Raw genomic sequence first — 56,085 nt, forward strand, 5'->3', positions numbered from 1 at the left:
GGGGGGGGGGGGGCCCGGGGGTCCCGGGGGGGGGGGGGGGGGTTGGGGGGGGGGGGGGGGGGGGGGGCGCGCCGGGCCGGGGGGGGGGGCGCGCACCACCTGGTGGGCCTCGCCATCGACCTGGCCCGCTGCGGGGTCACGGCGGCCGTGCCCCTGGCGGAGTTCGAGCAGCTGGAGTCGCGGTCCTACCCGGAGTCCGACCTGACCTGGGCGGCCAGGCCCCGGCTCGGCGTCGTGGGCCTTCTCGTGCCGGGGCGGGAGGCCGGCACCTGGCGGGCGAGCGGCCCCCTCGTCGCGGACGCCCTGCGGTCGCCGGAGCTGCGGCCGCCGGAGCCCGACCTGTGGAGGTTCGCGGCCGAGGTGGCGCAGGCGTACAGCCCGGACGACTTCGACGCCGTGGTCCGCGCGGGCCGGGAGGCTCTGCTCGGGTGGGCGCAGGCATCCGACGAGTACGCGGTGTGGTCCCTCGCCGACCTCGCCGCACTGGCCGGGGACGACACGGAGGCCAGGTACTGGTACCGCAGACTGGCGGAACTCGTCCCCAGGCTCGCCCAGCACTTCGGCGAGTACCTCCTGCGGCGGGGCGAGTACGACGAAGCCGCCCGCTACATGACGGAGGCGGCCCGGGCCGGTCATCCCGACGCGGTGCGCGACCTGGGACCCCTCCTCCTCGCCCGGGCCGAGCACTGGCTGGCCGAAGCCGCCGACGCCGGATCGAAGTCCGCCGCCACCCAGCTCGCAGCCCTCCGCGAAGCCCTCCCCCGCATCCGGGCTACCGTCGAGGAGTGACCGACCAGCCCACCCCCGCCACCCCCGCCCCGGCCCTGTTCACCTGGGAATTCGCCACCGACCCCTACCCCGCCTACGCCTGGCTGCGCGAGCACGCCCCCGTGCACCGCACCAGGCTCCCCAGCGGCGTGGAGGCCTGGCTGGTCACCCGGTACGCGGACGCCCGGCAGGCGCTCGCCGACCAGCGGCTGTCCAAGAACCCCGCGCATCACGACGAGCCCGCCCACGCGAAGGGCAAGACCGGTATCCCCGGTGAGCGCAAGGCCGAGCTGATGACGCATCTGCTGAACATCGACCCGCCGGACCACACCCGCCTGCGGCGTCTGGTCAGCAAGGCGTTCACCCCCCGCCGTGTCGCCGAGTTCGCGCCCCGCGTCCAGGAGCTGACCGACGGTCTGATCGACCGGTTCGCTCAGCGGGGGACCGCCGACCTCATCCACGACTTCGCCTTTCCCCTCCCCATCTACGCCATCTGCGACCTGCTGGGCGTCCCCCGGGAGGACCAGGACGACTTCCGCGACTGGGCCGGGATGATGATCCGGCACGGCGGCGGCCCGCGCGGCGGTGTCGCGCGGTCGGTGAAGAAGATGCGCGGCTACCTGTCCGAGCTCATCCACCGCAAGCGCGAGGCCCTCCCCGCCGACCCCACCCCCGGCGAGGACCTCATCTCCGGCCTCATCCGCGCCTCCGACCACGGTGAGCACCTCACCGAGAACGAGGCCGCCGCCATGGCCTTCATCCTCCTGTTCGCCGGCTTCGAGACCACCGTCAACCTCATCGGCAACGGCACGTACGCCCTCCTGACCCACCCCGGCCAGCGCCACCGGCTCCAGGACTCCCTGGCCACCGGCGACCGCGCCCCGCTCGAGACCGGCGTCGAGGAACTCCTGCGCTACGACGGCCCCGTGGAGCTCGCCACCTGGCGCTTCGCCACCCGCCCCCTGACCCTCGGCGGCCAGGACATCGCCCCCGGTGACCCCGTCCTCGTCGTCCTCGCGGCCGCCGACCGCGATCCGGAGCGCTTCACCGACCCGGACACCCTCGACCTCTCCCGCCGGGACAACCAGCACCTCGGCTACGGCCACGGCATCCACTACTGCCTGGGCGCACCGCTCGCCCGGCTGGAGGGGCAGACGGCGCTCGCCACCCTCCTCACCCGCCTGCCCGACCTGCAACTCGCCGTCGATCCGACCGAGTTGAGGTGGCGGGGCGGCCTCATCATGCGCGGACTGCGCACGCTCCCCGTGGAGTTCACCCCGGCCCCGCCCCTCGCTTCGCCCGCACCCGCCGCGCCCGTGCGCTGACCCACCGTCAGGTGATCGTTCCGCGAAGCAAAGGCGACCATTCCTCAACTCTGTGATCTTCACGTGATCTGTGCGGCATTAACTTGTGACAAGTGATCGTCTGCCTATACGTTCACTCGTCAACGCGACGGGGCAGGATCACCCGCCGCGCGGGCACTGCTGTCTCGAGAAAGGCCCTCGCATGCTCTCCGGGAACGGTCGTCACCGTCGCCCCCGCCAGGCCCCGGCCCTCCTCGTCGCGGCCGGCGTGACCGGCTCCGCCATCGCCATCCCCCTGCTCGGCGCCACCGGGGCGAGTGCCGCCGACGGCACGGTGTGGGACAGGGTCGCGGAGTGCGAGACCGGCGGCTCCTGGAGCGCCGACGAGGGCAACGGCGAGTACGGCGGCCTGGCCCTGACTCAGGAGGACTGGGAGGCCTACGGCGGGCTCGACTACGCCACGCGGCCCGACCTCGCCAGCCGCAACCAGCAGATCTCCGTCGCCCAGAAGCTCCTCGCCGACCAGGGTGTCGGCGCCTGGGGCACCTGCGGGCTGACCGCGGGGCTCAGCGAGGACGCGGCCTCGGGTGACGTTGACACCGGCGTGGCGGACGACTCGTCCGACTCCTCCGTGACATCCGGCTTGTCCGACCTGTCCAAGGGGGCGTCCGGGTCCTCGAAGTCCTCCGGTTCCGCGAAGGATTCCGGGAGCGCCTCCACCGACCCGTCCGCCGAATCCTCCACGGATTCCACCGGTACGCCCTCCTCGTCACCTTCGTCCACTTCTTCCTCTACGCCGGACACATCCTCCGCGTCCGACACGTCCACCGGCTCCGGTGCGGGCGGCGCGCAGGCGGGCAACGGCGCGTCCCGGACGGCACCGGGGACGGACGAGTCGGACAAGTCGGGGCAGAGTGCGGGTTCCTGGAGCCTCGTCGACACCGGGGCGGTCGATGCCGGCTCGGCGGACGCCGGGGCCGCCGCGACCAACTCCACCGGCTCCGGCCGCCACCGGGGCGGCACCGCCGACGAGAGCGCGACCGGCGGCACGTCCACCGCCTCCTCCGGCCGTCACGCGGCGGGCACCCTCGGCGGCGCGGCCGGCACCTACACGGTCCGGGCGGGCGACTCCCTCGCGTCCATCGCCGACTCCCTTGACCTCGACGGCGGATGGCGCGCGCTCTACGACGAGAACAAGGACGTCATCGGGGCCGACCCGAGCGACATCGCCCCCGGTCAGACCCTGTCCACAGGGGCCGAATAGGGCGGAAAAGGCGGGAAAAAAGACGGGAGTTCACGTCACACTTCGCGCCGAATGTCCGGTTTGGCGAAAGTGTGGGATGAGTCTCAGAAGCCCTGATCGTCTTTGAAATTCCGCCGATCGCCTGTCTACGGTCGTGATCGCTCGGCAACCCGAGCCCCGGCCGCCGCAACGCCGAATCCTGCCAGTGGCGGCCCGGGAACAGTCGTCGCGTCAAGCGCCGCAGGCAGGAGCGGGGGACCCAAGGTAAGTGCCGCACCGGGCAGTTGACGGCGGCGGCTAGGGGTGAAGCCACGCCTCCCACGGAGGAGTGGCCGGGCAACTCAACCGGCCCGAACCCGACAGCTCACCTCGCAGGCGTCGGTGAGGGGATCGATCCATGCTGTTTTCCGTCAAGGGCAAGCATCGTCGTCCGTCCAAGGCCACTCGCGCCATCGCCATCGCCGGTGTCACCACCGCCGCCGTGGCCGCCCCGCTGATGGCGGCCGGCAGCGCCTCCGCCGCCACGGCCTCCGAGTGGGACGCCGTCGCCCAGTGCGAGTCCGGCGGCAACTGGTCCATCAACACCGGCAACGGTTACTACGGCGGTCTGCAGTTCTCCGCCTCCACCTGGGCCGCGTACGGCGGCACGCAGTACGCCTCCACCGCCGACCAGGCCAGCAAGGCGCAGCAGATCGAGATCGCCGAGAAGGTCCTCGCGGGCCAGGGCAAGGGCGCCTGGCCGGTCTGCGGCACGGGCCTGTCCAACGCCACGTACAACGGCGGCTCCTCCTCGGCCGACACCTCCACGGAGAGCACCACCCGCTCCACCGAGGAGCAGAGCGCCTCCCGCTCCGCCGAGCGTCCGGCGGCCAAGAGCCAGAAGACGGTCACCACCCCGACCGGCAAGAAGGTCAAGAAGGGTGACGGCGAGTACAAGGTCGTCACGGGCGACACCCTCAGCTCCATCGCCGGGAAGCAGAACGTCGAGGGCGGCTGGGAGAAGCTGTTCCAGCTGAACAAGGACATCGTCGAGGAAGCCGACCTCATCTACCCGGGCCAGCAGCTGCACCTCAAGTGACAGCTGGCTCTCAGCGCGGGCACAGTGCCCTCACAGGCGAGGTCCTCATGCTGAAGACCTCGTGAGGGTCCCCCCGTCCCCACGGGCTCCCCGCCCCGGTGCGTGTTCCCCCGTACGCACCGGGGCGGGGTTTTTCCTTGCCCGCCGGTGCCCCCGGTTTCGCCCGCCGTTCGGAGGAGATTCCCCCACCCTCTTTGTTCCGGCTGGGAACAATGTGTACCGTCAGTCTGTCCACGGGACGGTCGGTCGGCTGCCGACGGCCCCGGGGCGGTTAGGCTCTAGTCGCAAGGCACACCGAGGGCTTCATCACGGCCCGCGTGCCCCGCACTACCAGCGTCACATCCCAAGAAGGAGATGCTCGTGCCGTCCATCGACGTCGTCGTAGCCCGGGAAATCCTGGACTCCCGAGGCAACCCCACGGTCGAGGTCGAGGTCGGCCTCGACGACGGCAGCACGGGTCGTGCCGCCGTCCCGTCCGGCGCCTCCACCGGCGCCTTCGAGGCCATCGAGCTCCGCGACGGTGACCCCAACCGCTACCAGGGCAAGGGCGTCGAGAAGGCCGTCCTCGCCGTCATCGAGCAGATCGGCCCGGAGCTGGTCGGCTACGACGCCACCGAGCAGCGCCTGATCGACCAGGCCATGTTCGACCTGGACGCCACCGACAACAAGGGCTCCCTCGGCGCCAACGCCATCCTCGGCGTCTCCCTCGCCGTCGCCCACGCCGCCTCCGAGGCCAGCGACCTCCCGCTCTTCCGCTACCTGGGCGGCCCGAACGCGCACCTGCTGCCGGTGCCGATGATGAACATCCTGAACGGCGGCTCGCACGCCGACTCCAACGTGGACATCCAGGAGTTCATGATCGCCCCGATCGGCGCGGAGTCCTTCTCCGAGGCCCTGCGCTGGGGCACCGAGGTCTACCACACCCTCAAGAAGGTCCTGAAGAGCAAGGGCCTGTCCACCGGCCTCGGCGACGAGGGCGGCTTCGCCCCGAACCTCGGCTCCAACCGCGAGGCCCTCGACCTCATCCTCGAGGCCATCAAGGAAGCCGGCTACACCCCCGGCGAGCAGATCGCCCTCGCGCTCGACGTCGCCGCCTCCGAGTTCTACAAGGACGGCTCCTACACCTTCGAGGGCAAGGACCGCTCCGCCGCCGAGATGACCGAGTACTACGCCGAGCTCGTCGAGGCGTACCCGCTCGTCTCCATCGAGGACCCGCTGTTCGAGGACGACTGGGAGGGCTGGAAGACCATCACCGCCAAGCTCGGTGACAAGGTCCAGCTCGTCGGCGACGACCTGTTCGTCACCAACCCCGAGCGTCTGGCCCGCGGTATCGAGGAGGGCGCCGCCAACGCGCTGCTCGTGAAGGTGAACCAGATCGGTTCGCTCACCGAGACCCTCGACGCCGTCGAGCTGGCCCAGCGCAACGGCTTCAAGTGCATGATGTCCCACCGCTCCGGCGAGACCGAGGACGTCACCATCGCCGACCTGGCCGTCGCCACCAACTGCGGCCAGATCAAGACCGGCGCCCCGGCCCGCTCCGAGCGCGTCGCCAAGTACAACCAGCTGCTGCGCATCGAGGAGATCCTCGACGACGCCGCGGTCTACGCCGGCCGCTCGGCCTTCCCGCGGTTCCGCTCCGCGAACCAGTAAGCACGGCCGCGGCGAGGTCTCCGAGAGCTGACCCCGTGCCGGGGTGAGGCTTGGCCAGTCGTACGTACGTCCCCGTACTCGGTCCCGTACCGTGTCCGGGGACGTACGCACGTGTGAGACGGGAGGCGGGGACAGATGGCCGTGAAGGACCGGGACCGTTTCTCCACCGCGACCAGGATCCGGCTGCTGGGGGAGCAGACGGCGGCCCGTGTCTACCGCTCCCAGACCCGGCGTCAGGCCCGCCGCTCCCGCCTCACCGGCCGCGCGGCCCTGCTGGCGCTGGTCCTGTGCTCGCTGATCGTGGCCCTGGCCTACCCGATGCGCCAGTACGTCTCCCAGCGCGCCGAGATCGCCGACCTGGAGCGCGAGAAGGAGCAGGCCAAGGAGCGGGTGGAACAGCTGCGCGACCTCAAGGCACGCTGGCAGGACGACGCGTACGCCGAGCAGCAGATCCGGCTGCGGCTGCACTACGTGATGCCGGGGGAGACGGGCTACATCGTCATCGACCCGGCCGCGGCGAAGCAGGCCCGCGCCGACCTGGGGGCCGCCGACCGCCCCTGGTACTCGAACGTCTGGGACGGGGTCGACAAGTCCGACGCCTCCGACCAGTGACGGACAGACGGACAGACAGAAAGACAGCCTGAAGACAGTCATGGAAACGCCCCCGCCGCCCACCCCGCGTACCGAGCCCACCGACGCGGACGTCGAGGCCTTCAAGCAGCAGCTCGGGCGCCCGCCGCGCGGTCTGCGCGCGATCGCGCACCGCTGCCCCTGCGGGCAGCCGGACGTCGTGGAGACGGCCCCCCGCCTTCCCGACGGCACGCCCTTCCCCACGCTGTACTACCTGACGTGCCCGAAGGCGAACTCCGCCATCGGCACGCTGGAGGCGAACGGCGTGATGAAGGAGATGACGGACCGCCTGGCGACCGACCCGGAGCTGGCCGCCGCCTACCGGGCCGCCCACGAGGACTACGTCCGGCGCCGGGACGAGATCGAGGAGCTGAAGGGCTTCCCGAGCGCGGGCGGCATGCCGGACCGGGTGAAGTGCCTGCACGTGCTCGTGGCGCACTCCCTGGCCGCCGGCCCGGGTGTGAACCCCCTGGGCGACGAGGCGCTGGAGATGCTGCCGGAGTGGTGGCGCAAGGGCGCGTGCGTGGTGCCGGACGCGTCGGCGACGTCCGTCGCGGAGGAGGCCCGGTGACCCGCGTCGCCGCCGTCGACTGCGGTACCAACTCCATCCGCCTCCTCGTCGCCGACGCGGACCCCGAGACCGGCGAACTGGTCGAGCTGGACCGCCGTATGACGATCGTCCGCCTCGGTCAGGGCGTCGACCGCACCGGCCGGCTCGCGCCCGAGGCGTTGGAGCGGACCTTCGCCGCGTGCCGGGAGTACGCGGCCGTCATCAAGGAACACGGGGCGCAGCGGCTGCGGTTCGTCGCCACCTCCGCCTCCCGTGACGCCGAGAACCGGGACGAGTTCGTGCGCGGGGTGCTGGACATCCTGGGCGTGGAGCCCGAGGTCATCTCCGGTGACCAGGAGGCCGAGTTCTCCTTCACGGGCGCGACGCGGGAGCTGGCCGGCCGGGACGACCTCACCAGGCCCTACCTGGTCGTGGACATCGGCGGCGGCTCCACGGAGTTCGTCGTCGGCGAGGACCACGTGCGCGCGGCACGCTCGGTCGATGTCGGCTGCGTACGGATGACCGAGCGGCACCTGGTGCACGAGGGCGTCGTGAGCGATCCGCCGAGCGCGGAGCAGATCGCGGCGATGCGCGCCGACATCGAGGCCGCCCTGGACGTCGCGGAGCGCACGGTGCCGCTGCGCGAGGCGCACACACTGGTGGGCCTGGCGGGCTCGGTCACCACGGTCTCGGCGATCGCGCAGGAGCTGCCGGAGTACGACTCCGCGGCCATCCACCACTCCCGCGTCTCCCGGGACCGGGTCCGCGAGATCACCGACTGGCTGCTGCACTCCACCCACGCCGAGCGCGCGGCGGTCCCCTCGATGCACCCGGGCCGGGTGGACGTGATCGCGGCGGGGGCGCTGGTCCTGCTGTCGATCATGGAGCGGATCGGCGCGGAGGAGGTCGTGGTGAGTGAGCACGACATCCTCGACGGCATCGCGTGGTCCTTGGTGGCCGACGGGGGATGAGAGGCGAGGCGGCTACAGGGTGCGGCGGACGTCGCGCCGGTCGCCCGCCTTCACGCCCAGGACGACCAGTTCACCGTCGTTGATCTGGTGGGCGACCCGGTAGCCGCCGACCCGGAGCCGGTGGAGCCCCGACGGGCCGGTGAGTTTCGTGGCGTCGGCCTCCTCACGGCACGGATCGTCGCCGAGCGCGGGAGTCGCGTTCGCGGGTCGTCCGGCACCGCGTGGCCCGTGGCGTGGAGGGACACCGGCCCGCGTCGGCCGGTGGCGTAGCTCTCTTTCATTACTGATCGGTAGCACTCTGCTGAGCAGTGCGGATAACGTATGAGCACGCTGGAGGGGCCTGTACGGGCTCCTCGGCGGCGCTCCGACGACACCCCGTCGGAAAACTTCGTGAAGTTCTTCACAAGGAATTCGGCCCCGTCGGAGGACGGGGGCGCCCCGGTTGACCCTTCCGGGGGCGCGACGCCCCGGTGAACGTGTTCAAAAGCGGAGGGCGCGGACGTTTCGCGACGCCCGGCACGGACGTGTTTCGGGGGCCTCACCCACGCTCTTCCGGCTCAGAGAGGCAGCTCACGCGGCATTGACAACGGGTCTCCGTGCCCACGGGTTCCCGGTCCCCGCCATGATGTGGATCACGCGGGCGGCGGAGGATAGCACACACCCTGCCGGAGCTTGTGAAGGGGCGCACGAGCGACCCCCCTGGAGCGGGTGGATACTCGATGGCATGAGCACCACGGAGCGTCCCAGGATCCTCGTAGTAGGCGGTGGGTACGTAGGCCTGTACGCAGCTCGGCGCATTCTCAAGAAGATGCGCTACGGCGAGGCGACCGTCACGGTCGTCGACCCCCGGTCGTACATGACCTACCAGCCCTTCCTCCCCGAAACCGCCGCCGGCAACATCTCCCCGCGCCACGTCGTCGTCCCGCTGCGACGCGTGCTGCCCAAGGCGGAGGTCCTCACCGGCCGGGTCACCACCATCGACCAGGACCGCAAGGTCGCCACGATCGCCCCGCTGGTCGGCGAGGCGTACGAGCTGCCCTTCGACTACCTGGTCGTCGCCCTCGGCGCGGTCTCCCGCACCTTCCCGATCCCCGGCCTCGCCGAGCAGGGCATCGGCATGAAGGGCATCGAGGAGGCCATCGGTCTGCGCAACCACGTCCTCGAGCAGCTCGACAAGGCCGACTCCACCACCGACGAGGAGATCCGCCGCAAGGCGCTCACCTTCGTCTTCATCGGCGGCGGCTTCGCCGGTGCGGAGACCATCGGTGAGGTCGAGGACATGGCGCGCGACGCGGCCAAGTACTACAAGAACGTGTCCCGCGAGGACATGCGCTTCATCCTCGTCGACGCCGCCGACAAGATCCTTCCCGAGGTCGGCCCCAAGCTGGGCGCCTACGGCAAGGAGCACCTGGAGAGCCGTGGCGTGGAGATCTACCTCTCCACCTCCATGGACTCCTGCGTCGACGGCCACGTGGTCCTCAAGAACGGCCTCGAGGTCGACTCCAGCACCATCGTCTGGACGGCCGGCGTCAAGCCGAACCCGGTCCTGGCGCGCTACGGCCTTCCGCTGGGCCCGCGCGGCCACGTCGACTGCGCCCCGACCCTCCAGGTCCAGGGCACGGACTACATCTGGGCCGCCGGCGACAACGCCCAGGTCCCGGACGTCGCCGCCCGCAAGGCCGGCGTGGAGAACGCCTGGTGCCCGCCGAACGCGCAGCACGCGCTGCGCCAGGCCAAGGTCCTCGGCGACAACGTGATCTCCGGCATGCGGGGCTTCCCGCAGAAGGAGTACGCGCACGCCAACAAGGGCGCGGTGGCCGGTCTCGGCCTCCACAAGGGCGTCGCGATGATCGTCATGGGCAAGATGAAGATCAAGCTGCGTGGCCGCCTGGCGTGGTACATGCACCGCGGCTACCACGGCCTGGCGATGCCGACGTGGAACCGTAAGATCCGCGTCTTCGCCGACTGGACGCTCGGCATGTTCCTCAAGCGCGAGGTCGTCGCCCTCGGCGCCCTCGAGTCCCCGCGCGAGGAGTTCTACGAGGCCGCGAAGCCCGCCCCGGTCGCCGCGAAGCCGGCCGAGCAGACGCAGAAGACGGAGGAGAAGGCGAAGGCCTCCTGACCTCCGCCCTCCCGACACCCCGAAGGGGTCGCCCGCCATCCGTGGTGCGGGCGGCCCCTTCGGGCGTTCCCGGGCAGGCCTTACCCGACGGCCCCGGCGCCCGACTCCCGGAGTGAGCGGGGACGGTGACCTCCCGTCCCGGGCGGGTGGTGGACGAAGGGGGGGCCGGGGAGGAGTCCGGTGGGGGAACGCGCCTCGCGTCGGGGCGTTTTGCGCAGATGTAACGTGCGTGGGGGACTGCGGCAGGGCCCCGCGGGTGTTTACGTGGTGTCAGGACATTCAGGGATCACCCTCACGGAGGTGTGCACCATGGCTGACGCCGCGTCGCGGCTCCATGCCCTCGTCGAACAGTTGCTGGGAGCTCCGTTCCCGATGCGTGTCCGAGCCTGGGACGGTTCACAGGCGGGCCCGCCCGACGCGCCGGCCCTGGTCGTGCGCAACCGCAGGGCCCTGCGCCGCCTCCTGTTCAAACCGGGCGAACTGGGCCTGGCCCGCGCCTGGGTGGCCGGCGACCTGGAGATCGAGGGCGACCTCTACACCGCCCTCGACCACCTCTCCGGCCTCATCTGGGACCGCGGCGAGGACGCCCGTACGCTCACCGAGGCCCTGCGCGACCCCCGGTTCCGCGCAGCGGTCCGCGGCCTGGTGAGGCTCGCCGGACCCCCGCTGCCCCCCGCCCCGCCGCAGGAGGAGGTCCGCCGCACCGGCCACCTGCACACCCGCCGCACCGACAGACGCGCCATCAGCCACCACTACGACGTCGGCAACGACTTCTACGAGCTCGTCCTCGGCCCGTCCATGGTGTACTCCTGCGCCTACTGGGAGTCCCCCGACAGCACCCTCGAGGCCGCCCAGCACGACAAGCTCGAACTGGTCTGCCGCAAGCTCGCCCTGACTCCGGGCCAGCGCCTGCTGGACGTCGGCTGCGGCTGGGGCTCGATGGCGATCCACGCGGCCCGCGACCACGACGTGAGCGTCGTCGGCATCACGCTCTCCCAGGAGCAGGCCACGTACGCCCGCAAGCGCGTCGCGGACGCCGGCCTCACCGACAAGGTGGAGATCCGCGTCCAGGACTACCGGGACGTCAACGACGGCCCCTACGACGCGATCTCGTCCATCGGCATGGCGGAGCACGTCGGCGCCGAACGCTATCGCGAGTACGCGAGCGCCCTGCACGCCCTCCTCAGGCCGGGCGGCCGCCTGCTCAACCACCAGATCGCCCGCCGCCCCCAGCGCGACGAGTCCACCTACCACGTCGACGAGTTCATCGACGCCTACGTCTTCCCGGACGGCGAACTCGCCCCCCTCGGCACCACCGTCACCCAGCTCGAACGCGCCGGCTTCGAGGTCCGCGACGTGGAGTCGATCCGCGAGCACTACGCCCTCACCCTGCGCCGGTGGGTGACCCGCCTGGAGGCCGACTGGGCCCAGGCGGTACGGCTCACCTCGCCCGGCCGCGCCCGGGTCTGGCGCCTGTACATGGCGGCCTCCGCCCTCGCCTTCGAACACAACCGCATCGGCGTCAACCAGGTCCTGGCCGTCCGCACCCCGGCCTCCGGCGCCTCCGGCATGCCGCTGCGCGCCCGCACCTGGAACTGACCCCCGGCACCCGACGCCCGAGGAGCCCCGTCCCCCGGCACCGGAAAACACGGCAGGGGCCCCGCCGCACACCGCGACGGGGCCCACCCTCGTCCCACCTACTCCGACTTGATCGCCGCCAGCATGTTCAGCCGGGCCGCCCGCCGCGCCGGCCACAGCGCCGCCAGGACGCCCACCGCGGCGGCGAGCGCCAGGAACGCGGCCATCCGTCCCCACGGCAGGACCAGTTCGTAGGTCGCCATCTTCGTGCCGAGCAGCTCGCCGGCCGCCCAGCCGAAGAACACGCCGAGCCCGATGCCGAGCACCCCGCCGAAGAGGGAGATGACGAGCGACTCGAGCCGCACCATCCGCTTCACCGCCCTGCGGTCCAGTCCGATGGCGCGCAGCATGCCGAGCTCCTGCGACCGCTCGAACACCGACATGGCCAGGGTGTTGATGACCCCGAGCACCGCGACGATCACGGCCATCGCGAGCAGCCCGTAGAGCATGTTCAGCATGAGCGTGAACATCTGCGCGACCTCGTCGGAGATGTCCTTCTTGCTCTGGACCTTGATGGCCGGGTTGGAGCCGAGGGCCTTCTCCAGCCGGTCCTTCGTCGCGTCGGACGCGCCGCCCGACGTCTTGACCAGGATGCGCATCTCGGCCGGGTCCTCCTGGTGCCCGTCGAGGGCGGAGGTGTCCAGCATGATGCCCTGGATCAGGTCGTTGCCCTCGTAGACCCCGGCGACCGTCAGCCGCTGCTTGGCGCCGTCCTCGTACGACACCGTGAAGGCCGAACCGGCCTTCCAGCCGTGGGACTCGGCGGTGTCGCGGTCCACGACGACCCGGGAGCCGCCGACCTCGAAGGCGCCGTCGTCCAGCGTGAGGTCGGTCAGTTCGCCGATGGCGGAGCCGTCGACGCCGGTGAGGTACTCGGTCGTGCCGTCGATACGGGCCGGCGCGTTGCGCATCGGGCTGGTGGCGGTCACCCCGTCGGTGTTCCCGAGCTTCTCGTCGACGTCGGGCGAGAGGCCGTTGCCGTTCGCCATCGACACGACGTAGTCGGCCCTGATCGCGGAGGACGCCATCTTGTCGATGGCCTTCTGCAGGCTGCCCGCCATCACCGTCATACCGGTGATCAGGGTCAGCCCGATCATCAGCGCGGAGGCGGTGGCCGCCGTACGGCGCGGGTTGCGCACCGAGTTCTGCCGGGCCAGCTTGCCGGACACCCCGAAGACACGCAGGACGGGCGCCGCGGCCGCGATGAGCGGGCGGGACAGCAGCGGGGTCAGGACGAACACGCCGATGATCAGCAGGACCGCGCCGAGACCCATCGGGGCCTGGCCGTCGGAGCCGTCCATCGTGGTCGCGGCGAGGATCACGGCGACACCCGCAGCCGAGAACAGCGCGCCCAGCGTGTTGCGCAGCACCAGCGACTTGGTGGTCGCCTGGGCGTGCACGCTGCTCATGGCGGCGACCGGCGGGATCTTCGCGGCCCGGCGGCCGGGCAGCCACGCGGCCAGCATGGTGATGACGACACCGACGACGAGGGCGGCCCCGACCGTGCCGGGCGAGACCACCAGCGGCCCCTCGGGGACGGTCTCCCCGAGCGCGCCCAGCAGCGACCGCAGCCCGGCGCCGATGCCGATGCCGGCCACCAGACCGGTCACACCGGCGACCGTGCCCACCACGAACGCCTCGATCAGCACCGACCGGGTGACCTGCCGGCGGGAGGCGCCCACGGCCCGCAGCAGCGCGAGTTCCTTGGTGCGCTGGGCGACCAGCATGGTGAAGGTGTTGGCGATGATGAACGTGCCGACGAACAGCGCGATCCCGGCGAAGACCAGCAGGCCCTGCTTCAGCCCGCTCATCTGCGAGGAGATCAGCTCCGCCTGGTCGTCGGCGAGCTGCTCACCGGTGGTGGTCTCGACGAGCTTCGCGGGGAGCGCCTTGTCCAGCGCCTCCTTCAGCGCGGTCTGCGAGGTCCCGGCGGCGGCCTTGACGGCGATCTCGTCGTAGGTGCCGGTCTTGCCGAACAGCTGCTGCGCGGTGGCCGTGTCGAACAGAGTGAGGCTGCCACCGGCGGCGACGTTGCCGTCGTCGGTGGTGAAGATGCCGGTGACGCGCGGGGTGAGCACGGGACCGTCGACCGAGAGCCGTACGGTGTCGCCGACCTCGTATCCGGCCCGGCGGGCGGTCTCGGCGTCGATGGCGACCTGGCCGGCGCCGCGCGGGGCGGAACCTTCCTGCAGCGGGTAGCGGGGGTCCTTGTCCCCCCAGTAGTTGCCGCCCTGCGACTGGAAGCCGCCGCCGACGAGCTTGCCGTCCTTGTCGGCGAGCGCGGTGAAGCCGCTGACCACGCCGATGGCGGAGGAGGCACCGGGCACCTTCGTACTCGCGTCGAGCAGGGCCTGGGTCAGCTCGGGCGTCGTGCCGATGCGGTCGCCCACGTCCTCCCGCGACTCGGGCGTGACGGCGACGTCGACCTGGTCGAAGCCCTGGGCGGAGCTCTTCTGGTAGGCGTCGGAGATGGTGTTGGTGAAGACCAGGGTCCCCGACACGAAGGCCACGCCGAGCATCACGGCGAGCACGGTCATCAGGAGCCGGGCCTTGTGCGCGAGGACGTTGCGCAGGGCGGTTCGGAACATGGGTTCTTTTCTTCTCAGTCCGGATTCTCGGACCCGTCGGTCCTGAGGGGGGATCAGCTGGTGCGGCCCTTGGCGTCGAACTGCTTCATCCGGTCCAGCACGGAGTCGGCCGTCGGCCCGTACACCTCGTCGACGATCCGGCCGTCGGCGAGGAAGACCACCCGGTCCGCGTAGGCGGCGGCCACCGGGTCGTGGGTCACCATCACCACCGTCTGCCCCAGCTCCCGTACGGAGTTGCGCAGGAAGCCCAGCACCTCGGCGCCCGAGCGGGAGTCGAGGTTTCCGGTCGGCTCGTCACCGAAGATGATGTCCGGCTTCGAGGCCAGGGCGCGGGCGACGGCGACGCGCTGCTGCTGGCCGCCGGAGAGCTGCGAGGGCCGGTGGCCGAGGCGGTCGGCGAGCCCGACCATCCGGATGACGCTGTCCAGCCACTGCTTGTCCACCTTGCGGCCGGCGATGTCCATCGGGAGGGTGATGTTCTCCAGGGCGGTCAGCGTGGGCAGCAGGTTGAACGCCTGGAAGATGAACCCGATCTTGTCCCGGCGCAACTTGGTGAGCTGCTTGTCCTTCAGCGAGCCCAGCTCGGTGTCACCGATGCGCACGGAGCCGGAGGAGAAGGTGTCCAGACCGGCCACGCAGTGCATCAGCGTGGACTTGCCGGAGCCGGACGGCCCCATGATGGCGGTGAACTCGGCCTGCCGGAAATCGACGGAGACCCGGTCCAGGGCGACCACCTGGGTCTCGCCCTGTCCGTAGATCTTCGACAGGTCCGTGGCGCGCGCGGCCACGGCGGTGGCCCGGTCGGCGAGAGGGGTGGTGGGCACGGGGTGACTCCTGTCGGGACGACGTCGTTGCTTCGGGAACGTGAACCATCGTCCCGGCCGCCCGCCGCCGTGTAGTCAGCCGCTGTTCCGGTTCCGAAGGCAGACTCCGGTCGGACCGCGGACCGCCGTGTCATACCAGGGGATGACCTCCGACCCCGAGGGGTGGTGCGCCACGATCGTCAAGAACCGGTGGAGCACCCTCGTTCGGGCGGTGAAATTCCGTCATTCCGCATGCGCGGCCGCCCGTCGCACGCGAGCCTGTTGGCAAGTGCGGATGGCGGGTTCCAGGGGCTGATGCTCCCTCAGACCTCAATAAAATAAGACAACATCGGGCCACTTCGCCGCTGTTCGGGGGACGCGCCCCGATAGGCTCGGGTCCTCGATGCGGAGCCCATGGCCTGCCCGGATGGTGGAATGCAGACACGGCGAGCTTAAACCTCGCTGCCCCTCGCGGGCGTACCGGTTCAAGTCCGGTTCCGGGCACCTCCCACATCTCCCTCTTCGCTGCACCCTCCATTGAGACCTTGACGGTCCGCGTGCAGAACCGTTGACACCCGGTGAAAGCGGGCGCAGACTCACGTCCACCATCGGTGAAAAAAACTTCACTATACGAACACGCGAAGGGACGTCCGATGCGCACCACCGTCGGCATCATCGGCGCCGGCCCCGCCGGCCTCCTCCTCGCCCGCCTCCTGCGCAACGCCGGCATCGACTCCGTCGTCCTGGAGAGCCGCGACCGGGCCTATGTCGAGCAGCGGCAGCGCGCCGGAATCCTGGAGCAGGGCACGGTGGACGTGCTGCGCGCGGCCGGCGCCGGGGAGCGCATGGACCGCGAGGGCCTGCGCCACGACGGCATCGAGCTGCGCTACGCCAGGCAGCGCCACCGCGTCGACTTCCCCGCCCTCACCGGCGGCCGGTCGGTGACGGTCTACGCCCAGACCGAGGTCTGCAAGGACCTCATCGCCCTCCAGCTCAAGGACGGCGGCCCGCTGCTCTTCGAGGCGGAGGCCCTCGCGGTCGAGGACGCCGACACCGACCACCCGCGCGTGCGCTTCCGCCACGAGGGCGCCGAGGACGCCCTGGAGTGCGACTACGTCGTCGGCTGCGACGGCTTCTGGGGCGTGGCCCGCAAGGCGATACCCGCCGAGCTGGTCCGGGTCTTCGAGCGGACGTACCCGTTCGGCTGGCTCGGCATCCTCGCCGACGTGCCGCCCTCCCACGACGAGCTGGTCTACGCCCGCCACGACCGCGGCTTCGCCCTGCTGTCCATGCGCTCGCCGTCCGTCTCCCGCCTCTACCTCCAGGTGCCCGAGGGCACCGACGCCGAGGCGTGGAGCGACGACGACATCTGGGCCGAGCTGGAGCGCCGCTTCGAGACGGCCGACGACTGGCGGCTGGAGCGCGGTCCGATCACCCAGAAGTCGGTCACCCCCATGCGTTCCCACGTCCACGAGCCCATGCGGCACGGCCGCCTCTTCCTCGCCGGTGACGCGGCCCACATCGTGCCGCCGACCGGCGCCAAGGGCCTGAACCTGGCCGTCGGCGACGTCGTCACCTTCGCGCGGGCGCTGACGCACGAGAAGGAGACCGGTTCGGCGGAATTGCTCGACGCCTACTCGCAGACCTGCCTGCGCCGCGTGTGGCAGGCCGAGCGGTTCAGCTACGACATGACGACCCTCCTGCACCGCGCCCCGGACGCCACCCCCTTCGAGGACCGTCTCCAGCTCGCCCGGCTGGAGCGGATCGCGTCCTCCCGCGCCGCGGAGACCGACCTGGCCGAGGGCTACACGGGCTTCCCGTTCGGGTGACGTGGGGCCGGTGTGAGCGGGTGATCTCCGAGCGGTTCCGGGCGTGTACCGGGTTGGTCATGAATGAGGCCCTCCGGTGCCGGGAATCAGGGATGCACGTAGCGTGTTGCGCAGCACGACGAGGGAAAGATCCTCCCCAAGCACTAGGGTCAATCCTTTGCCTACCTATTACTCTTGAGCCAAGGCCGCGCTGTGTGGCCATGGAGGAGTGAAATGAGGAGCAGAAACCCGGTCTTCTCGCGACGGGGGTTCAGCCGCGACAACGGCTACGCGGGCTTCGACGCCGCGCCGCAGGCCGGGGGTCCCGCTGTCGGTACGCAGCAGGGCAACCCGTACGCGCAGGGCAACCCGTACGCCCAGCCGGCCGGCAACCCCTACGCGCAGAACCCCTACGCCCAGCAGGACGTGCAGTACGGCGCCCCGCAGGCCCCGGTCGCCACCACCGGTGCGATGACCATGGACGACGTGGTCGCGCGCACCGCGACGACGCTCGGCACCGTGGTCGTGACCGCCGTCCTGTCGTGGCTGCTGCTGCCGGTCGACGAGGCCAACCTCGGCAAGTCCTACGGCATCGCCGTCGGCGCCGGTCTGGTCGCGATGGTGCTGGCGCTCGTCCAGTCCTTCAAGCGCCGCCCCGCGCCCGCGCTGATCCTGTCGTACGCCGCCCTCGAGGGCGTCTTCCTCGGCGTGATCTCCAGCGCGGTGTCCACGTACATCGCGGACGGGGTCGTCGCCCAGGCCGTCCTCGGCACCATGGCGGTCTTCGCCGGTGTGCTCGTGGCGTACAAGGCGGGCTGGATCCGCGTCAACCGCCGTTTCTACGGCTTCGTCATGGCGGCCGCGCTCGGCTTCGTCCTGCTGATGGCCGTGAACCTGCTGTTCACCGTCTTCGGCGGCGGCGACGGCCTCGGCTTCCGCAGCGGCGCCCTCGGCATCGTGTTCGGTGTCATCGGCATCATCCTCGGTGCCTGCTTCCTCGCCCTGGACTTCAAGCAGGTCGAGGACGGCATCGCCTACGGCGCGCCGCGCGAGGAGGCCTGGCTCGCCGCCTTCGGCCTCACGCTGACGCTGGTGTGGATCTACATGGAGTTCCTGCGACTCCTCGCCATCCTCAACAGCGACGACTAGCGCGACCGGTCGGCGACCGCCGGCCGGACATGAGGAAGGGCCCCGGGGAAACCCGGGGCCCTTCCTCATGTCCTCATGTCCGTGTCCGGTGGTGGGTGACGTGCGGGCGCGCTACAGCAACTTGCGCGCGGCCCTCCTCAGGTCGTACTCGTGGATGATCGCCTTGGCGTGGCCGTACGCGAGGTTGTGCTCGTGGCGCAGCCAGCTGACCTTCTCCTCGAAGCGGAGAGCGGGGCCTTCGTCGACGGTCCGCAACCAGTCGGACACTTCACGACCGGTGCAGTGGGGGATGCGGGCTAGCAGGTTGCGATGGGTCTCCTCGGAGAAGACTTGGGACATCGGCGCCTCCGAACGCAATGGGCTGTAAGCCGGTCCTTCAGGTCACGGTGCCTGAGCGTTCGCCCGTTGGCAACAGTCCGGGTGCGACGCGTACGCTCACCGCGTGGTTGATACGACGCCTCTGTCCCGTGCGGTGGATCACTTCGCCGATCGTCTGAGGGCGGCACCTCAGAGCCGGCTGCAGAGAGGGGCCGCTGCCGAGGCCCTGGAACTGGCCAGGGAGCTGGCCCGATGGGCGCAGCGCATCGAGGAGCCCGGGGCGGAGCCCCGGGAGATGCCCGACGCCGGCATGTTCGCCGCCGCCGACCAGATCACCGTCGCCGGGCACGACCTGGCGGTGGTGCTGACGGGCGAGGACGAGGTCGCCGAGGCGGTCACCCGGGTGGAGGAGGCGCGCAAACGCGCGGGTGTCTGAACCCCGGCGTGGCTGGGCCCTGGAGGAGGTGAGCCGCAGTGGTTCGCCGTCCTCGGGCTGAGCCGCACAGGCTCGCTGTCCTGGCGGGCTGAGCCCTAGAGGCTCGCTATGACCCGGTCCGCCAGGATGTAGACGTTCTCCTCGCCGCAGGCGAACGTCAGGGTGTACGCGCCCGAGATGCCCGAGCCGCCCAGCAGGTACGGGGTCTCGCCGGCCGTGAGGGCGGTGGCCAGGCGTTCGGCCGTCTCGCGGTGGCCGGGGGTCATGCACAGGGTGGTGCCGTCGGCGAAGACGTAGACGTCGAGGGTGCCGAGCGGGCCCGGGCGGACGTCCGTCAGTTCGGTGCGGGAGGCGGCGAGGTCCTCGAGGGCGGCCACCGTGCGTTCGTGGTCGTTGCCGACCGGCGACTGGACCGGGACGAAGTCCGGGTGGGAGGGGTGGCGGCGGCGGGCCGCGGCCAGCTCGGGGGACTCCCCGGCGAACTCGTCGGTGTCCGCGCTCGACTCGCTCACCGGCTCCAGCGGCTCCAGACCCGCGAAGTCCGCCTGGTGGGGCAGGAACAGCTCGCTGTCCGGCAGACCCAGCAGGGAGGGTGCGTCGGAGACGTCGCGGGACTCCTGCGCGGCCCAGAACGCGCGCGCCTCCGCCAGTTCCCGCTCCCGCTCCTCGGCGAGCGCCTCGGCCACCGCGGCGCGTATCTCGTCGGCGTCCGACGCGCCGCGGGCGGCCGGCACGAGGCCGTGCGTCCCGAGGCCGTGGTTATCGACCAGCTCGGCGCGCAGCGCCGCGACCTGACGGCGCAGCTGCACAAGGGTGCGCAGGACGGCGACACCCACGGCGCCCGTGGCGGCCGTGGTGACCAGCAAGGCGATCGGCATGGCGCTCACTGACGTACTCCCGGTTCAAAGTCGACCCCCGACTTCCTACATCAGCTTGAAGGGCGGACTATCCAGCTGTCAGTGCGTAACGTCACGAAACGGACAGGACTTTGAGCCTGGGGTTTGTGGTGGAACGGCTCTGAGCTGGTGAATCCCCACCGTGAGGGAGATAGGTCACATCCTGGGGGAGATTGGATCACAGAACGGCCCGGAGTCCAGGGGGTTCCCGAACTCCGGGCCATCGGCTCACGGTGGGTGCCGCGGCGGCTACCGAGAGGTCCGCGCGACGGCTGCCGGGCGGCTCAGCTGAGGCGCTCGATGACCATCGCCATGCCCTGCCCGCCACCGACGCACATCGTCTCCAGGCCGAACTGCTTGTCGTGGAACTGGAGGGAGTTGATCAGCGTGCCGGTGATCCGGGCGCCGGTCATGCCGAAGGGGTGGCCGACGGCGATGGCGCCGCCGTTGACGTTCAGCCGGTCGAGGTCGATGCCCAGCTCACGGTAGGAGGGGATCACCTGGGCGGCGAACGCCTCGTTGATCTCGACCAGGTCGATGTCGTCGATGGTGAGGCCGGCCCGCTGGAGGGCCTGCTTGCTCGCCTCGACCGGGCCGAGGCCCATGATCTCGGGGGAGAGGCCGGAGACGCCGGTCGACACGATCCGGGCGAGCGGGGTGAGGCCGAGCTCGCGGGCCTTGGTGTCGCTCATGATGACGACCGCGGCGGCGCCGTCGTTCAGCGGGCAGCAGTTGGCGGCGGTGACCAGGCCGTCGGGGCGGAACACCGGCTTCAGGCCCTGGACGCCCTCCAGGGTGACGCCGGCGCGCGGGCCGTCGTCCTTGCTGACGACCGTGCCGTCGGGCAGGGTCACCGGGGTGATCTCGCGCTCCCAGAAGCCGTTCTTGAGGGCTTCCTCGGCGAGGTTCTGGGAGCGGACGCCGAACTCGTCCATCTCCTGCCGGGTGACGCCCTTCCAGCGGGCGAGGTTCTCGGCGGTCTGGCCCATCGCGATGTAGGCGTCCGGGACGAGACCGTCCTCGCGCGGGTCGTGCCAGGTGGTGCCCTCCTGCTGCGCGACGGCCGCGGTGCGGGCCTCGGCCTCCGCGAACAGCGGGTTGTGCGTGCCGGGCATGTCGGAGGTGCCGTTGGCGTAGCGGGAGACCATCTCGACGCCGGCCGAGATGAAGACGTCGCCCTCGCCGGCCTTGATGGCGTGCAGGGCCATGCGGCTGGTCTGCAGGGACGAGGAACAGTAGCGGGTGACCGTGCAGCCGGGCAGGTGGTCCATGCCCATCTGTACGGCGACGATCCGGCCGAGGTTGTGGCCCTGCTCGCCGCCCGGGAGGCCGCAGCCGAGCATCAGGTCGTCGATGTCCTTCGGGTCCAGCTCGGGGACCTTGGCGAGGGCCGCCTGGATGATCGTGGCGGTCAGGTCGTCCGGGCGCAGGTCCTTGAGGGAGCCCTTGCCGGCGCGGCCGATGGGGGAGCGGGCGGTCGAGACGATGACGGCTTCGGGCATCACGGCTCCAGACATGAGGGGCATGGCTGGTTGGGAAGTTACCTGTACGTATGGTCAGGGTCACGGTCCTCGCGGTGTGACCCTGACCGCACTTTCTAAGCGCTTGCTTGGCTGCTGTGCCGGATGCGGCCCGGGCCGGGCCCGCCCTCAGACGCCGGACGCGCTGGTGGGCGTCGTCTCCGGCTCCGGCACCCGGCGCCGCCGCCTCCTCTTGAGCAGGGCCCACGGGCCGCGCGGCCCCGTGGGCATGGCCGCCGTGACCTCCGTGCCCGCCTCGGAGGCGGCCTCCGCCGCCGCCTGGGCCACGGGCAGGAAACCCTCGCGGCGGAAGGCGTCCGGACGCTCCTCCTCGGCCGGCCACAGACCCAGGGCCGCGCAGACCGTCGGCAGGACCGCCATCGCCGCCGTCGCGTACCCCTCCGCCGAGGGGTGGTAGTGGTCGGGGCCGAACAGCTCGCGCGGGTTCGCCTCGAACTCGGGGCCCAGCAGATCGCCCAGCGACACCGTGCGGCCGCCCTGTGCGACGACGCCGATCGTCTGGGCGGCCGCCAGCTGGCGGGAGGCGCGGCGGGCCAGCCACCGCAGCGGCTGGCCGACCGGTTCGATGGTGCCCAGGTCGGGACAGGTGCCGACGATCACCTCCGCGCCGGCCGTGCGCAGCCGCCGTACCGCTGCCGAGAGGTGGCGCACCGAGCGGGTGGGGGGCATGCGGTGGGTGACGTCGTTCGCGCCGATCATGATCACGCAGACGTCGGGCACCCGGTCGGCGTTGCCGAGGACCAGCGCGACCTGCCGGTCGAGGTCGTCGGACCGCGCGCCGGGCAGCGCCACGTTCCGCAGCTTCACCGGGCGCTCCGCCACCGCCGCCAGACCGGAGGCCAGCAGCGCGCCCGGCGTCTGTCCCGCCCGGCGGACGCCCTGGCCCGCCGCGGTGGAGTCACCGAGCAGTGTCAGCCGCAGGGCCTCGATTCCGGGGGCGGCGTAGGCTCGGCCGTAGAGGCCGTCGGCTTGGGGCACGCGCGGCTGGGCGCCGTTGCCGTTGACATGGCGTCGCGCCAGCTGCGCCTCCGCCAGCAGCAGTCCGACGACCGCCGCCCCGGCCAGTCCGATCCCGCCGCCGCCGTAGGCCGCGCCGGCCGCGATGCGCCGGGCCACTCTTGCCCTGGACATGCTCGTCATGCCTCGACGCCACCTCCTCGTGTCCGTACACCCACTCCTTGCCCCGTACGGACCGTCCGCCAATCTCGACTGTGAGTGAACGCCATGACCGGGCCTTAGGCTGGCGGGACCACTACGACCACAGTTTTTGCAAGCAACCGGAGACAACGGTGCAATTCCACGACTCGATGATCAGCCTCGTCGGCAACACCCCGCTGGTGAAGCTCAACAGCGTGACCAAGGGCATCCGGGCGACCGTCCTGGCCAAGGTGGAGTACTTCAACCCGGGCGGCTCGGTGAAGGACCGCATCGCCCTGCGCATGATCGAGACGGCCGAGCAGAGCGGTGAGCTCAAGCCGGGCGGCACCATCGTCGAGCCCACCAGCGGCAACACCGGTGTGGGGCTCGCCATCGTGGCGCAGCAGAAGGGGTACAAGTGCATCTTCGTGTGCCCCGACAAGGTGAGCACCGACAAGATCAACGTACTGCGGGCGTACGGCGCCGAGGTCGTCGTCTGCCCGACCGCCGTGGACCCGGAGCACCCGGACTCCTACTACAACGTCTCCGACCGGCTGGTGCGCGAGACCCCGGGGGCGTGGAAGCCCGACCAGTACTCCAACCCCAACAACCCGCTCTCCCACTACCACTCCACCGGCCCCGAGCTGTGGGAGCAGACGGAGGGGAAGATCACCCACTTCGTGGCGGGCGTCGGCACCGGCGGCACCATCTCCGGCACCGGCCGCTACCTCAAGGACGCCAGCGACGGCGCGGTGAAGGTCATCGGCGCCGACCCCGAGGGCTCCGTCTACTCGGGCGGCTCGGGACGGCCGTACCTCGTCGAGGGCGTCGGTGAGGACTTCTGGCCGACCGCCTACGACCGGACCATCGCCGACGAGATCGTGCCGGTCTCCGACAAGGACTCCTTCCAGATGACCCGCCGCCTGGCCAAGGAGGAGGGGCTGCTGGTGGGCGGCTCGTGCGGGATGGCCGTCGTCGCCGCGCTGCGGGTCGCCGAGCGGCTCGGCCCGGACGACGTCGTGGTCGTGCTGCTGCCCGACAGCGGGCGCGGCTACCTCTCGAAGATCTTCAACGACGAGTGGATGGCCGACTACGGCTTCCTGGAGGACGAGGGCCCCAGCGCCCGCGTCGCCGACGTCCTCAACGACAAGGCGGCCGGCTCCATGCCGTCCCTGGTCCACATGCACCCCGACGAGACCGTCGGCCAGGCCATCGAGGTGCTGCGCGAGTACGGCGTCTCGCAGATGCCGGTCGTCAAGCCGGGCGCCGGTCACCCGGACGTCATGGCCGCCGAGGTCGTCGGCTCGGTCGTCGAACGCGAACTGCTCGACGCCCTGTTCAGCAAGAAGGCCTCGCTGGAGGACCCGCTGGAGAAGCACATGTCCGCCCCGCTTCCGCAGGTCGGCTCCGGCGAGCCGGTCGGCGACCTGATGTCCGTGCTGGGCGCGGCGGACGCGGCGATCGTCCTCGTCGAGGGCAAGCCCACCGGTGTCGTCAGCCGCCAGGACCTGCTGGCCTTCCTGGCCAAGGGCGGGAAGTAGCTTCCGGGGTCCGGGAGCCGAACCTCCGGGAAACCTGCGGTGAACCGGGCCCGCCGGCGGTGAACTTCCGTTTGCCCACCGAAGTGGTGGACTTCGCGGAAGTGGTACGAGCGCGTCACGTCCGCGCAGCACACGCTTAACACTGGTCCGGCACATTGGTGGGTGTCGGCAGGGCGGGAGCGGCTCCCCGCCCGGGCCGGCACCGAAACGGCGTCACGGACCTCCGGAGCGGCTCCCGGACCTCCACAGGCGCCATGGACGCGCAAGCCCGGCCTGACCCGGCCCGCGTCCCTCGCGGGGACCGCCGTCGTCCCGCCCCCCGGTAACGGGGGTGCGGCGGTCCCCGCGCACAGTCTCTGAGAGCATCCGGGCATGGCACTGCCCCAGCCCCGCGACCTGACCTCGCTCGTCCTGCGCACCGACTTCACGGACGACGCCGCGTGGGACGCGCTGCGCGCCGCCCTCGACGAGGACCACGCCACCTTCGTCAGCGACCCGCGGTTCGCCGACGTGAGCATCCCGGCGTTGATGGCCGAGGACAACGCGGCCGCCGAGGACGAGCAACTCACCTACCTGTTCCTCGCCGACGCCACCGCCCTGGCCGATCCGCGACACCCGCTGCTGGCCCTCGACCTCTGGGACGAGCCCGGCCGGACCTTCCGGGTGCCGCCCGCCTGGTTCCCGGACGTCTCCGCGAACCTGTCCATCGCCAACATGGACTTCGAGGACTTCGCCGACTGCGCCGACGCCACCGGCACGTTCCGCGGCTTCGGGGACGGCTGACGGCCGGTCAGTCCTCCCAGTCGCCGTCCCGCGAGGACTTGCGGCGCCGGCCGACGAACAGGCCCGGGTTGGTGCGGGCGGCCTGGACCACGTTGACGCCGACGATGCCCGCCCAGGACGCGAGCAGGCCCGGCAGGTGAGCGGTTCCGGCGCCGATCGCGGACAGGGGGACCGCCAGCACCAGCGAGACGATGCCGAAGCCGAAGCGCTCGCCCCAGGAGTCCGTCGCCCCGGACGAGCGGCCGTCGCGGGCCGCCACCATCTGCTGCTCCGCGAACTGCCGGCGCACCCGGCGCTCCACCGCGCCGTCGATGCGCTGGTCGACCTTCTCCAGGAACGAGTCCACCAGGGCGGGCTCGTACTCCTCACCCAGTTCCCTGCGCGCTTGCAGGGTGGCGTTGAGTTCCTTCTTCAGTTCGGAGTCGCGCGCGTCCATGGTGGTCTCCCATCCCGTCATGCCGTCCACCGTAGGGACCGGCCGTGGCGGTGGCACTGGGGTTAGCCCCCGTCTTGGCCCGGGGGTCGCCGACCGCGACGGGGGGAGGGGACGGGAGGCAGCGGGGGCAGCGGAGGGGCGGGACGCGGGGGGTGCGATGCGGGTCGTGGGAGGCCCGGACGGCTTGCCTCGGTGTATAGCGTCATGCAGAGTTCTTGCTGGCTGAATAGGTACGGGTGGAGGGGGAGCGAGGCATGGGGGAGCGAGGCATGGGCGTGGACAGGGACACGGAGGCCGGTGTGGCGGACAGTCCCGCCACACGGCTCCAGGCACTCTTCGAGGGACACCGGCTGACGCCCACCCAGCGGCGCATCGCGCACAGCATGGTGCGGCGCGCCGCCGACGTGCCGTTCCTCTCCAGCGTCGAGCTCGCCGAACTGGCCGGCGTCAGTCAGCCCTCCGTCACCCGGTTCGCCGTCGCCCTCGGCTTCGACGGCTACCCGGCCCTGCGCAGGCACCTGCGTGAGGTCGCGCCCGCCGAGCAGACGGCGGAATCGGCCTCGTACAACGAGTACCAGCAGGCCGTCGAGGCCGAGATCGAGAACCTGAGGCACCTGGCGGAACTGCTCTCCGACCCGCGGCCCGTGCAGCGGGCGGGCCGGCTGCTGGCGGCCTCGCGGCCGCTGCCCGTGCTCGGTCTGCGGGCCGCCGCCTCCCAGGCGTACGGCTTCGCGTACTTCGCCGCCAAGGTGCACCCGGACGTCCGGCTGCTGCACGAGGGCGGTTCGACGCTGCCCGACCGGGTCGACGCGGCCGTGCGCGCCGGCGCCTCCGCCCTGTTGTGCTTCGCTCTGCCCCGCCACCCCCGCGAGGTCGTCGACGCCCTCTCCTACGCCAAGGAGGCCGGGCTGACCGTGGTGACGGTCGCCGACTCGGCGTTCGCGCCGGTCGCCAAGGTGTCCGATCTGCTGCTGCCGGCCGCCGTCGGCACCGGGCTCGCCTTCGACACGGCGTGTGCGCCGATGCTGCTCGGACGGGTGCTGCTGGAGGCGATGTGCGACGACCTGCCCGACGCCCAGGCGCGGTTGGAGGAGTTCGACACGAAGGCGGCGGCACGGGGGCTGTTCGTCGAGTGAGCCGGTTCTCAGATTGATCTCACGTTCGCTCGCTAATCTGCTCGACCAGAGATTTCGGTGTGTTGTCGAGGCGACGAGGAGGCGGAGCGTGGCACGCGGAGATCGCAGAGTACAAGGTCTGGCTCGGGTGGCCGTCGTCGTACGGGCCGGGGCGGCGCCGCTGTGGTGGGCCGGGGTGTTCGCGGCGGGCATCGGCGTACTGGTCCCGGGCGTGACGGGCCGGCGGATCGGGGTGATGGCGGGCGCCGCGCTGTTCGTCGTGGCGGTGGCGGTGGTGGCGCTGTCGCGCCGCAAGCGGTACACCGCCCTCGCGCGGGCGGCGTCCCGGGCGGGCCGGCACGACGTGCTCCAGGACCGCGGGGTGACCGTGCGCGTCTGGCGCCGTGGTCACCGCTGGTGGCTGCTGCTGGCCTTCGCCGCGGCGCTGGGCAGCGCCTTCGCCGTGCCCGCGGCGGGCGGCATGCTGCTCGCCGGGTGCGGTACGGGGCTGCGGCTGAAGGCGGCCTGGCTGGGGCGGCTGGAGCGGGCCGAGGACGCGCTGCTGTGGGTGCGGGTCGACTGGCTCGCCGGGAACGGCGGCCGCCCGGCCGGCAAGGCGGTCAAGGCGTACCGCAGTACGGGGATCGCGGCGGGCGACGCGGCCCCGGGCGGGGCGCGCCGCCGCACCGCGGCACTCGTGTAGGGCGGTCCTGGGGTCGGGGGACCGGGCCGGTGGTTGTCCCGACTTGGGAGACCGGGCCGCCGGGCCTCCCGACCTGGAGGACCGGCGTGGGAAGACCGGGCCTGGGGGCGGGCCCCGCGGCTCAGACCTCCAGGTCCTCCTCGATCCTCCTCAGCTGGTGGCGGGCCATCGCCAGGTTGGCCCGCTTGGCGTCCAGGACCAGGTAGAGGAAGAGCCCGTTGCCACCGCGGCCGCTGATCAGACGGATCAGGTGGTACTGGTCGGACAGCGTGATCAGGATGTCCTCGATCTGCGCCTTCAGCCCGAGGTGCTCCATGGTGCGCATCTTGGCGCGCACCACGTCGGTGTTGCCGGCGGCGGCGACGTTCAGGTCGAAACTCTTGCTGCCGCCCATCGTGCCCAGCGCCATGCCGCTGGTGTAGTCGACGAGCGCGACGCCGGTGGCGCCCTCGATGGAGGCGAGCGCTTCCTTGAGTGCGGTTTCGGTGTTGGCCATGACGGGTTCCTCGTTTCCTCTAACTCTCGGTGGTGGTGCTGGTGGTGGTCGTGCGGGCGGTGGAAGTCGTGGCGCGGGGGCCGCGCGCGCTGCCGGAAGGTGCTGCGGCGGTGGTGGTGCCGGGCGTGGCCGTCGAGCCGGGCGTACCGGGCGTGCCCGCGGTGGTGGGGGTCTTCGCCGGGTCCCTCGACGGGGCTCTCGCGGCGGGTCCGGTCGGGCCTGCCGCCGGTGTCGCCGCGGCGTCCACGAGCTCCCCGATGCGGGCGCCCGCCCGGCGGCTCTCCAGGTTCAGCCGGCCGACGTTGACGCGGTCCTGCGCGAGCACGGTCAGCACGGCGCCCTTTCCGGCCGCGTACGTCGCGACGTAGCCGTACACACCGCGTACGAGCAGTTCCCGGACGTCGCCCTGGCCGGTCGTGTCCGCCATCCGTACCGCGACGGCGAGGGCGGTGGCGGTGAGCGCGGACACGCCCTCCGGTTCCACGCCCGGAGTGTCGTGGGCGAGGACGAGCCCGTCCACGCCCGCCGCGAGCGCCCCGGTCAGCTGGGGCACCCGCGCCCGCAGCCGCCGCAGCTCGGCGTGTATCTCCGGCTCGGCCGCCATCAGCGCTCTCCTCTCGGCACGCGGTCGCTGCCGTTCAAAGGGCCTCCAGCGCATCCCTGAGCCTCTTCAGCAAGGTGATGTCGGGGTCGTTGACCGGGGGCAGGGCCAGGTGCTGCGGGGGCTGCGGGACGGGCGGCGGGAACCGTGGGGTCAGCAGACCGGCGGCCGCCAGCCGGCGGACGTCCACCAGCGTGGCGAAGGCCTGCCGGCCCAGCGCCCGGGCGATGTCCGACGCGGTGCGCACCCCGTCCACCAGCGTCAGCACCGCGCGCTGCCGGGCGGAGAGCCCCGGCGCGGCCACCGGCTCGGCCCGCAGGAGCGGCGCGGAGTCCGGCAGCGGATCCGGCCACAGACGGTGCAGCAGCTCGCGGCGGCGCAGCGTCTCCCGCTCCAGGGCGTCGACCGGGACCGGCCGCAGCGCCCCGAACCAGTGCCCGGTGCCGTACCGGAACCGGCCCGGTGTGCTGCTGGGGGCGAGGGCGAAGTACGCGGCGTCGTACAGCGCCCCCAGGTGGCACACCTCCAGCGCGCCCCGCCCGATGCGGCCCGAGTCGAGCAGCAGCCGGGCGGCGCCGTGCTCCTCGTCGGCCCGCTCCACCGCCTCCCACCAGGCGGCGGCGTCGAGCGTGCCGTGGGCCGACAGGAGCACGTCGAGGCCGGGGGCGAGGGGACTCTCGGCGTGCACCACCCGGCCCTCGGCGAGGTAGAGCGCGCCGCACTCGCGCTCCAGGACACCGGTGGCCCGTTCGGCGGCGAGCCGCGTCAGCATCGGCGACAGCCCGCCGCCCGCGCGGTCCCGGGCCGCCGCCGTGTCCCGCACCGGCAGCCGGGGCGGCGGGGTCGTCTCCACGACGGTCATCCGAGCACCAGCCGTCCGGCCATCTCGCCCAGCCGTATCCGGGCCAGTGCGAGATTGCCGTCCGGCCGGGCCAGCCACACGTGCAGGAACACGCTGCTGTCGAAGGACGTCGGCACGAACCGCAGGACGTGGTAGCTGTCCCGGTTGCTGATGATCAGGTCCTCGACCGGGGGGTCGGCGGCCTCCGCCCCGCCACCGTCGGCGGGGGTGAACGCCCGCTGCTCCGCCGTGAGCCGCGCGACCTCCGCGGCTTCGGCGGCCGCGGTCTCGTGATCGCCGCCCGGGAACTCCCCGACCGCGCCCAGGGCCAGTCCGCTGGTCCAGTCGACCAGCGCGGCTCCCCGGGCCCCGGGCAGCCTCATGGCCTCCAGTAGGCACTCGTCGATTCCGGGCACCGTGGCTCCCCTCCCGCCTGCGGTTCGGCTGAGTGAGGGAGACGCTACGCAACGTATGCGCGAGGGGTGAGGGTTCTGGCATTTTCCGGCGGAACATGCGCCGGGCTGACTAATGTGGGTCAACTGTCCCTCTTTCCCCGCCTGTTCAACACCGTGCCCATGGATGCAGGTCAAGCGCGTGCAGGCGTGCGCGGGGTGGTGTGAGCGGCCGCGTGCGCTCTTCCCTCGGCCTGGTTGACTAGATGTATTCAAGAAGTCAGGATGTGAATAACCACAGCAACATCCGCCGGGACCATCCCAGCCGCGAGGAGGCAGACCATGTCAGGACCCCGCCCCGTACGAGCGCCGCGTGGTACGGAACTGAGCGCCCTGGGATGGCAGCAGGAAGCCGCCCTGCGGATGCTGCAGAACAACCTCGACCCCGAGGTCGCCGAGCACCCCGACAAGCTCGTCGTCTACGGCGGCACGGGCAAGGCGGCGCGTGACTGGCGCTCCTTCGACGCGATGGTGCGCACCCTGCGGACGCTGAAGCAGGACGAGACGATGCTCGTCCAGTCCGGCCGCCCCGTCGGTGTCATGCAGACCCACGAGTGGGCCCCGCGCGTCCTGATCGCCAACTCCAACCTCGTCGGCGACTGGGCCAACTGGGAGGAGTTCCGCCGACTGGAACAGCTCGGGCTGACCATGTACGGCCAGATGACCGCCGGCTCCTGGATCTACATCGGCACCCAGGGCATCCTCCAGGGCACCTACGAGACCTTCGCCGCCGTCGCCGCGAAGAAGTTCGGCGGCACCCTCGCCGGCACGATCACCCTCACCGCCGGCCTCGGCGGCATGGGCGGCGCCCAGCCCCTCGCCGTCACCATGAACGACGGCGTGGCGATCTGCGTCGACTGCGACCCGCGCGCCATCGACCGCCGCATCGAGCACCGCTACCTCGACGTGAGGGCCGACTCGCTCGACCACGCCCTGCACCTGGCCGTCGAGGCCCGGGACGCCCGCCGGCCGCTGTCCATCGGCGTCCTCGGCAACGCCGCCGACCTCGTCCCGCAGCTGCTCGCCATGGGCGCGCCCATCGACATCGTCACCGACCAGACCTCGGCCCACGACCCGCTGTCCTACCTGCCCAGCGGTGTGGACTTCGACGACATGGCGTCCTACGCGGCCAAGGACCCGGCGGGCTTCACCACCCGCGCCCGTGAGTCCATGGCCCGGCACGTCGAGGCGATGGTCGGCTTCCAGGACGCCGGCGCCGAGGTCTTCGACTACGGCAACTCCATCCGCGGCGAGGCCCAGCTGGCCGGATACGACCGGGCGTTCGCCTTCCCCGGCTTCGTCCCCGCCTACATCCGCCCCCTGTTCTGCGAGGGCAAGGGCCCCTTCCGCTGGGCGGCCCTGTCCGGCGAGGCCGCCGACATCGCCAAGACCGACAAGGCGATCCTCGACCTCTTCCCGGAGAACGAGTCCCTGGCCCGCTGGATCAAGCTGGCGGGGGAGCGGGTCCACTTCCAGGGCCTGCCCGCCCGTATCTGCTGGCTCGGCTACGGCGAGCGCGACAAGGCCGGCGAGCGGTTCAACGACATGGTCGCGAGCGGTGAGCTGGCCGCCCCGCTGGCCATCGGACGCGACCACCTCGACTGCGGCTCCGTCGCCTCCCCCTACCGCGAGACCGAGGCCATGCTCGACGGCTCCGACGCGATCGCCGACTGGCCGCTGCTGAACGCCATGGTCAACGTCGCCTCGGGCGCGTCCTGGGTCTCCCTCCACCACGGCGGCGGCGTCGGCATGGGGCGCTCGATCCACGCCGGGCAGGTCACGGTGGCCGACGGCACCCGGCTGGGCGGCGAGAAGATCCGCAGGGTGCTGACCAACGACCCCGGCATGGGCGTCATCCGGCACGTCGACGCCGGATACGACCTCGCCGAGTCGGTGGCCGACGAGCGGGGCGTACGGGTGCCCATGCGCGAGGGTGACGACGCGTGAGCCAGGTCCGCAGCGAGGCCGGCCGGCCGGCCTCGCCTCCCGCCTCCTTCCAGGAGATGTGGCGCGACCTGCGCCCCATCGGCCGCCACCCCGCCTCCGGCGGCTACCGCCGCTACGCCTGGACCGCTGCCGACGCCGACTGCCGGGCCTGGTTCCACGAGCAGGCCCGGGCCCGCGGGCTGGCCTACGAGGTCGACCGCAACGGCAACCAGTGGGCCTGGCTCGGTGACCCCACCGCCGGGGACGCCGTCGTCACCGGATCGCACCTGGACTCCGTGCCCGACGGCGGCGCCTTCGACGGGCCCCTGGGAGTCGTCTCCGCCTTCGCCGCGCTCGACGAACTGCGCGCCCGGCGCACGGCCTTCGCCAAGCCCCTCGCCGTCGTCAACTTCGGCGACGAGGAAGGCGCCCGCTTCGGCCTCGCCTGCGTGGGCTCCCGGCTCACCGCCGGACAGCTCACCGCCGAACAGGCCCACCGGCTCACCGACGGCGACGGCGTCACGCTCCCGCGGGCCATGGAGGCCGCCGGCCACGACCCCGACGCCATCGGAGCGGACCCCGAGCGGCTGGCCCGGATCGGCGCCTTCGTCGAACTGCACGTCGAGCAGGGCCGGGCCCTCGACCTCAGCGGCGACCAGGTGGGCATCGCCAGCGCCATCTGGCCGCACGGGCGCTGGCGGTTCGACTTCCACGGCGAGGCCAACCACGCCGGCACCACCCGGCTGGCGGACCGGCGCGACCCCATGCTGCCGTACGCGCAGACCGTGCTCGCCGCCCGGCGCGAGGCGCGGCTCGCGGGCGCCGTCGCCACCTTCGGCAAGATCTCCGTCGAGCCGAACGGCGTCAACGCCATCCCCTCCCTGGTGCGCGGCTGGCTCGACTCCCGCGCCGCCGACCAGGACAGCCTCGACCAGGTCGTCGACGGCGTCGAGCAGGCGGCCCGCGAGTACGCCGCGGCCCACGGCGTCGACCTCGACGTCGTCCGCGAGTCCTTCACGCCCGTCGTCGAGTTCGACCACGCCCTGCGCGACGAACTCGCCCGCATCCTGGGCCAGGAGACCGACCTCAAGGTCCCGGTCCTGGGCACCGGCGCCGGACACGACGCCGGGATCCTCTCCGGGACCGTCCCGACCGCCATGCTGTTCGTGCGCAACCCCACGGGCGTCTCGCACTCCCCGGCCGAGGCCGCGGCCGAGGACGACTGCGTGGCCGGGGTGCGCGCGCTCGCCGACGTACTGGAAGGGCTGGCCTGCACGTGACCCCCACGCAGCGGACACGGACGTACTGGCTGGAGCACGCCTGGCTCGGCACCCGTGTCGAGCCGGGCGTCGTCCTGGAGACCACGGACGGCCGGATCACCGGCGTCCGCACGGACACGCCCGCCCCGCCGCCCGGCGCGGAGGTGCTGCGCGGTCTCACCCTCCCCGGCCTGGCGAACGCCCACAGTCACGCCTTCCACCGCGCCCTGCGCTCCACCGTCCAGGTCGGCTCCGGCACCTTCTGGACCTGGCGCGAGATCATGTACGGGGTCGCCGACCGCCTCACGCCCGACACCTACCACGCCCTCGCGCGCGCGGTGTACGCCGAGATGGCGCTGGCCGGCGTCACGGCCGTCGGCGAGTTCCACTACGTGCACCACACCCCCGACGGCACCCCCTACGCCGACCCGAACGCGATGGGCGAGGCCCTCATCGAGGCCGCCGCCGACGCCGGCATCCGCATCACCCTCCTCGACACCGCCTACCTGTCCTCCGGCTTCGGACAGCCGCCCAACGCCCACCAGCTCCGCTTCTCCGACGGCAGCGCGGACGCCTGGGCCGAACGCTGTTCACTTCTCAAGGAACGGGACCACGCACGGATCGGGGCGGCTATCCACTCCGTCCGGGCCGTGCCCGCCGGCCAACTGGCGACCGTGGCGCGGTGGGCCGAGGAGCGCGGGGCACCGCTGCACGTTCACCTGTCCGAGCAGACCGCCGAGAACGACGCCTGCCGCGAGGCCCACGGGTGCACACCCACCCGGCTCCTCGCCGAACACGGTGTCCTCGGCCGGCGGACCACCGGCGTCCACAACACGCACCTCACCGACGAGGACGTCGCCCTCCTCGGCCGCTCCGGCACCGGCACCTGCATGTGCCCGACGACGGAACGCGACCTGGCCGACGGCATCGGCCCGGCGGTCGCCCTCCAGCAGGCCGGCTCACCGCTCTCCCTCGGCTCCGACAGCCACGCCGTGATCGACCTGTTCGAAGAGGCCCGCGCGATGGAGCTGAACGAGCGGCTGCGCACCCGCACCCGCGGCCACTGGACGGCCGCCGCCCTGCTGCGGGCCGCCTCCGCCGACGGCCACGCGGCCCTCGGCCGCGACGACACGGGGACCCTGGAGACCGGCGCGGCCGCCGACTTCACGACCATCGCGCTGGACTCGGTCAGGACAGCGGGCCCGCTGCCGCGGCTCGGCGCCGAGACGGCCGTATTCGCGGCGACGGCAGCGGACGTACGGCACACGGTCGTCGCGGGCCGGCACGTCGTACGCGACGGCGTCCACACGCTCGTCCCCGACGTGCCGCAGGCCCTCGCGCGGGCCGTGGCAGCCCTGCGCTCCTGACCACCGGAACCACCCCCACCTGCCCCGGCACCCACGAGGACACGATGAGCAGCACCGTCATCACCAACATCGCCACGCTGGTCACCAACGACCCCTCCCTCGGTGACGGCTCCCCCCTCGGCCTGGTCCGGGACGCGGCCGTCGTCATCGACGGCGACCGCGTCGCGTGGACCGGTGAATCAAGCAAAGCACCCGCCACTGACAACCGGGTCGACGCCGGCGGCCGGGCGGTCCTGCCGGGCTTCGTCGACTCCCACTCCCACCTCGTCTTCGCGGGCGACCGGACGGAAGAGTTCAACGCCCGCATGTCGGGCCGCGGGTACACGGCGGGCGGCATCCGCACCACCGTCGCCGCCACCCGCGCCGCCACCGACGAGGAACTGGAGGCGAACCTCACCCGTTACCTCGCCGAGGCCCTCCGCCAGGGCACCACCACCTTCGAGACGAAGTCCGGCTACGGGCTGACGGTCGCCGACGAGGCCCGCGCGCTGCGTCTCGCCGCCCGCCACACCGACGAGGTCACCTACCTCGGCGCCCACATCGTCTCCCCCGACCACGCCGACGACCCGGCCGCCTACGTCGCCCTGGTCACCGGCGAGATGCTCGACGCCTGCGCCCCGTACGCCCGCTGGATCGACGTCTTCTGCGAGAAGGGCGCCTTCGACGGCGACCAGGCCCGCGCGATCCTCACCGCGGGCAGGGCCAGGGGCCTCCACCCCCGCATCCACGCCAACCAGCTCTCCTACGGCCCCGGCGTCCAACTGGCGGTCGAGCTCGACGCCGCCAGCGCCGACCACTGCACCCACCTCACCGACGCCGACGTGGACGCCCTCGCCCACAGCCGTACGGTCGCCACGCTGCTCCCCGGGGCCGAGTTCTCCACCCGCGCCGAGTGGCCGGACGCCCGCCGCCTGCTCGACGCCGGCGTCACCGTCGCCCTGTCCACGGACTGCAACCCGGGCTCGTCGTTCACCTCGTCGGTGCCGTTCTGCGTCGCGCTCGCCGTGCGGGACATGCGCATGACCCCCGACGAGGCCGTCTGGTCGGCCACGGCGGGCGGCGCGGCGGCCCTGCGCCGCACCGACATCGGCCGCCTCACGCCCGGCGCGTACGCCGACCTGACCCTTCTGGACGCCCCGAGCCACGTCCACCTGGCCTACCGCCCGGGCGTGCCCCTGGTGTCCCAGGTGTGGCGCCGGGGCGCCCGCGTGGTCTGAGCGGGCGCGGGAGTGGCGCCGTGCGCCCCGGGGGCGCACGGCCGGTGAGTCGGGGTCTCGGGCCGGCCACGGGGGTGCTGCCGGGCGGGTCCTGGGTCGGGGCCGGCCCCGGGGTGCGGCGCCTTGGGGCGCCCTGGGTCGTGTGGTGCCTTGGGTCGCTCCGGGTCGCCCCCGTCGCCGTCTCGTGGGCCGGGGCCGGCCGCAGGGGGCGGCGCCTCGGGCCCCGGTCGTCCCGGCGGCAGCGCCCTGGACGGGGCCGCGCCGGGGCCGGCGCCTCGGGCCCGGATCGTCACCGGAGGCAGAACCTCCACCTCCACCTCCGCCACCGCCCTTACGCGCGTGCGCGCCCGGAGGAGCACATGGTGGTGCTCATCCGGGCGCGGACCGCACTGGTCTTCGGCCGGAGTGTGGCTCACTCCTCCAGCGTCAGCCCCTTGCGCAGGCGCACCAGGGTCCGGGAGAGCAGGCGGGATACGTGCATCTGGGAGATGCCGAGTTCCTCGCCGATCTCCGACTGGGTCATGCCGGCGACGAACCGCAGGGAGAGGATCTTCCGGTCCCGGGGCGGCAGCTCGGCGATCAGCGGCTTCAAGGACTCGACGTACTCGATGCCCTCGAGCCCGTGGTCCTCGTAGCCGATGCGGTCCGCGAGGGCGCCCTCGGCGTCGTCCTCCTCGGGCTGGGCGTCCAGCGAGGAGGCGGTGTACGCGTTCGAGGCGGCCATGCCCTCGACGACCTCGTCGTTGGAGATGCCGAGACGTTCCGCCAGCTCGGCCACAGTGGGGGAGCGGTCGAGCTTCTGGGCCAGTTCGTCCCCGGCCTTGGCCAGGTCGAGCCGCAGCTCCTGGAGCCGGCGCGGGACGCGCACCGACCACGAGGTGTCGCGGAAGAAGCGCTTGATCTCGCCCACGATGGTTGGCATCGCGAAGGTGGGGAACTCCACACCCCGGCTGAGCTCGAAGCGGTCGATCGCCTTGATCAGGCCGATCGTCCCGACCTGGATGATGTCCTCCATGGGCTCGCTGCGGGAGCGGAAGCGGGAGGCGGCGAACTTGACCAGCGCGAGGTTCAGTTCCACGAGGGTGTTGCGGACGTACGAGTACTCGTACGTCCCTTCCTCCAGCGACTCCAGCCGCTCGAAGAGAGTCTTCGACAAAGCCCGCGCGTCGACGGGTCCGACCTCGTCGTACGGGGGGATCTCCGGGAGTCCGGCGAGCAGGTCGGCGGTGCCGTCGCTCGGATCGCCGCCCTGTGTGAGAAGAGCCACAGAGCCCGGAAGGGTGTTCGGTTGGTCCGGAAGGGGTGTCGACGTCGCCCTGGGGGTATGCGGTGCGTCGAGCCGGGATGACATGATGTCCTCCATCGTTCTCGGCATATGGCTGCCGAAGCCAGTGCGTGCACTACGGTGTGCGGCGCCTCCAAAGCCGGCCGTGTCGGGTACGTGTTCCTCTAGCCCTACCCGCTTTACTTGACCGATCGCAAGTGCGATTTGTTGAGTTATGTCCGTTTGTGCGTGATTGTTCGGCTGTTGGAGCGCGTATCGAAGGCGTAGTGTTCGAGGGCGTCAGCAAGCAGTCACGACCTCGGGAGAGACACGGCATGGACCGCGGGACGGTCGGCAGCGCACAGTCTGGCCGGCTTCTGGTGGAGGTGCGGGAAGAGGGCTCCAGTGCCGTCGTGACCCCGGCGGGTGAGCTCGATCACCACACCGCCGATTTGTTGCGTGAGCCACTGGACGACTGCCTCGCCAAGGGGCTGAGCCGACTGGTCGTCGACTGCTCCCGGCTGGAGTTCTGCGACTCCACGGGGCTCAACGTCCTGCTCGGCGCCCGTCTGAAGGCAGAGGCGGCCGGGGGCGGCGTGCACCTGGCGGGCATGCAGCCCGTGGTGGCGCGGGTCTTCGAGATCACCGGCGCGGACGCCGTCTTCACCGTGCACGACACGGTCGAGTCGGCTCTCGTCGACGGGGACGGCTGATCCTGCGTGCGGCGCGGCCCGATGGCCCGCCCCGACGCCTCCACGACCCCGGGTGACCGGCGCGTGCCGTGTGTCACGGCCGCGTGCCGGGCCGGCCGCGGAGCGGAGAGCCGGACGGGCGACGGTCGGACAGGTGACGCTCGGACGGGGAGGCTCGTGTCCGGGGGGACGGTCCGGGTGGGCGATCCGGGAACGGGTCCGGGAAATGATCCGGGCGAACGAGGGGTGTCCCGCCGGTTCCGTCGGGCAGGAGACATCCTGAACATGTCGGTGGCACAGCGCGGGACAGAGCGCCACGCGCGAAAAGGGGGCGGGATGAGCGGACCGACCGTGCGACGGCAGCGGACCGTGTCTACTGGCTCCCGGGCTCGTGACATCTCGTGCACTCTAGAAATCTCGAATCGTGTGAATCATGAACTGGTGAATCGGTGAGGTGAAGCGCTGATGAGCACCACCCGGCCTTATTCGCCGGGCGACCGCGGCCCGGAGCCCAGCGGCGCTTCCGGGGCGTCGGCGGGTCGTCAGGTCCGCAGACTGAGCTTCGACGGCGAGAGCGGGGTGGTCCCGCTCGCCCGTGACTTCGCCCGCCAGGCGCTCTACGCGTGGGGCTGGCTGCCCGCCGCGACGGCCGACCAGCGGGCCGCCGCCGAGGACGTGCTGCTCGTCGTCTCCGAACTGGTCACCAACGCCTGCCTGCACGCCGAGGGCCCGGACCAGCTCGTCCTCGGCTGCGACAACAAGGTCATCCGCGTCGAGGTCTCCGACCGCGGCACGGGCCAGCCGTCCCCCCGCACCCCCCACCGCGCGGGCCGCCCCGGCGGCCACGGCATGTTCATCGTGCAGCGGCTCTGCCTGGACTGGGGTGTCGTCCGGACACCGGACGTCGCGGGCAAGACGGTGTGGGCGGAACTGGGCGCCCCGGCGTAGGACACCGGTTCCCCACGTCACCGGACTCGGCCCTCCGAGGGCCGGGCCCGTCTCACGCGATGGCCCGATCCGGTCGACCGCTCTGATCCGGTCCACCGCTCTGGTCCGCTCCGGGCGGCCTGATCCGGTCCCGGCTGACCTGATCCTGTCCCGGCTGACCTGACCCGTCCGACCTGCCTGATTCATTCCGACCGGCCTGAGGCGAGCCGATCCGCGGTCCGGTCCTCCGTGCGGCGGCGGCCCGCCCCCGGCCAGACGCCCCCCTCCGGACCCTGCGCCCCCCTCCCGTCCCTCACCGCCCCTCCCTCCCCCTCTCCGCGGTCACCGGCGGCCCACCCTCCCGCGCCCGCCGACCGCCTCCACGCCACTCCCGTCCCCTCCGCCCGCCCGCGCCGGTTCGGCGCAACTCGGGTGTGCGTCTTCCCTTCCCTCCTCGCGAACCCGGGCGTACCTTGACGGCCCGATCTGATGCGCCGTCAGGAACTGGCGGCAAGGAGCTGTCAGGAATGAGGGACCGTGTCGTACCGGAAGCGAACCGCCGCGCTCGCGACTGTCGCGGCCCTGGCCGGCCCGGTGGTGTGGATGGCCGCCCCCGCGGCCAGGGCCGAGGTCGTCGACGTCCACTACGCCTGCAAGACGCCCATCGGTGACAAGAGCGCCGTCTCACCGATCGACATCAAGGGCGTCGAGAGCGGCGGCGGCTACAAGATCACCATGTCCTGGCAGAAGGGCGTCTCCTCCAGCCCCGTCGAGCTCGGCAAGGGCGCCATGAACCCGAGCGCCACCATCAGGCTCGGCGGCGCCGACAGCGGCACCCTCAACGTCTCCGGCCCGGCCAACCAGGAGGCCATCCCGGCCGACACCCCCATCAGGATCAGCGACCTGAGCGGCACGTACACCCCGAAGAAGACCGGCAAGGTCACCTTCACGCCCGGTGTGCTCACCATCAAGGCGCTCGGTACGACCACCACCTGCACACCGACCAACGACCCCGGCCCCTCGCTCACCCTGGAGGTGACGGCCAAGGGTGGCGGCACCACAGGCGGCGGCACGACAGACGGCGGCACCTCGAGCAGCGGTGGCACGACCGGCGGCGCAGGGACGGCCGACGGCGGCAGCCTCCCGCAGACCGGCCCCGAGGACTCCGCGATCGCCCTCGCCACACTCGGCGGCACGGTCCTCCTCGCGGGCGTGGCCGGAAGCCTGTGGCTGACCCGGCGGAACCGAACGCCCTGACCACCACCCCCGTACGACGCCCGTACGACCTCCGGTACGGCACCCCGTACGGCCCGCCCGTCGCCCACCGTCACCCCCCCACAAGGCGCTTCGCGCCCGCCCCGGCCCCCTGGAGCCGCCGATGCCGTACGCCGCCGCCTGTGCCCTGCTGCTGACCCTGCCGCTCCTGCCGACCGCCGCCGCGTCCGCCACCGACCGGCCCACCGCGCCCGCCACCGACGACGGTCCCACCACGTCCGCCACCGACGACGGGTCCGCCGTGTCCACCAACCACGGGCCCACCACGTCCGCCTCCGAAGGCTGGTCCGTCGCACCCTCCGGTGGCGGGCGGCCGTCCTTCTACGCGGAGGGTGCGCCCGGCGCGGTGCTCGAGGACACCCTCGCCGTGACCAACCGGGCCGCGCACCCGCTCTCCGTCCGGCTGCACGGCACCCACCTGCCGGTCACTCCCGCCCGGACCACCCTGCGCGTCCCCGCCCGGACCCGCGCCGAGGTCCCCTTCACGGTCACGGTCCCCCCGGACGCGTCCCCCGGCGACCACTCCGGCACGCTCGTCGTACGGGATTCGGACGGGCGCGGGCGGACGGTACGGCTGCTGCTGCGGGTCGGCGGTCCCCAACTGCCCGCGCTGACCGTCGAGCACGTGGCGGTGCGCGCCGACCGCATCACGTACGAGCTGGTCAACCGGGGTACGACGGTCGTCGTCCCGCGTCTCGCGGTGCACGCCGACGGGGTCCTCGGCACCGTCCTCGACCGGGCCCCGCGCACCCTGCCCGTCCGTCTGCCCCCGGGCCGTCGGCTGCGCCTCGACGAACCCTGGACCGACCGCCCGGCCCTCGACGCCGTCACCGTCCGTCTGACGGTCACCGCGCCCGGTGCCGCGCGGGCCACGGCCGGTACCTCGGCACGGTTCGTGCGCTGGGACGCGGCGGCGGGAACGGCGGCCGGCGTGCTGCTGGCCGCCACGGCCCCCGCCGCGCTCGTACGCCGTCGCCGTACGAGCGCGGCGCGGCGTGCGGAGGGGGAGCCGGCGTGAGCGGGAAGGTGCGGGTCGTGGCGCTGGCGACGGTGCTCGCCGCCCTGCTGCTGACGCCCTGCGCGGGACCGGCCTCGGCGGCCGGCACCCCGACCGTGAAGCTCTCCGCGCCCCAGGCGGGGACCGGGGGGTCGATCACCGTCACCGGCGCCGGCTGGCGGCCGCGCGCGCTGCTTATGCTGCTGATCTGCGGGCAGGCCGCGCCGTCGAGGGGCGTCGTCGGCGGCACCAACTCCTGTGCCAACGCGGACGGCCGGGCCGTCACCACCGACGCCGACGGCCGCTTCAGCCGGGCGCTGCCGGTGGCCGAGCCGCCGGTGCCGTGTCCGTGCGTGGTCCACGTCGCGACCACGACCGGGGCGAAGGCGCAGGCCGACGCGGCGCTCCAGGTGGCCGGGCACCCCGTGGAGCCGTTGCCCGCCGCGCCGGCCGGCGGACGGCTGGCGGTCCTCAGCGACACCCGGCTGGAGGGCGGCGACGGCCTGCTCACCTGGTTCGGCGCCCCGCCCGCCCGCACGCTGGTCCTCACCGTCGGCAACCTGGGCACCGCGCCCGTGACCGACCCCGTCTTCCAGGTCGGCACCGCGCACGGCGTGTTCGCCCCCCGGTGGGACGAACGGCAGTGGCGCGGCACCGTCGCCCCCGGCAGGAAGGCCCGGGTCGAACTTCCCGTCGAACTCACCGCCGGCGCCCACGGCGACTACACCGTCTCGCTGAAGTACGGCGGGAAGGTCCTCGCCGAGCAGCCGTGGGGGGTGGGCCGCCCCTGGGGCGTGACCCTGTTCTGGATCCTGGTCTGCCTGGTGGTGCCGGCGGCGGTCTTCCGCGCCGGGATGGCGGTGGTGGACCGGGTCCGGCCGCGCCCGGCGGCCCGGCGCCGGGGGGCGCGTGCGTCCGCAGGCGGTCCGCGTCCGTCCGTCCGGCTCCCGGGCCTTCCCCGGCGCGATCCCGCCCCGGACCGGGCAGCCGCACCGGCTCCGACCCTGCCGTGGTTCACCCCGGACTCCGACCCGGGCACGGCGGGCCGGCTCTCCGCGCCGCACGACGACCGTCCGACGAGTCCCACGACTCCGAGCAGGAAGGGAACCACGTGAGCGAGAGCGAGAGAGCCGCACCGACCGGGACCGGACGGCGCACCAGGGCCGTGGCGGCCGGTACCGCCGTCCTGCTCGCCGGGGCGGCCGCTCTGCTGGGCGTGACCGCCGGGCAGGCCCAGGCCGCCGAGGTGTCCTACGCCACCACGTGCGTACCGCCCGCGGGCGTCGGCCTGCCCGAGGTCAAGGGCACGACCAAGGTCGAGATCACCGCGCCGGCCACGGCGAAGGCCGGGGACACCGTCGACGTCGTCTGGAAGTTCACCCAGGCCGCCTCCAGGAACCCCGACATCATCGACCTGCCCGCCGACTCGGTGCAGCCGTCCGGCACGCTCCGGGCGGCCGGCGCGCAGACCGCCGACATCGCGATGCGGGGCCCGCGGCAGAACCCGGCGATCCCCAAGGGCGGCGCGATGGTCCTGTCCACGATGAAGGGCACCCTGAAGCTGACGGCGGCGGGCCGGGTGACGCTGACGCCGGACGCGTACGTCGTCAACGCCATGTCGACCGACACCCGGTGCGCGCCGACGGAGCCGGTGCAGCCGGCGGCGACGATCACCGTCACGGCGGGGGAGGGCAGCCCGTCGAGCGGCTCGCCCGACCCGTCGGGGTCCACCTCGCCGAGCCCGCCGTCGTCACCGTCCGGCTCCCCTTCGACCACGCCCCCGGCCTCCCCCTCCGCCTCCCCCTCGCCCTCCGGCACCGGCGACGGCGGCGGCCAGACGGACTTCACGGGCAAGGTCGTCCAGGTCCCCTACACCTGCGCCTCGCCCATCGGGGAGAAGAAGGCCACCTCGCCCGTGCAGATCAACGCGCGGAAGAACGGCGGCGGCTACGACCTCACCGCGCAGTTCGAGAAGTCGGTGATGGACAGCCCGATCGACATCCCGGCCCACTCGGTCAAACCGTCGCTGCAGGTGGTCCTCGGCGGTGCGGACCAGGGGTCGGTGAAGGTGACCGGACCGGCCAACGCGGCGCCCATCCCATCGGGCGACCCGATCGAGATCCCCGACCTGACCGGCACCTACAGGCCCGGCGCGACCGGCGTGTCCACCCTCTCCCCGGGCGTCCTCACCATCGAGGCCCTCGGCACGACCACGACCTGCACCCCCGACTCCTCGCAGGTCTCCCTCACCCTGGACACCACCGAACAGGCGAGCGGCGCGTCCGGCGGCGGCAACGGCTCCTCGTCGTCCGGCGGTACGGCCGCCGGCGGGGGCACGGCGGCCGGTGGCGGCCTCGCGGAGACCGGCGCGGGTGACCACGGCACCCTCAAGGCCCTCGGCCTGGTCGCCGGTACGGCGGTCCTGCTGGGCGCGGCGGTGTTCACCTTCATGCCCGGGCGCGGACGGCTGCGCTGAAACGCCCGGAGGGCCACCGCGGCCGAGGTCGCGGTGGCCCTCCGGGAGAGAGCGGGCGGGACGTCAGTTGACGTTGCCCATGAGCTCCTTCACCCGCTTGCGGTACATCCACACCGCCGCACCGGCGGCGACGGCGAGCACGGCCTCGAAGGCCACGATGCCCGTCTTGTTGAGGTCGACGCCGGCGATGGAGAGCAGACCGGTCGTGGCGTCACCGGCGGTGACGGCCAGGAACCAGACGCCCATCATCTGCGAGGCGTACTTCGCGGGCGCCATCTTCGTGGTGACCGACAGGCCGACCGGGGAGAGGGTGAGCTCACCGATCGTCTGGACGAAGTAGATGCCGACCAGCCACATCGCGGCCGCCTTGTGACCGCCGTCGGCGATCGCCAGCGGGGCGAGGAACAGGAAGAACGACGCGCCGATCATGACCAGGCCCATGGCGAACTTGGTCGCGGTGCTGGGCTCCTTGCCGCGCCGGGCCAGGGCCAGCCACGCCCAGGCGAAGACCGGCGCCAGCGCCATGATCATGACGGGGTTGACCGACTGGTACCAGGAGACCGGGAACTCCCAGCCGAAGACCGTGTTGTCCGCCGAGGAGTCGGCGAACAGCGACACCGTGGAGCCGCCCTGGTCGTAGATCATCCAGAACACGGCGGCGGCGACGAAGAACCAGATGTAGGCGGACATCTTCGACTGCTCGGCCCGGTCGAGCTCCTTGTCCCGCTTGATGCGGGCGATGACCAGGACCGGGATGACCAGGCCGGCGACGGTGATCGGGACCAGCAGCCAGTTCAGCGTGTAGTGGCCGGAGAAGCCGACGATCGCGTAGAAGACGATCGCGACGGCGGCCCACAGGCCCGCCTTGCGGAGCGTGGCGGTCTTCTCCGCGGCGGTCATCGGGGTCGGCACGACGTCCGAGCGGGAGTCGAGGTGACGGCTGCCGAGCAGGAACTGCGCCAGACCCAGCGCCATGCCGAGCGCGGCGAGCGCGAAGCCCAGGTGCCAGTTGACGCTCTCGCCGATGGTGCCGATGACCAGCGGGGCGGCGAAGGCGCCCAGGTTGATGCCGATGTAGAAGATGGTGAAACCACCGTCGCGGCGCGGGTCGTCGGCGCCCTCGTAGAGGTGGCCGACCATCGTGGAGATGTTGGCCTTCAGCAGACCGGAACCGATGGCGACCAGACCGAGGCCCGCGTAGAAGGTGCCGGCGGCCGGCAGGGCCAGGGTGAGGTGGCCGAGCATGATGACCGCACCGGCGACGGCGACCGTCTTGCGGGGGCCGAGGACACGGTCCGCGAACCAGCCGCCCGGGAGGGCGAGCAGGTACACGAGGGACAGGTACACCGAGTAGATGGCGGTCGCGGTGGCCGCGCTCAGGTGCAGGCCGCCCGGTGCCACCAGGTACAGCGGGAGCAGAGCCTTCATGCCGTAGTAGGAGAACCGCTCCCACATCTCGGTCATGAAGAGAGTGGCCAGTCCGCGGGGGTGGCCGAAGAAGGTCTTCCCGGAGCCGGGGATGCCCGGACGGGCCGAGTCCTTCGTCAGGCTGGACGCCATGGTCGTTCCTTGCTGTCGGGACGCATGAGTGGAGCGTTACGCGCCCGGTGGGGCGGCCGGCACCGGCGTGATCGGCCCGTCCACCCCACGCCCACGGGGGAGTCCGCTCCGGGTCTCGGAGCGGCGGACGGCGACCACCGGGATCCACGCCCCGAGTGGGGGCCCGGCCACAGGTCGTTCCTTTCCAAGGCCGGCAGGGGCACCGGCCCGCACACAAAAGAGACCCTCAGCGTCAAGTCGAGCGCCGAAGGTCCCTGCGTGCTACAGGCGTTGTTTCACCATACGGCAGGACAGTGCCGGATATGGAAGGACTTGAGACGGGGATCACAGGTGATCACGGAACCCGGATCGCTGTTTCCAAGGTCCATACCAGGATGACATCTCCCGACCACAGGTCCGTACCAGGATCGGCCGGGTGGGGGAGGGCCGGCTGTCCGGCATGTCCACAGGTAAGAAACCGAGGTCCCCCATCACGCCTCTGGCCTCGCTCCGTGCGGACTACCATCACCTCATGACCCGTGTACTGCTCGCCGAGGACGACGCGTCCATCTCGGAGCCGCTGGCCCGCGCACTGCGCCGGGAAGGGTACGAGGTCGAGGTGCGCGAGGACGGACCGTCCGCGCTCGACGCCGGCATCCAGGGCGGCATCGACCTGGTCGTGCTGGATCTCGGCCTGCCCGGCATGGACGGTCTGGAGGTGGCCCGCCGGCTGCGCGCCGAGGGCCACAGCGTGCCGATCCTGATCCTCACCGCGCGCGCCGACGAGGTGGACACCGTCGTCGGTCTGGACGCGGGCGCCGACGACTACGTCACCAAGCCCTTCCGCCTCGCCGAGCTGCTCGCCCGCGTCCGGGCCCTGCTGCGGCGCGGCTCCGCGGAACCCCAGCAGCCGCCCGCCACCCACGGCGTGCGCATCGACGTCGAGTCGCACCGCGCCTGGATGGGCGAGGAGGAGCTCCAGCTCACCGCGAAGGAGTTCGACCTCCTGCGGGTGCTCGTGCGGGACGCCGGCCGGGTCGTCACGCGGGACCAGCTGATGCGCGAGGTCTGGGACACGACCTGGTGGTCGTCGACCAAGACGCTGGACATGCACATCTCCTGGCTGCGGAAGAAACTGGGCGACGACGCGGCGAATCCGCGGTACATCGCCACCGTGCGCGGGGTCGGCTTCCGATTCGAGAAGAGCTGAGCCCTGTCGCGGGGGCGCGTGACGCCCAGCGGGCTGACGCGTGTGCGCGGCCGTCGGCCGTGGGGGCCGGCCGCCCGGCTCCCCGCGCCCCTCGGGGGGCGCACTCACCCGTCTCGTAGAGCCACCGTCCGGAGAAGCCCGTGCGTCGCCGTCTCATCCAGTCCACTCTCGCCGTCGTGCTCGTCGTGATCGCGGTGTTCGGGGTGTCCCTCGTCATCGTCGAGACGCGCACGATCAGCAACAGCGCGCAGGAGCGCGTCGAGCTGGAGGCGGCGCGGCTGGCCAGCATCGTGGACAGCCGGCTGCTGGGCGCCGGGATCGTCGACGCGAAGGTGCTGGCCGACCAGGTCACCCAGGACCGCTACGCCGTGATCCGCATCCCCGGACAGCGGGCCATCGAGGTCGGCGTCAAGCCCGAGGGCGACGTCATCCGCGGGAAGGCGGTGGGCGAGGAGGGCGAGACGGTCGTCATCGAGGAGCCGCGCTCCTCCGTGACCCGGGAGGTCGGCCGCACCCTGCTGATCATCGGACTGGTGGCGCTGCTCGCGGTGATCGCCGCGGTCCTCCTCGCCATCCGCCAGGCCAACCGGCTCGCCTCCCCCCTCACCGACCTCGCCGAGACCGCCGAACGCCTCGGCTCCGGCGACCCCCGCCCCCGCCACAAGCGCTACGGCGTCCCCGAGCTGGACCGGGTCGCCGACGTCCTCGACTCCTCCGCCGAGCGGATCGCCCGCATGCTCACCGCCGAGCGACGCCTGGCCGCCGACGCCTCCCACCAGCTGCGGACCCCGCTCACCGCGCTGTCGATGCGGCTGGAGGAGATTACCCTCACCGACGACCCGGACACGGTGAAGGAGGAGGCCACCATCGCGCTCACACAGGTGGAACGCCTCACGGACGTGGTCGAGCGCCTGCTGACGAACTCCCGCGACCCCCGCACCGGCTCGGCCGTCACCTTCGACCTCGACGAGGTCATCCAGCAGCAGCTCGCCGAGTGGCGCCCGGCCTACCGCAGCATGGGCCGCGCCATCGTCAGCTCCGGCAAACGCCACCTCGAGGCGGTGGGCACCCCCGGCGCGGTCGCCCAGGTGCTCGCGGCCCTGATCGAGAACTCCCTCATGCACGGCGGCGGCACGGTCGCCCTGCGCACCCGCGTCACCGGCAACCAGGCCGTCATCGAGGTCACCGACGAGGGCCCCGGCGTCCCCGCCGACCTCGGCGCCCGCATCTTCGAGCGCGCCATCAGCGGCCGCAACTCCACCGGCATCGGCCTCGCGGTCGCCCGCGACCTCGCCGAGGCCGACGGCGGCCGCCTGGAGATGCTCCAGGCCCAGCCCCCGGTCTTCGGCCTGTTCCTCTCCCGGACGGCCCCCGCGAAGAAGACCCCGGAACAAGAGGAGCCGACGGTCAGGTAGGGACGCCGAGGCACGCGCACCTTCAGGGCGAAGGCCGGAGGCGCCCACTCGGCCCGTCCGGCGGCCGGCCGACGGCGCAGGCCAGGTGTGCTCCGCCCGTCCGGCGGCCGTTTCGTGGCACGGTCAGGTGTGCCGCTCGGCCCGCCTGTGAGGGCGAGGCCGGTTCAGGGCCGATAGGGGGCCGGGGCGGCAGCCTCCGCGGCGCCCGCACCCGCGCCCACGACGGTGAACGCCGGCGCAGGTGACCCCGCCGACGAGACCCCCGCTCAGCTCACCCGCTGCTTCGGCTTCGGCCGGCGCGACTCCGCCGCCAGCATCGACTCCGCCCCCACCACGGCCTCCCGCACGGGAATCGCCCGGAACACCCAGGTCCGGTACGACCAGAAGCGGAACAGCGTGGCGACCCCGATCCCGAGGAACTTGAACACGTTGCTCTGCAGCGGGCTGTCCCACCCGAAACCGTACGTCGCGAGGAACAGCAGCCCGTTCTCGATGACCAGCCCCACCGCGCTGAACAGCAGGAACAGCGTCAGCTCACGGGTGCGCCCGCTCTTGTCCCGGTCGCGGTAGGCGAAGTACCGGAACCCCACGTAGTTGAAGACGATCGCGACGACCGTGGCGATGACGCTGGCCCGCACCACCGGCAGGTCGGTGACGTGCCGCACCAGGTTGAACACACCGAGGTTGACCAGCAGCCCCGCTCCGCCCACGGCGCCGAACTTGGCGAGCTCGTGGACGAGTCTTCGCAGCCGTCCTTCGCCCGAGGAACCATGTCCCATGGTCGTACAGGCCCCCGTCCGGGTTCGGTTTCGTCAACCCAGCCATGCTAACCACCCCCCATACAGGTTTCCTGTGCTGAGGCTCCCGGGTCGGAAACCGGCCGGAAAGAAGCCCGGAAGGGGAGGGTAAGAAGAGGGAAGGACCCGGGTGAGAACCGCGGAATCCGGCCGCCCGGCGTGGCCGATACCCTAGGGGCGTGACGTTCCCGGTAGTCGGCATGGTCGGCGGGGGTCAGCTCGCTCGTATGACACACGAGGCGGGCATCCCGTTGGGCATCAGGTTCAAGCTCCTCAGTGACACTCCCCAGGACTCGGCGGCCCAGGTGGTGAGCGATGTCGTCATAGGCGACTATCGCGACCTGGACACGCTGCGCGACTTCGCGCGGGGCTGTGACGTGATCACCTTCGATCACGAGCACGTCCCCACCGAGCACCTCAGGGCCCTGGAGGCGGACGGCATCCCCGTGCGCCCCGGCCCCGACGCGCTCGTGCACGCCCAGGACAAGGGCGTGATGCGCGCGAAGCTGGACGCGATCGGCATCCCGTGCCCCCGGCACAGGATCGTGAGCGACCCGCAGGACGTGGCCGCCTTCGCGGCGGAGGGCGACGGCTTCCCCGTCGTCCTCAAGACGGTCCGCGGTGGCTACGACGGCAAGGGCGTGTGGGTCGTGGACTCCGTCGAGGAGGCCGCCGACCCCTTCCGGGCCGGCGTGCCCGTCCTCGCCGAGGAGAAGGTCGACTACGTCCGCGAGCTCGCCGCCAACGTCGTACGCTCCCCGCACGGCCAGGCCGTCGCCTACCCGGTGGTGGAGTCGCAGCAGGTCAACGGCGTGTGCGACACCGTCATCGCCCCCGCGCCCGACCTCGACGAGGCCCTCGCGCTCCGGGCCGAGGAGATGGCCCTGACCATCGCCAAGGAACTCGGCGTCGTCGGTCACCTCGCCGTGGAGCTGTTCCAGACCCGCGACGGCCGCATCCTCGTCAACGAGCTCGCGATGCGCCCGCACAACTCGGGTCACTGGTCCATGGACGGCGCGGTCACCAGCCAGTTCGCCAACCACGTCCGCGCGGTCCTCGACCTCCCGCTGGGCGACCCGCGCCCGCGCGCGAAGTGGACCGTCATGGTCAACGTCCTCGGCGGCGACTACCCCGACATGTACTCCGCGTACCTGCACTGCATGGCCCGCGACCCCAAGCTCAAGATCCACATGTACGGCAAGGACGTGAAGCCCGGCCGCAAGGTCGGCCACGTCAACACCTACGGCGACGACCTCGACGACGTGCTGGAACGCGCCCGTCACGCTGCCGGCTACCTGAGAGGCACGATCACCGAATGAGCCCGGTTGTAGGCATCGTCATGGGGTCCGACTCCGACTGGCCCGTCATGGAGGCCGCTGCCAAGGCCCTCGACGAGTTCGAGATCGGCTACGAGGTCGACGTCGTCTCCGCGCACCGCATGCCGCGCGAGATGGTCGCGTACGGCGAGCAGGCCGCCGACCGCGGGCTGAAGGTGATCATCGCGGGCGCGGGCGGCGCCGCCCACCTGCCCGGCATGCTCGCCTCGGTGACCCCCCTGCCGGTGATCGGCGTCCCGGTCCCGCTGAAGTACCTCGACGGCATGGACAGCCTGCTGTCGATCGTGCAGATGCCGGCCGGCGTGCCGGTGGCCACGGTCTCGGTCGCCGGCGCCCGCAACGCGGGCCTGCTCGCCGCCCGCATCCTGGCCGCCCACGACGAGGACCTGCTGGCCCGCATGCGGGACTTCCAGCAGGACCTCAACGACCAGGCCACCGAGAAGGGCAAGCGGCTGCGCGCCAAGGTCGACGGGTCCGCGGGCGGCTTCGGCTTCGGGAAGTGACGCCGATGACCCCGCTGGAGGAGGCCCGGGAACTGCTGCGCGAGTTCCCGGTCGTCGACGGGCACAACGACCTGCCCTGGGCGCTGCGCGAGCAGGTCCGCTACGACCTCGACGCCCGGGACATCGCCACCGACCAGCACGCCCACCTGCACACCGACATCCCCCGGCTGCGCGCGGGCGGGGTCGGCGCGCAGTACTGGTCGGTGTTCGTGCGCGCGGACCTGCCCGACGCGGTCCCGGCGACCCTGGAGCAGATCGACTGCGTACGACAGCTCATCGCCCGCCACCCGGGCGACCTGCGCGCCGCGCTCACGGCCGCCGACATGGAGGCGGCGCGCGCGGAAGGCCGTATCGCCTCGCTCATCGGCGCCGAGGGCGGCCACTCCATCGCCAACTCCCTCGGCACCCTGCGCGGCCTGTACGCGCTCGGCGTGCGCTACATGACGCTCACCCACAACGACAACGTGGACTGGGCGGACTCCGCGACCGACGAGCCGAAGGCCGGCGGCCTGACGGCGTTCGGCCGCGAGGTCGTACGGGAGATGAACCGGCTCGGCATGCTCGTCGACCTGTCCCACGTGGCGGCGACGACGATGCGGGACGCGCTGGACGCCACCTCCGCGCCGGTGATCTTCTCCCACTCCTCCGCACGGGCCGTCTGCGACCACCCGCGCAACGTCCCGGACGACGTCCTGGAGCGGCTGCCCGCCAACGGGGGCGTCGCGATGGTGACGTTCGTACCGAAGTTCGTGCTCCAGGCGGCCGTGGACTGGACGGCCGCGGCCGACGAGAACATGCGCGCCCACGGCCTCCATCACCTCGCCACCACCCCGGAGGCGATGAAGGTGCACCGCGCCTTCGAGGAGCGGCACCCGCGCCCGACCGCCACGGTCGCGACGGTCGCCGACCACCTGGACCACATGCGCGAGGTGGCGGGCATCGACCACCTCGGCATCGGCGGCGACTACGACGGCACGGCCTTCACCCCCGAGGGCCTGAACGACGTCTCCGGCTATCCCCACCTCATCGCCGAACTCCTCGACCGGGGCTGGTCCAAGCCCGACCTCGCCAAGCTGACCTGGCAGAACGCGGTACGGGTGCTGGGCGCGGCGGAGGACGTGGCCCGTGATCTCCAGACGACGCGGGGGCCGTCCCGCGCGAGGATCGACGAGCTCGACGGCTGACGGCCGCCACGGGACCCCCGGCGCCGCGGGCGGGCGCCGGGGCCCGAGCCCCGGCGCAGGGCCCTAGACGGAGGCCTCGGGGTCCTCGATCCGGCACAGGCAGAACGGATGCCCCGCCGGGTCGGCGTACACCTGGAAGTCCTTCTTCTCCCGGTCCTCGACGTCCAGCGGCCGCGCCCCCAGCGCCAGCGCCCGCTCGTGGGCCGCGTCGACCTCCTCCCAGGTGGCGCCGGCGTCGAAGTCGAGGTGGAACTGCTGCGCGTTCCGGTCGCCCCGGGGCCACTCGGGCGGGGTGTACTCCTCCACCCGCTGGAAGGAGAGCCGGGGACCGCCCGGAACTCGCAGGACGACCCAGTCGTCGTCCTCGGTCTCGGGCGTGCCGCCCAGCAGAGCCGCGTAGAAGCCGGCGAGGGCGTGGGGGTCGGTGCAGTCGAGTACGACGGAACGGACACGGACGACGGGCGCCATGCACAACCTCCTCGATGAGCGTCCGGCGGACGCACGGGGGGCACGGGTTCCCAGCGCTACGGGCGCCGTAACCCACCGGAGGAACCCGGACACACCGAGGAGCCCACGGGAGGAATCCGGGAACGCCCGAGGACCCCACAGGAGTTGCCCGGCAAGCCCCCGAGGGGCCCGGAGGAGGTTCACCCCGCACGTGCCGCCCGGGTGCGGCAGAATGCACCCAGACGCCGGTTCGGCCGACTGAGCCTCGGCCGAACCGGCGTCGTCGGCTGCCGGGGCCGGCCCGTCAGGCGGTCGGACGGCCCATCGCCCGGTACGTCCAGCCGGCCTTCCGCCACAGCTCCGGGTCGAGCGCGTTGCGCCCGTCGAGGATCAGCCGTGCCGCCGCGACCTCCCCGAGCACCCCCGGGTCCAGCTCGCGGAACTCCCGCCACTCGGTGAGGTGCAGCACGACGTCGGCGCCCCGCACGGCCTCCAGGGCCGAGTCGGCGTAGCCGAGGGTCGGGAAGACCCTGCGGGCGTTCGCCATGCCCTTCGGGTCGTAGACGGTCACCTGGCCGCCCTGGAGGTGGATCTGCCCGGCCACGTTGAGGGCGGGTGAGTCCCGCACGTCGTCGGAGTCCGGCTTGAAGGTCGCCCCGAGCACGGCGACCCGCCTGCCCAGGAAGGGACCGCCGCCGAGGGCCTGCCGGGCCAGCTCCACCATCTGCCCGCGCTGCCGCATGTTGATCGAGTCGATCTCCCGCAGGAAGGTCAGCGCCTGGTCGGCGCCCAGCTCACCGGCGCGGGCCATGAACGCCCGGATGTCCTTGGGCAGACAGCCGCCGCCGAAGCCGATCCCGGCCCGCAGGAACTTCTTCCCGATCCGGTCGTCGTAGCCGATGGCCTCCGCCAGCTTGGCGACGTCACCGCCGGCCGCCTCGCACACCTCCGCCATGGCGTTGATGAAGGAGATCTTGGTGGCGAGGAAGGAGTTCGCGGAGGTCTTCACCAGCTCGGCGGTGGGGAAGTCGGTGACGACGAAGGGCGAGCCCTCCGCGACCGGCGTGGCGTACACCTCCCGCAGCACCTTCTCGGCCCGCTCGCTGCGCACACCGACGACGATCCGGTCCGGGTGCAGCGTGTCCTGGACCGCGAACCCCTCCCGCAGGAACTCCGGGTTCCAGGCCAGTTCGGCGTCCTCACCGGCCGGCGCCAGCTCGGCGATCGTCCGGGCGAGCCGGTCGGCGGAACCCACGGGCACGGTCGACTTGCCGACGACGAGGGCGGGCCCGCGCAGGTGCGGGGCCAGCGAGGCGATCGCGGACTCGACGTAGGACATGTCGCAGGCGTACTCGCCGTGCTTCTGCGGCGTGTTCACGCAGACGAAGTGGACGTCGCCGAAGGCGCCGACCTCCGCCCAGTCCTGGGTGAAGCGCAGCCGCCCGCTGGACCCCTCGAACCCGGCGACGTGCCGGCGCAGCAGCTCCTCGAGGCCCGGCTCGTACATCGGGGTCTCGCCCCGCTCCAGCATCTCGATCTTCTCCCGCACGACGTCGAGGGCGAGGACCTCGAAGCCCAGCTCGGCCATGGCCGCGGCGTGCGTGGCGCCGAGATAACCGGTGCCGATCACGGTGATCTTGAGGGCCATGGTGGTGCTCCTGGGCTGGACGGGGATCGGACGCGGGACGAGCATAGTCGGGGCGTGAGGACGCCCCTCACCGGGCAGTTCTCCGGTGCGTTTCCCGGCGTCGTTCCGCTTGTCGCCAAGGTCACGTATCCCCTGCCTCGGGCAGGCCCCTAAAATTTGAGTTACTTAACGGTAATTAGCGAGATCACCCCAGTGTTTTGGAGCGTGAGAGACCTTGGCCGGATCGGCTGACTTCGACCTGTACCGCCCGTCCGAGGAGCACGACATGCTCCGCGACGCCATCCGTTCGCTGGCCGAGGCGAAGATCGCGCCGTACGCCGCCGCGGTGGACGAGGAGGCCCGCTTCCCGCAGGAGGCGCTCGACGCGCTGGTCGCCAACGACCTGCACGCGGTGCACGTCCCCGAGTCGTACGGCGGCGCGGGCGCGGACGCGCTGGCGACGGTGATCGTGATCGAGGAGGTCGCCCGGGTCTGCGTCTCCTCCTCCCTCATCCCCGCGGTGAACAAGCTGGGCTCGCTCCCCGTGATCCTCTCCGGCTCCGAGGACCTGAAGAAGAAGTACCTGTCCCCGCTGGCCAAGGGCGACGCGATGTTCTCGTACTGCCTCTCCGAGCCGGACGCGGGTTCGGACGCGGCCGGCATGAAGACGAAGGCGGTCCGCGACGGCGACCACTACGTCCTCAACGGCGTCAAGCGCTGGATCACCAACGCGGGCGTCTCCGACTACTACACCGTCATGGCGGTGACGGACCCCGCCAAGCGTTCGAAGGGCATCTCGGCCTTCGTCGTCGAGAAGTCCGACCCGGGCGTCTCCTTCGGCGCCCCGGAGAAGAAGCTCGGCATCAAGGGCTCCCCGACCCGCGAGGTCTACTTCGACAACGTCCGCATCCCCGCCGACCGCATGATCGGCGAGGAGGGCACGGGCTTCGCCACGGCGATGAAGACCCTCGACCACACCCGCATCACCATCGCCGCCCAGGCCCTCGGCGTCGCCCAGGGCGCCTTCGACTACGCGAAGAACTACGTCCAGGAGCGCAAGCAGTTCGGCAAGCCCATCGCCGACTTCCAGGGCATCCAGTTCATGCTCGCCGACATGGCCATGAAGATCGAGGCCGCCCGCCAGCTGACGTACGCGGCGGCGGCCAAGTCCGAGCGCGGCGACAGCGACCTGACCTTCCAGGGCGCGGCCGCGAAGTGCTTCGCCTCCGACGTGGCCATGGAGGTCACCACGGACGCCGTCCAGCTGCTCGGCGGCTACGGCTACACCCGCGACTACCCGGTCGAGCGCATGATGCGCGACGCCAAGATCACGCAGATCTACGAAGGCACGAACCAGGTCCAGCGGATCGTCATGGCGAGGAACCTCCCGTAACGGTCCTGCGGGCCGAGCTCGCTGCCACAGCGCACCGACCTGCAAGAACAACGGCCTCCGGCTTCCTGCCGGGGGCCGTTGCGCTGTCGTCCGATGGCGCGGAACGGCCGGGAGGCGTACGACGGAAGGGCACAGGGAGCCCGACCGGGCCCCACCCCTCTCTCCGCGAGGAGGAGTCATGACCCAGCCCGGAAGCATGACCGCGATGAGCCAGGAGATGCAGGACTGCGTCGAGGCGTGCATGTCCTGCCACAGTGTGTGCGAGGAGACCATGAGCTCCTGCATGCAGATGGGCGGCCAGGCCCAGATGCAGATCATGCGCGCGCTCATGGACTGCTCGGAGACGACCCGCATGTGCGCCGACATGATGATGCGGCGCTCGCCCATGGCGGCCGAGATGTGCGCGATGTGCGCCAGGGCGTGCGACATGTGCGCCGAGGCGTGTATGGCCATGCCGGAGGACGCCCAGATGATGCGCTGCGCCGAGGCCTGTCGCCGCTGCGCCGAGATGTGCCGCGCGATGGCGGGCGCCTCGATGTGACGACCGCCCGCACCCCCTCAAGGGCACCCTCGCCGGGTGCCCTTGTCGCGGGCCCAGGGAGCGTGAGCGGCTTGAGGCCAGGGGCCGGCCGCTCAGGCGAACAGCGGCTCCAGGGCCCGTTCCAGGTCGGCCGGCGCGCGGAAGTGTACGGCGGTCATGCCCAGCGCGGTGGCCGCCTCGACGTTCTCCAGGGTGTCGTCCACGAACAGGCATCGGTCGGGCCGGACGCCCGCCCGTTCCGCGCCGAGTTCGAGGATGCGCGGGTCGGGTTTGGCGAGGCCGACGCGGGCGCTGCTCACGACGTGGTCGGCGAGTGCGGCCAGGCCGAGGGCCTCGAGGTCGCGCTCCAGGCCGAGGGTGGCGTTGGAGACGAGGACCAGCGGCACCCGGACCCGGGCGCGGCGCAGCAGGGTCACCACGTCCTCGTCGGCGTGGAACGGCGACTCCAGCAGGGCGGTGCCGAGCGCCCAGCCCGTCTCCTCGTCCACGAGTCCGGTCAGCCCGCGGGCGATGGCCTCCACCCACTCCTGCTCGGTGATGTGGCCCAGCAGCAGCGGCCCGTCGACCTCGGGGGAGAACGCCACCTTCTTGGTGGTGCCCTCCGCCAGCCCCGCGGCCCGTTCCAGCGCCTCCAGGTGGGTGGAGTCGAAGTGTCGCACCACGTTGTCGACGTCGCACAGGACGGCGTCGAACGGCGGTCCGCCGCCGGGCCGGTCAGTCACCCGACACCGTGACCTTCTCGTCGTTCTTCAGCTGGTCCACCAGCTGCTTCACCTTCGCCTTGTCCCAGACGAGGTTGCTGCCCGAGGAGCCGGATATCGGCATGTTCATGGACTTGCCGTCACCGCTGTTGACGCCCTTCATGGCGAAGAACATCTTCGCCAGGTCGTACAGGCCCATGTCCTTGTCGACGATCAGGGAGTCCAGGCCCGCGCCCATGGTCGGGTAGAGCTTGAAGGGGTTGAGGACCGTGCCCGGCGTGGCCACCTGGTTGGCCAGGGCGGCGAGGAACTTCTGCTGGTTCTTCGTGCGGTCGAGGTCGGAGCCGGCGAGCGCGTACCGGGTGCGGACGAACGCGAGGGCCTCCTCGCCGT

53 protein-coding genes, 1 tRNA gene and 1 riboswitch (1 of these 55 only partly in view) are annotated in these 56,085 nt (G+C 72.0%); of the genes, 35 read left to right on the plus strand and 19 right to left on the minus strand.

What is annotated here, in order from left to right:
* The first annotated feature begins 102 nt into the window (after nt 1-102).
* The 8 genes from ACIBBD_RS36410 (at nt 103) to ACIBBD_RS36445 (ending at nt 8,194) form a co-directional block, all read left to right on the plus strand.
* On the plus strand, nt 103-789 hold the full coding sequence (locus ACIBBD_RS36410) for a hypothetical protein (RefSeq protein WP_399423993.1): 687 nt from the start codon (nt 103-105) through the stop codon (nt 787-789).
* Nucleotides 786-2,093 (plus strand): cytochrome P450, encoded by a 1,308-nt coding sequence (locus ACIBBD_RS36415; protein ID WP_399423995.1) that lies wholly within the window; start codon nt 786-788, stop codon nt 2,091-2,093. Before ACIBBD_RS36410 ends, ACIBBD_RS36415 begins: the two co-directional genes overlap by 4 nt.
* A 181-nt stretch (nt 2,094-2,274) precedes the next feature.
* Complete coding sequence (locus ACIBBD_RS36420) at nt 2,275-3,336, plus strand: transglycosylase family protein (protein ID WP_399423996.1); 1,062 nt, start codon at nt 2,275-2,277, stop codon at nt 3,334-3,336.
* Nucleotides 3,337-3,541: 205 nt separating this feature from the next.
* Nucleotides 3,542-3,708: riboswitch (cyclic di-AMP (ydaO/yuaA leader) on the plus strand.
* A gap of 4 nt (nt 3,709-3,712) precedes the next feature.
* Nucleotides 3,713-4,393: a transglycosylase family protein gene (locus ACIBBD_RS36425; RefSeq protein ID WP_399423998.1), complete on the plus strand. Its 681-nt coding sequence runs from the start codon at nt 3,713-3,715 to the stop codon at nt 4,391-4,393.
* Between the two features lie 360 nt (nt 4,394-4,753).
* Nucleotides 4,754-6,043 carry a phosphopyruvate hydratase gene (eno, locus tag ACIBBD_RS36430; protein WP_399423999.1) on the plus strand — a complete coding sequence of 430 codons (1,290 nt, stop codon included), beginning with the start codon at nt 4,754-4,756 and terminating at the stop codon, nt 6,041-6,043.
* A 135-nt stretch (nt 6,044-6,178) separates the two neighbouring features.
* The gene (locus ACIBBD_RS36435) at nt 6,179-6,655 is read left to right on the plus strand and encodes a septum formation initiator family protein (protein WP_399424001.1); all 477 of its coding nucleotides are present in this window, start codon (nt 6,179-6,181) and stop codon (nt 6,653-6,655) included.
* A 40-nt stretch (nt 6,656-6,695) separates the two neighbouring features.
* Nucleotides 6,696-7,244: a DUF501 domain-containing protein gene (locus ACIBBD_RS36440; protein WP_399424003.1), complete on the plus strand. Its 549-nt coding sequence runs from the start codon at nt 6,696-6,698 to the stop codon at nt 7,242-7,244.
* On the plus strand, nt 7,241-8,194 hold the full coding sequence (locus ACIBBD_RS36445; RefSeq protein WP_399424004.1) for an exopolyphosphatase: 954 nt from the start codon (nt 7,241-7,243) through the stop codon (nt 8,192-8,194). The genes ACIBBD_RS36440 and ACIBBD_RS36445 overlap by 4 nt, the downstream gene beginning before the upstream one ends.
* A gap of 12 nt (nt 8,195-8,206) precedes the next feature.
* On the opposite strand, the gene ACIBBD_RS36450 is transcribed toward ACIBBD_RS36445, so the two are convergent.
* A complete protein-coding gene (locus ACIBBD_RS36450; protein ID WP_399424005.1) occupies nt 8,207-8,491 on the minus strand; it encodes a type II toxin-antitoxin system RelE/ParE family toxin in 285 nt (94 codons plus the stop codon).
* Nucleotides 8,492-8,918: 427 nt separating this feature from the next.
* On the opposite strand from ACIBBD_RS36450, the gene ACIBBD_RS36455 reads away from it, so the two are divergent.
* Both ACIBBD_RS36455 and ACIBBD_RS36460 read left to right on the plus strand, forming a co-directional pair.
* Entirely contained in the window at nt 8,919-10,316 is a 1,398-nt protein-coding gene (locus ACIBBD_RS36455; RefSeq protein ID WP_399424006.1) for an NAD(P)/FAD-dependent oxidoreductase, read from the plus strand.
* 309 nt (nt 10,317-10,625) lie between these two features.
* Nucleotides 10,626-11,915 carry a class I SAM-dependent methyltransferase gene (locus ACIBBD_RS36460; protein WP_399424008.1) on the plus strand — a complete coding sequence of 430 codons (1,290 nt, stop codon included), beginning with the start codon at nt 10,626-10,628 and terminating at the stop codon, nt 11,913-11,915.
* A gap of 98 nt (nt 11,916-12,013) precedes the next feature.
* Here the strand turns inward: ACIBBD_RS36460 and ACIBBD_RS36465 are convergent, their stop codons facing one another.
* Together ACIBBD_RS36465 and ACIBBD_RS36470 are read right to left on the minus strand one after the other, a co-directional pair.
* On the minus strand, nt 12,014-14,542 hold the full coding sequence (locus ACIBBD_RS36465; RefSeq protein ID WP_399424010.1) for an ABC transporter permease: 2,529 nt from the start codon (nt 14,540-14,542) through the stop codon (nt 12,014-12,016).
* Between the two features lie 53 nt (nt 14,543-14,595).
* Nucleotides 14,596-15,366 carry an ABC transporter ATP-binding protein gene (locus ACIBBD_RS36470; protein ID WP_399424012.1) on the minus strand — a complete coding sequence of 257 codons (771 nt, stop codon included), beginning with the start codon at nt 15,364-15,366 and terminating at the stop codon, nt 14,596-14,598.
* A 400-nt stretch (nt 15,367-15,766) separates the two neighbouring features.
* On the opposite strand from ACIBBD_RS36470, the gene ACIBBD_RS36475 reads away from it, so the two are divergent.
* The 3 genes from ACIBBD_RS36475 to ACIBBD_RS36485 all read left to right on the plus strand — a co-directional run bounded on the left by ACIBBD_RS36475 (nt 15,767) and on the right by ACIBBD_RS36485 (nt 18,302).
* Nucleotides 15,767-15,849 (plus strand) — tRNA-Leu (locus ACIBBD_RS36475).
* Nucleotides 15,850-15,998: 149 nt separating this feature from the next.
* Nucleotides 15,999-17,174 carry a 4-hydroxybenzoate 3-monooxygenase gene (locus tag ACIBBD_RS36480; RefSeq protein ID WP_399424014.1) on the plus strand — a complete coding sequence of 392 codons (1,176 nt, stop codon included), beginning with the start codon at nt 15,999-16,001 and terminating at the stop codon, nt 17,172-17,174.
* Nucleotides 17,175-17,387: 213 nt separating this feature from the next.
* Nucleotides 17,388-18,302 carry a Bax inhibitor-1/YccA family protein gene (locus ACIBBD_RS36485; protein ID WP_399424016.1) on the plus strand — a complete coding sequence of 305 codons (915 nt, stop codon included), beginning with the start codon at nt 17,388-17,390 and terminating at the stop codon, nt 18,300-18,302.
* A 111-nt stretch (nt 18,303-18,413) separates the two neighbouring features.
* Here ACIBBD_RS36485 and ACIBBD_RS36490 read toward each other — a convergent pair whose 3' ends face one another.
* Nucleotides 18,414-18,641: a DUF4287 domain-containing protein gene (locus ACIBBD_RS36490; RefSeq protein ID WP_399424018.1), complete on the minus strand. Its 228-nt coding sequence runs from the start codon at nt 18,639-18,641 to the stop codon at nt 18,414-18,416.
* Between the two features lie 103 nt (nt 18,642-18,744).
* Between ACIBBD_RS36490 and ACIBBD_RS36495 the strand changes: the two genes are divergently transcribed.
* On the plus strand, nt 18,745-19,056 hold the full coding sequence (locus ACIBBD_RS36495) for a hypothetical protein (RefSeq protein WP_399424020.1): 312 nt from the start codon (nt 18,745-18,747) through the stop codon (nt 19,054-19,056).
* A 95-nt stretch (nt 19,057-19,151) separates the two neighbouring features.
* Here ACIBBD_RS36495 and ACIBBD_RS36500 read toward each other — a convergent pair whose 3' ends face one another.
* The 3 genes from ACIBBD_RS36500 to ACIBBD_RS36510 form a co-directional block, all read right to left on the minus strand.
* Nucleotides 19,152-19,934, minus strand: coding sequence for a hypothetical protein (locus ACIBBD_RS36500; RefSeq protein ID WP_399424021.1), 783 nt, complete (start codon nt 19,932-19,934; stop codon nt 19,152-19,154).
* A gap of 302 nt (nt 19,935-20,236) precedes the next feature.
* On the minus strand, nt 20,237-21,454 hold the full coding sequence (locus tag ACIBBD_RS36505) for an acetyl-CoA C-acetyltransferase (RefSeq protein WP_399424023.1): 1,218 nt from the start codon (nt 21,452-21,454) through the stop codon (nt 20,237-20,239).
* 147 nt (nt 21,455-21,601) lie between these two features.
* Nucleotides 21,602-22,633: an SGNH/GDSL hydrolase family protein gene (locus tag ACIBBD_RS36510; protein WP_399424025.1), complete on the minus strand. Its 1,032-nt coding sequence runs from the start codon at nt 22,631-22,633 to the stop codon at nt 21,602-21,604.
* A 149-nt stretch (nt 22,634-22,782) separates the two neighbouring features.
* Between ACIBBD_RS36510 and ACIBBD_RS36515 the strand changes: the two genes are divergently transcribed.
* Together ACIBBD_RS36515 and ACIBBD_RS36520 are read left to right on the plus strand one after the other, a co-directional pair.
* Nucleotides 22,783-24,171: a cystathionine beta-synthase gene (locus ACIBBD_RS36515; RefSeq protein WP_399424027.1), complete on the plus strand. Its 1,389-nt coding sequence runs from the start codon at nt 22,783-22,785 to the stop codon at nt 24,169-24,171.
* A gap of 372 nt (nt 24,172-24,543) precedes the next feature.
* Nucleotides 24,544-24,954 carry a DUF6924 domain-containing protein gene (locus tag ACIBBD_RS36520; RefSeq protein WP_399424029.1) on the plus strand — a complete coding sequence of 137 codons (411 nt, stop codon included), beginning with the start codon at nt 24,544-24,546 and terminating at the stop codon, nt 24,952-24,954.
* 7 nt (nt 24,955-24,961) lie between these two features.
* Here ACIBBD_RS36520 and ACIBBD_RS36525 read toward each other — a convergent pair whose 3' ends face one another.
* On the minus strand, nt 24,962-25,390 hold the full coding sequence (locus ACIBBD_RS36525) for a hypothetical protein (RefSeq protein WP_399424129.1): 429 nt from the start codon (nt 25,388-25,390) through the stop codon (nt 24,962-24,964).
* 269 nt (nt 25,391-25,659) lie between these two features.
* On the opposite strand from ACIBBD_RS36525, the gene ACIBBD_RS36530 reads away from it, so the two are divergent.
* Together ACIBBD_RS36530 and ACIBBD_RS36535 are read left to right on the plus strand one after the other, a co-directional pair.
* Nucleotides 25,660-26,526 carry a MurR/RpiR family transcriptional regulator gene (locus ACIBBD_RS36530; RefSeq protein ID WP_399424131.1) on the plus strand — a complete coding sequence of 289 codons (867 nt, stop codon included), beginning with the start codon at nt 25,660-25,662 and terminating at the stop codon, nt 26,524-26,526.
* Nucleotides 26,527-26,614: 88 nt separating this feature from the next.
* Nucleotides 26,615-27,208, plus strand: a complete 594-nt coding sequence (locus ACIBBD_RS36535) for a hypothetical protein (RefSeq protein WP_399424030.1) — start codon at nt 26,615-26,617, stop codon at nt 27,206-27,208.
* A gap of 121 nt (nt 27,209-27,329) precedes the next feature.
* Here ACIBBD_RS36535 and ACIBBD_RS36540 read toward each other — a convergent pair whose 3' ends face one another.
* The 4 genes from ACIBBD_RS36540 to ACIBBD_RS36555 are packed head-to-tail and all read right to left on the minus strand — an operon-like array spanning nt 27,330 to nt 29,562.
* Entirely contained in the window at nt 27,330-27,704 is a 375-nt protein-coding gene (locus tag ACIBBD_RS36540) for a hypothetical protein (RefSeq protein WP_399424032.1), read from the minus strand.
* Between the two features lie 19 nt (nt 27,705-27,723).
* Nucleotides 27,724-28,308, minus strand: coding sequence for a roadblock/LC7 domain-containing protein (locus ACIBBD_RS36545; RefSeq protein WP_399424034.1), 585 nt, complete (start codon nt 28,306-28,308; stop codon nt 27,724-27,726).
* Nucleotides 28,309-28,342: 34 nt separating this feature from the next.
* A complete protein-coding gene (locus ACIBBD_RS36550; RefSeq protein ID WP_399424036.1) occupies nt 28,343-29,167 on the minus strand; it encodes a transcriptional regulator in 825 nt (274 codons plus the stop codon).
* A complete protein-coding gene (locus ACIBBD_RS36555; RefSeq protein WP_399424038.1) occupies nt 29,164-29,562 on the minus strand; it encodes a hypothetical protein in 399 nt (132 codons plus the stop codon). The genes ACIBBD_RS36550 and ACIBBD_RS36555 overlap by 4 nt, the downstream gene beginning before the upstream one ends.
* Nucleotides 29,563-29,880: 318 nt before the next feature.
* Here ACIBBD_RS36555 and hutU point away from each other — a divergent pair, with 318 nt between their 5' ends.
* The 4 genes from hutU to hutI are packed head-to-tail and all read left to right on the plus strand — an operon-like array spanning nt 29,881 to nt 35,367.
* Nucleotides 29,881-31,545 carry a urocanate hydratase gene (hutU, locus tag ACIBBD_RS36560; RefSeq protein WP_399424040.1) on the plus strand — a complete coding sequence of 555 codons (1,665 nt, stop codon included), beginning with the start codon at nt 29,881-29,883 and terminating at the stop codon, nt 31,543-31,545.
* Between the two features lie 56 nt (nt 31,546-31,601).
* Nucleotides 31,602-32,804 (plus strand): allantoate amidohydrolase, encoded by a 1,203-nt coding sequence (locus tag ACIBBD_RS36565; protein WP_399424133.1) that lies wholly within the window; start codon nt 31,602-31,604, stop codon nt 32,802-32,804.
* A complete protein-coding gene (locus tag ACIBBD_RS36570; protein WP_399424042.1) occupies nt 32,801-34,150 on the plus strand; it encodes a formimidoylglutamate deiminase in 1,350 nt (449 codons plus the stop codon). Before ACIBBD_RS36565 ends, ACIBBD_RS36570 begins: the two co-directional genes overlap by 4 nt.
* A gap of 44 nt (nt 34,151-34,194) precedes the next feature.
* A complete protein-coding gene (gene hutI / locus ACIBBD_RS36575) occupies nt 34,195-35,367 on the plus strand; it encodes an imidazolonepropionase (protein WP_399424044.1) in 1,173 nt (390 codons plus the stop codon).
* A 412-nt stretch (nt 35,368-35,779) separates the two neighbouring features.
* Here the strand turns inward: hutI and ACIBBD_RS36580 are convergent, their stop codons facing one another.
* Entirely contained in the window at nt 35,780-36,730 is a 951-nt protein-coding gene (locus tag ACIBBD_RS36580; protein WP_399424046.1) for an RNA polymerase sigma factor SigF, read from the minus strand.
* 236 nt (nt 36,731-36,966) lie between these two features.
* On the opposite strand from ACIBBD_RS36580, the gene ACIBBD_RS36585 reads away from it, so the two are divergent.
* The 6 genes from ACIBBD_RS36585 to ACIBBD_RS36610 all read left to right on the plus strand — a co-directional run bounded on the left by ACIBBD_RS36585 (nt 36,967) and on the right by ACIBBD_RS36610 (nt 42,998).
* Nucleotides 36,967-37,344 carry an STAS domain-containing protein gene (locus ACIBBD_RS36585; protein ID WP_399424048.1) on the plus strand — a complete coding sequence of 126 codons (378 nt, stop codon included), beginning with the start codon at nt 36,967-36,969 and terminating at the stop codon, nt 37,342-37,344.
* 444 nt (nt 37,345-37,788) lie between these two features.
* Complete coding sequence (locus ACIBBD_RS36590; RefSeq protein WP_399424051.1) at nt 37,789-38,271, plus strand: ATP-binding protein; 483 nt, start codon at nt 37,789-37,791, stop codon at nt 38,269-38,271.
* Between the two features lie 516 nt (nt 38,272-38,787).
* Nucleotides 38,788-39,507 carry an LPXTG cell wall anchor domain-containing protein gene (locus tag ACIBBD_RS36595; RefSeq protein WP_399424052.1) on the plus strand — a complete coding sequence of 240 codons (720 nt, stop codon included), beginning with the start codon at nt 38,788-38,790 and terminating at the stop codon, nt 39,505-39,507.
* A 121-nt stretch (nt 39,508-39,628) separates the two neighbouring features.
* The gene (locus ACIBBD_RS36600) at nt 39,629-40,543 is read left to right on the plus strand and encodes a hypothetical protein (RefSeq protein ID WP_399424054.1); all 915 of its coding nucleotides are present in this window, start codon (nt 39,629-39,631) and stop codon (nt 40,541-40,543) included.
* On the plus strand, nt 40,540-41,637 hold the full coding sequence (locus ACIBBD_RS36605; RefSeq protein WP_399424056.1) for a hypothetical protein: 1,098 nt from the start codon (nt 40,540-40,542) through the stop codon (nt 41,635-41,637). The genes ACIBBD_RS36600 and ACIBBD_RS36605 overlap by 4 nt, the downstream gene beginning before the upstream one ends.
* A gap of 71 nt (nt 41,638-41,708) precedes the next feature.
* Complete coding sequence (locus ACIBBD_RS36610; protein ID WP_399424134.1) at nt 41,709-42,998, plus strand: hypothetical protein; 1,290 nt, start codon at nt 41,709-41,711, stop codon at nt 42,996-42,998.
* A 63-nt stretch (nt 42,999-43,061) separates the two neighbouring features.
* Here the strand turns inward: ACIBBD_RS36610 and ACIBBD_RS36615 are convergent, their stop codons facing one another.
* Nucleotides 43,062-44,558 carry an oligopeptide:H+ symporter gene (locus ACIBBD_RS36615; protein WP_399424058.1) on the minus strand — a complete coding sequence of 499 codons (1,497 nt, stop codon included), beginning with the start codon at nt 44,556-44,558 and terminating at the stop codon, nt 43,062-43,064.
* A gap of 511 nt (nt 44,559-45,069) precedes the next feature.
* Here ACIBBD_RS36615 and ACIBBD_RS36620 point away from each other — a divergent pair.
* Nucleotides 45,070-45,747, plus strand: a complete 678-nt coding sequence (locus ACIBBD_RS36620; protein ID WP_399424060.1) for a response regulator transcription factor — start codon at nt 45,070-45,072, stop codon at nt 45,745-45,747.
* A 140-nt stretch (nt 45,748-45,887) separates the two neighbouring features.
* Entirely contained in the window at nt 45,888-47,162 is a 1,275-nt protein-coding gene (locus tag ACIBBD_RS36625; protein ID WP_399424062.1) for an ATP-binding protein, read from the plus strand.
* Between the two features lie 266 nt (nt 47,163-47,428).
* On the opposite strand, the gene ACIBBD_RS36630 is transcribed toward ACIBBD_RS36625, so the two are convergent.
* The gene (locus ACIBBD_RS36630; protein WP_399424064.1) at nt 47,429-47,941 is read right to left on the minus strand and encodes a GtrA family protein; all 513 of its coding nucleotides are present in this window, start codon (nt 47,939-47,941) and stop codon (nt 47,429-47,431) included.
* A 197-nt stretch (nt 47,942-48,138) separates the two neighbouring features.
* On the opposite strand from ACIBBD_RS36630, the gene ACIBBD_RS36635 reads away from it, so the two are divergent.
* The 3 genes from ACIBBD_RS36635 to ACIBBD_RS36645 are packed head-to-tail and all read left to right on the plus strand — an operon-like array spanning nt 48,139 to nt 50,983.
* Nucleotides 48,139-49,278: a 5-(carboxyamino)imidazole ribonucleotide synthase gene (locus ACIBBD_RS36635; protein ID WP_399424066.1), complete on the plus strand. Its 1,140-nt coding sequence runs from the start codon at nt 48,139-48,141 to the stop codon at nt 49,276-49,278.
* Nucleotides 49,275-49,799: a 5-(carboxyamino)imidazole ribonucleotide mutase gene (gene purE / locus ACIBBD_RS36640; RefSeq protein WP_399424068.1), complete on the plus strand. Its 525-nt coding sequence runs from the start codon at nt 49,275-49,277 to the stop codon at nt 49,797-49,799. The genes ACIBBD_RS36635 and purE overlap by 4 nt, the downstream gene beginning before the upstream one ends.
* A 5-nt stretch (nt 49,800-49,804) precedes the next feature.
* Nucleotides 49,805-50,983, plus strand: a complete 1,179-nt coding sequence (locus ACIBBD_RS36645) for a dipeptidase (RefSeq protein ID WP_399424070.1) — start codon at nt 49,805-49,807, stop codon at nt 50,981-50,983.
* 63 nt (nt 50,984-51,046) lie between these two features.
* Here ACIBBD_RS36645 and ACIBBD_RS36650 read toward each other — a convergent pair whose 3' ends face one another.
* Nucleotides 51,047-51,451, minus strand: a complete 405-nt coding sequence (locus tag ACIBBD_RS36650; RefSeq protein ID WP_399424072.1) for a VOC family protein — start codon at nt 51,449-51,451, stop codon at nt 51,047-51,049.
* A 283-nt stretch (nt 51,452-51,734) separates the two neighbouring features.
* The gene (locus ACIBBD_RS36655) at nt 51,735-53,078 is read right to left on the minus strand and encodes a UDP-glucose dehydrogenase family protein (RefSeq protein ID WP_399424074.1); all 1,344 of its coding nucleotides are present in this window, start codon (nt 53,076-53,078) and stop codon (nt 51,735-51,737) included.
* A gap of 214 nt (nt 53,079-53,292) precedes the next feature.
* Here ACIBBD_RS36655 and ACIBBD_RS36660 point away from each other — a divergent pair, with 214 nt between their 5' ends.
* The gene (locus ACIBBD_RS36660; RefSeq protein WP_399424076.1) at nt 53,293-54,450 is read left to right on the plus strand and encodes an acyl-CoA dehydrogenase; all 1,158 of its coding nucleotides are present in this window, start codon (nt 53,293-53,295) and stop codon (nt 54,448-54,450) included.
* 178 nt (nt 54,451-54,628) lie between these two features.
* Nucleotides 54,629-54,991, plus strand: coding sequence for a four-helix bundle copper-binding protein (locus ACIBBD_RS36665; protein WP_399424078.1), 363 nt, complete (start codon nt 54,629-54,631; stop codon nt 54,989-54,991).
* Between the two features lie 92 nt (nt 54,992-55,083).
* Here the strand turns inward: ACIBBD_RS36665 and ACIBBD_RS36670 are convergent, their stop codons facing one another.
* Nucleotides 55,084-55,713, minus strand: a complete 630-nt coding sequence (locus tag ACIBBD_RS36670; RefSeq protein WP_399424080.1) for an HAD-IA family hydrolase — start codon at nt 55,711-55,713, stop codon at nt 55,084-55,086.
* Nucleotides 55,706-56,085, minus strand: the end of a protein-coding gene (locus tag ACIBBD_RS36675; protein ID WP_399424082.1) for an LCP family protein. The gene runs 901 nt beyond the window's last position; only the last 380 of its 1,281 coding nucleotides appear in the window; the start codon falls outside the window, past its right edge; the stop codon is at nt 55,706-55,708. Before ACIBBD_RS36675 ends, ACIBBD_RS36670 begins: the two co-directional genes overlap by 8 nt.

Origin of the sequence: Streptomyces sp. NPDC051315, assembly GCF_044455165.1 — a bacterium.
Lineage (GTDB): Bacteria > Actinomycetota > Actinomycetes > Streptomycetales > Streptomycetaceae > Streptomyces.

Bases quoted from the DNA above. Each gene is read 5' to 3' on its own strand.
- ACIBBD_RS36420 (WP_399423996.1), top strand. From the start codon at position 2,275: ATGCTCTCCGGGAACGGTCGTCACCGTCGCCCCCGCCAGGCCCCGGCC.
- ACIBBD_RS36425 (WP_399423998.1), top strand. From the start codon at position 3,713: ATGCTGTTTTCCGTCAAGGGCAAGCATCGTCGTCCGTCCAAGGCCACT.
- ACIBBD_RS36435 (WP_399424001.1), top strand. From the start codon at position 6,179: ATGGCCGTGAAGGACCGGGACCGTTTCTCCACCGCGACCAGGATCCGG.
- ACIBBD_RS36440 (WP_399424003.1), top strand. From the start codon at position 6,696: ATGGAAACGCCCCCGCCGCCCACCCCGCGTACCGAGCCCACCGACGCG.
- ACIBBD_RS36455 (WP_399424006.1), top strand. From the start codon at position 8,919: ATGAGCACCACGGAGCGTCCCAGGATCCTCGTAGTAGGCGGTGGGTAC.
- ACIBBD_RS36460 (WP_399424008.1), top strand. From the start codon at position 10,626: ATGGCTGACGCCGCGTCGCGGCTCCATGCCCTCGTCGAACAGTTGCTG.
- ACIBBD_RS36465 (WP_399424010.1), bottom strand. From the start codon at position 14,542: ATGTTCCGAACCGCCCTGCGCAACGTCCTCGCGCACAAGGCCCGGCTC.
- ACIBBD_RS36480 (WP_399424014.1), top strand. From the start codon at position 15,999: ATGCGCACCACCGTCGGCATCATCGGCGCCGGCCCCGCCGGCCTCCTC.
- ACIBBD_RS36485 (WP_399424016.1), top strand. From the start codon at position 17,388: ATGAGGAGCAGAAACCCGGTCTTCTCGCGACGGGGGTTCAGCCGCGAC.
- ACIBBD_RS36490 (WP_399424018.1), bottom strand. From the start codon at position 18,641: ATGTCCCAAGTCTTCTCCGAGGAGACCCATCGCAACCTGCTAGCCCGC.
- ACIBBD_RS36500 (WP_399424021.1), bottom strand. From the start codon at position 19,934: ATGCCGATCGCCTTGCTGGTCACCACGGCCGCCACGGGCGCCGTGGGT.
- ACIBBD_RS36505 (WP_399424023.1), bottom strand. From the start codon at position 21,454: ATGCCCGAAGCCGTCATCGTCTCGACCGCCCGCTCCCCCATCGGCCGC.
- ACIBBD_RS36510 (WP_399424025.1), bottom strand. From the start codon at position 22,633: ATGACGAGCATGTCCAGGGCAAGAGTGGCCCGGCGCATCGCGGCCGGC.
- ACIBBD_RS36520 (WP_399424029.1), top strand. From the start codon at position 24,544: ATGGCACTGCCCCAGCCCCGCGACCTGACCTCGCTCGTCCTGCGCACC.
- ACIBBD_RS36525 (WP_399424129.1), bottom strand. From the start codon at position 25,390: ATGGACGCGCGCGACTCCGAACTGAAGAAGGAACTCAACGCCACCCTG.
- ACIBBD_RS36530 (WP_399424131.1), top strand. From the start codon at position 25,660: ATGGGCGTGGACAGGGACACGGAGGCCGGTGTGGCGGACAGTCCCGCC.
- ACIBBD_RS36540 (WP_399424032.1), bottom strand. From the start codon at position 27,704: ATGGCCAACACCGAAACCGCACTCAAGGAAGCGCTCGCCTCCATCGAG.
- ACIBBD_RS36545 (WP_399424034.1), bottom strand. From the start codon at position 28,308: ATGGCGGCCGAGCCGGAGATACACGCCGAGCTGCGGCGGCTGCGGGCG.
- ACIBBD_RS36550 (WP_399424036.1), bottom strand. From the start codon at position 29,167: ATGACCGTCGTGGAGACGACCCCGCCGCCCCGGCTGCCGGTGCGGGAC.
- hutU (WP_399424040.1), top strand. From the start codon at position 29,881: ATGTCAGGACCCCGCCCCGTACGAGCGCCGCGTGGTACGGAACTGAGC.
- ACIBBD_RS36565 (WP_399424133.1), top strand. From the start codon at position 31,602: ATGTGGCGCGACCTGCGCCCCATCGGCCGCCACCCCGCCTCCGGCGGC.
- hutI (WP_399424044.1), top strand. From the start codon at position 34,195: ATGAGCAGCACCGTCATCACCAACATCGCCACGCTGGTCACCAACGAC.
- ACIBBD_RS36580 (WP_399424046.1), bottom strand. From the start codon at position 36,730: ATGGAGGACATCATGTCATCCCGGCTCGACGCACCGCATACCCCCAGG.
- ACIBBD_RS36585 (WP_399424048.1), top strand. From the start codon at position 36,967: ATGGACCGCGGGACGGTCGGCAGCGCACAGTCTGGCCGGCTTCTGGTG.
- ACIBBD_RS36590 (WP_399424051.1), top strand. From the start codon at position 37,789: ATGAGCACCACCCGGCCTTATTCGCCGGGCGACCGCGGCCCGGAGCCC.
- ACIBBD_RS36600 (WP_399424054.1), top strand. From the start codon at position 39,629: ATGCCGTACGCCGCCGCCTGTGCCCTGCTGCTGACCCTGCCGCTCCTG.
- ACIBBD_RS36615 (WP_399424058.1), bottom strand. From the start codon at position 44,558: ATGGCGTCCAGCCTGACGAAGGACTCGGCCCGTCCGGGCATCCCCGGC.
- ACIBBD_RS36620 (WP_399424060.1), top strand. From the start codon at position 45,070: ATGACCCGTGTACTGCTCGCCGAGGACGACGCGTCCATCTCGGAGCCG.
- ACIBBD_RS36630 (WP_399424064.1), bottom strand. From the start codon at position 47,941: ATGGGACATGGTTCCTCGGGCGAAGGACGGCTGCGAAGACTCGTCCAC.
- purE (WP_399424068.1), top strand. From the start codon at position 49,275: ATGAGCCCGGTTGTAGGCATCGTCATGGGGTCCGACTCCGACTGGCCC.
- ACIBBD_RS36645 (WP_399424070.1), top strand. From the start codon at position 49,805: ATGACCCCGCTGGAGGAGGCCCGGGAACTGCTGCGCGAGTTCCCGGTC.
- ACIBBD_RS36650 (WP_399424072.1), bottom strand. From the start codon at position 51,451: ATGGCGCCCGTCGTCCGTGTCCGTTCCGTCGTACTCGACTGCACCGAC.
- ACIBBD_RS36655 (WP_399424074.1), bottom strand. From the start codon at position 53,078: ATGGCCCTCAAGATCACCGTGATCGGCACCGGTTATCTCGGCGCCACG.
- ACIBBD_RS36665 (WP_399424078.1), top strand. From the start codon at position 54,629: ATGACCCAGCCCGGAAGCATGACCGCGATGAGCCAGGAGATGCAGGAC.